56 protein-coding genes and 1 tRNA gene (2 of these 57 running past the window's edge) are annotated in these 56021 nt (G+C 64.8%); 29 read left to right on the forward strand and 28 right to left on the reverse strand.

Annotated features, from left to right (window positions below; all coding sequences use genetic code 11):
* Positions 1-182 carry the 5' portion of a DUF8114 family protein gene (locus tag MU521_RS01205; protein ID WP_092686805.1) on the reverse strand. It extends 343 nt beyond the left edge of the window, so the window shows 182 of its 525 coding nt (coding positions 1-182); it begins with the start codon at positions 180-182; its stop codon lies beyond the left edge, outside the window.
* Positions 183-318: 136 nt separating this feature from the next.
* Here MU521_RS01205 and MU521_RS01210 point away from each other — a divergent pair, with 136 nt between their 5' ends.
* The 3 genes from MU521_RS01210 to MU521_RS01220 all read left to right on the forward strand — a co-directional run bounded on the left by MU521_RS01210 (position 319) and on the right by MU521_RS01220 (position 4535).
* Positions 319-2454: a PAS domain S-box protein gene (locus MU521_RS01210; RefSeq protein ID WP_092686802.1), complete on the forward strand. Its 2136-nt coding sequence runs from the start codon at positions 319-321 to the stop codon at positions 2452-2454.
* A 57-nt stretch (positions 2455-2511) separates the two neighbouring features.
* On the forward strand, positions 2512-3660 hold the full coding sequence (gene folP / locus MU521_RS01215; RefSeq protein WP_092686799.1) for a dihydropteroate synthase: 1149 nt from the start codon (positions 2512-2514) through the stop codon (positions 3658-3660).
* A 188-nt stretch (positions 3661-3848) separates the two neighbouring features.
* Positions 3849-4535, forward strand: coding sequence for a 6-hydroxymethylpterin diphosphokinase MptE-like protein (locus MU521_RS01220; protein ID WP_092686796.1), 687 nt, complete (start codon positions 3849-3851; stop codon positions 4533-4535).
* A 6-nt stretch (positions 4536-4541) separates the two neighbouring features.
* On the opposite strand, the gene MU521_RS01225 is transcribed toward MU521_RS01220, so the two are convergent.
* The 3 genes from MU521_RS01225 to MU521_RS01235 all read right to left on the reverse strand — a co-directional run bounded on the left by MU521_RS01225 (position 4542) and on the right by MU521_RS01235 (position 7230).
* Positions 4542-5240 (reverse strand): hypothetical protein, encoded by a 699-nt coding sequence (locus tag MU521_RS01225; protein ID WP_092686793.1) that lies wholly within the window; start codon positions 5238-5240, stop codon positions 4542-4544.
* Between the two features lie 63 nt (positions 5241-5303).
* Complete coding sequence (locus MU521_RS01230; protein ID WP_092686790.1) at positions 5304-6275, reverse strand: quinone oxidoreductase family protein; 972 nt, start codon at positions 6273-6275, stop codon at positions 5304-5306.
* Positions 6276-6357: 82 nt separating this feature from the next.
* Complete coding sequence (locus MU521_RS01235) at positions 6358-7230, reverse strand: universal stress protein (RefSeq protein WP_092686787.1); 873 nt, start codon at positions 7228-7230, stop codon at positions 6358-6360.
* Positions 7231-7396: 166 nt separating this feature from the next.
* On the opposite strand from MU521_RS01235, the gene MU521_RS01240 reads away from it, so the two are divergent.
* Positions 7397-8827 (forward strand): FAD-binding oxidoreductase, encoded by a 1431-nt coding sequence (locus MU521_RS01240; protein WP_092686784.1) that lies wholly within the window; start codon positions 7397-7399, stop codon positions 8825-8827.
* 3 nt (positions 8828-8830) lie between these two features.
* On the opposite strand, the gene MU521_RS01245 is transcribed toward MU521_RS01240, so the two are convergent.
* The 9 genes from MU521_RS01245 to MU521_RS01285 all read right to left on the reverse strand — a co-directional run bounded on the left by MU521_RS01245 (position 8831) and on the right by MU521_RS01285 (position 18416).
* Complete coding sequence (locus tag MU521_RS01245) at positions 8831-9523, reverse strand: CDP-alcohol phosphatidyltransferase family protein (protein WP_092686780.1); 693 nt, start codon at positions 9521-9523, stop codon at positions 8831-8833.
* A gap of 100 nt (positions 9524-9623) precedes the next feature.
* On the reverse strand, positions 9624-10196 hold the full coding sequence (locus tag MU521_RS01250; protein ID WP_175452731.1) for a GNAT family N-acetyltransferase: 573 nt from the start codon (positions 10194-10196) through the stop codon (positions 9624-9626).
* A gap of 73 nt (positions 10197-10269) precedes the next feature.
* The gene (locus MU521_RS01255) at positions 10270-11964 is read right to left on the reverse strand and encodes a thiamine pyrophosphate-binding protein (protein ID WP_092686774.1); all 1695 of its coding nucleotides are present in this window, start codon (positions 11962-11964) and stop codon (positions 10270-10272) included.
* A gap of 174 nt (positions 11965-12138) precedes the next feature.
* Positions 12139-12288, reverse strand: a complete 150-nt coding sequence (locus MU521_RS01260; protein WP_175452730.1) for a hypothetical protein — start codon at positions 12286-12288, stop codon at positions 12139-12141.
* Positions 12231-12701, reverse strand: a complete 471-nt coding sequence (locus tag MU521_RS21785; protein ID WP_432613029.1) for a response regulator — start codon at positions 12699-12701, stop codon at positions 12231-12233. The genes MU521_RS01260 and MU521_RS21785 overlap by 58 nt, the downstream gene beginning before the upstream one ends.
* Before the next feature lie 131 nt (positions 12702-12832).
* A complete protein-coding gene (locus MU521_RS01270) occupies positions 12833-15205 on the reverse strand; it encodes a TRAP transporter permease (RefSeq protein WP_092686768.1) in 2373 nt (790 codons plus the stop codon).
* A 42-nt stretch (positions 15206-15247) separates the two neighbouring features.
* On the reverse strand, positions 15248-16267 hold the full coding sequence (locus MU521_RS01275) for a TAXI family TRAP transporter solute-binding subunit (RefSeq protein WP_245681119.1): 1020 nt from the start codon (positions 16265-16267) through the stop codon (positions 15248-15250).
* Between the two features lie 250 nt (positions 16268-16517).
* A complete protein-coding gene (locus tag MU521_RS01280) occupies positions 16518-17519 on the reverse strand; it encodes a TIGR04024 family LLM class F420-dependent oxidoreductase (protein WP_092686762.1) in 1002 nt (333 codons plus the stop codon).
* A gap of 123 nt (positions 17520-17642) precedes the next feature.
* On the reverse strand, positions 17643-18416 hold the full coding sequence (locus MU521_RS01285; RefSeq protein ID WP_092686759.1) for an SDR family NAD(P)-dependent oxidoreductase: 774 nt from the start codon (positions 18414-18416) through the stop codon (positions 17643-17645).
* Positions 18417-18635: 219 nt separating this feature from the next.
* Between MU521_RS01285 and MU521_RS01290 the strand changes: the two genes are divergently transcribed.
* The 9 genes from MU521_RS01290 to MU521_RS01330 all read left to right on the forward strand — a co-directional run bounded on the left by MU521_RS01290 (position 18636) and on the right by MU521_RS01330 (position 28301).
* Positions 18636-20141, forward strand: coding sequence for a COG1361 family protein (locus MU521_RS01290; RefSeq protein WP_139171019.1), 1506 nt, complete (start codon positions 18636-18638; stop codon positions 20139-20141).
* Positions 20142-20215: 74 nt separating this feature from the next.
* The gene (locus MU521_RS01295) at positions 20216-20935 is read left to right on the forward strand and encodes an ABC transporter ATP-binding protein (RefSeq protein WP_349356953.1); all 720 of its coding nucleotides are present in this window, start codon (positions 20216-20218) and stop codon (positions 20933-20935) included.
* Positions 20932-22113 carry an ABC transporter permease gene (locus MU521_RS01300; protein WP_092686747.1) on the forward strand — a complete coding sequence of 394 codons (1182 nt, stop codon included), beginning with the start codon at positions 20932-20934 and terminating at the stop codon, positions 22111-22113. Before MU521_RS01295 ends, MU521_RS01300 begins: the two co-directional genes overlap by 4 nt.
* A gap of 22 nt (positions 22114-22135) precedes the next feature.
* Positions 22136-23302 (forward strand): ABC transporter permease, encoded by a 1167-nt coding sequence (locus MU521_RS01305; RefSeq protein ID WP_092686744.1) that lies wholly within the window; start codon positions 22136-22138, stop codon positions 23300-23302.
* 76 nt (positions 23303-23378) lie between these two features.
* Complete coding sequence (locus tag MU521_RS01310; protein ID WP_092686741.1) at positions 23379-24956, forward strand: class I adenylate-forming enzyme family protein; 1578 nt, start codon at positions 23379-23381, stop codon at positions 24954-24956.
* A gap of 161 nt (positions 24957-25117) precedes the next feature.
* On the forward strand, positions 25118-26107 hold the full coding sequence (locus tag MU521_RS01315) for an MBL fold metallo-hydrolase (protein ID WP_092686738.1): 990 nt from the start codon (positions 25118-25120) through the stop codon (positions 26105-26107).
* Positions 26104-26826, forward strand: coding sequence for an HAD family hydrolase (locus MU521_RS01320; RefSeq protein WP_092686735.1), 723 nt, complete (start codon positions 26104-26106; stop codon positions 26824-26826). The genes MU521_RS01315 and MU521_RS01320 overlap by 4 nt, the downstream gene beginning before the upstream one ends.
* 129 nt (positions 26827-26955) lie before the next feature.
* Positions 26956-27738: an SDR family NAD(P)-dependent oxidoreductase gene (locus tag MU521_RS01325; RefSeq protein WP_092686732.1), complete on the forward strand. Its 783-nt coding sequence runs from the start codon at positions 26956-26958 to the stop codon at positions 27736-27738.
* A 260-nt stretch (positions 27739-27998) separates the two neighbouring features.
* A complete protein-coding gene (locus tag MU521_RS01330) occupies positions 27999-28301 on the forward strand; it encodes a hypothetical protein (protein ID WP_092686729.1) in 303 nt (100 codons plus the stop codon).
* A gap of 12 nt (positions 28302-28313) precedes the next feature.
* On the opposite strand, the gene MU521_RS01335 is transcribed toward MU521_RS01330, so the two are convergent.
* Both MU521_RS01335 and MU521_RS01340 read right to left on the reverse strand, forming a co-directional pair.
* Positions 28314-29294 carry an LLM class flavin-dependent oxidoreductase gene (locus tag MU521_RS01335; RefSeq protein WP_092686726.1) on the reverse strand — a complete coding sequence of 327 codons (981 nt, stop codon included), beginning with the start codon at positions 29292-29294 and terminating at the stop codon, positions 28314-28316.
* A gap of 63 nt (positions 29295-29357) precedes the next feature.
* Positions 29358-30524, reverse strand: a complete 1167-nt coding sequence (locus MU521_RS01340; RefSeq protein WP_092686723.1) for a CaiB/BaiF CoA transferase family protein — start codon at positions 30522-30524, stop codon at positions 29358-29360.
* Positions 30525-30723: 199 nt separating this feature from the next.
* Between MU521_RS01340 and MU521_RS01345 the strand changes: the two genes are divergently transcribed.
* Positions 30724-31944, forward strand: a complete 1221-nt coding sequence (locus MU521_RS01345; protein ID WP_092686720.1) for an acyl-CoA dehydrogenase family protein — start codon at positions 30724-30726, stop codon at positions 31942-31944.
* A gap of 15 nt (positions 31945-31959) precedes the next feature.
* On the opposite strand, the gene MU521_RS01350 is transcribed toward MU521_RS01345, so the two are convergent.
* Both MU521_RS01350 and MU521_RS01355 read right to left on the reverse strand, forming a co-directional pair.
* On the reverse strand, positions 31960-32355 hold the full coding sequence (locus MU521_RS01350; protein ID WP_092659622.1) for a hypothetical protein: 396 nt from the start codon (positions 32353-32355) through the stop codon (positions 31960-31962).
* A 64-nt stretch (positions 32356-32419) separates the two neighbouring features.
* Positions 32420-32668, reverse strand: a complete 249-nt coding sequence (locus MU521_RS01355) for a DUF7385 family protein (RefSeq protein ID WP_092659620.1) — start codon at positions 32666-32668, stop codon at positions 32420-32422.
* 100 nt (positions 32669-32768) lie between these two features.
* Between MU521_RS01355 and MU521_RS01360 the strand changes: the two genes are divergently transcribed.
* Both MU521_RS01360 and MU521_RS01365 read left to right on the forward strand, forming a co-directional pair.
* Entirely contained in the window at positions 32769-33218 is a 450-nt protein-coding gene (locus tag MU521_RS01360) for a universal stress protein (RefSeq protein WP_092686716.1), read from the forward strand.
* A gap of 268 nt (positions 33219-33486) precedes the next feature.
* Positions 33487-33756, forward strand: a complete 270-nt coding sequence (locus tag MU521_RS01365) for a DUF7538 family protein (RefSeq protein ID WP_092686713.1) — start codon at positions 33487-33489, stop codon at positions 33754-33756.
* Positions 33757-33758: 2 nt separating this feature from the next.
* Here the strand turns inward: MU521_RS01365 and MU521_RS01370 are convergent, their stop codons facing one another.
* The gene (locus tag MU521_RS01370; protein WP_092686710.1) at positions 33759-34037 is read right to left on the reverse strand and encodes a hypothetical protein; all 279 of its coding nucleotides are present in this window, start codon (positions 34035-34037) and stop codon (positions 33759-33761) included.
* A 129-nt stretch (positions 34038-34166) separates the two neighbouring features.
* Between MU521_RS01370 and MU521_RS01375 the strand changes: the two genes are divergently transcribed.
* Both MU521_RS01375 and MU521_RS01380 read left to right on the forward strand, forming a co-directional pair.
* A complete protein-coding gene (locus MU521_RS01375) occupies positions 34167-34931 on the forward strand; it encodes an SIR2 family NAD-dependent protein deacylase (protein WP_092686707.1) in 765 nt (254 codons plus the stop codon).
* 76 nt (positions 34932-35007) lie between these two features.
* Complete coding sequence (locus tag MU521_RS01380; RefSeq protein ID WP_092686704.1) at positions 35008-35406, forward strand: cupin domain-containing protein; 399 nt, start codon at positions 35008-35010, stop codon at positions 35404-35406.
* A gap of 6 nt (positions 35407-35412) precedes the next feature.
* On the opposite strand, the gene MU521_RS01385 is transcribed toward MU521_RS01380, so the two are convergent.
* On the reverse strand, positions 35413-35652 hold the full coding sequence (locus tag MU521_RS01385; protein ID WP_092686701.1) for a glutaredoxin family protein: 240 nt from the start codon (positions 35650-35652) through the stop codon (positions 35413-35415).
* A 111-nt stretch (positions 35653-35763) separates the two neighbouring features.
* Between MU521_RS01385 and MU521_RS01390 the strand changes: the two genes are divergently transcribed.
* Entirely contained in the window at positions 35764-36243 is a 480-nt protein-coding gene (locus tag MU521_RS01390; RefSeq protein WP_092686698.1) for a redoxin domain-containing protein, read from the forward strand.
* A gap of 128 nt (positions 36244-36371) precedes the next feature.
* The gene (locus MU521_RS01395) at positions 36372-36731 is read left to right on the forward strand and encodes a DsrE family protein (protein WP_092686695.1); all 360 of its coding nucleotides are present in this window, start codon (positions 36372-36374) and stop codon (positions 36729-36731) included.
* Positions 36732-36793: 62 nt separating this feature from the next.
* Here the strand turns inward: MU521_RS01395 and MU521_RS01400 are convergent, their stop codons facing one another.
* A complete protein-coding gene (locus MU521_RS01400; protein WP_092686692.1) occupies positions 36794-38788 on the reverse strand; it encodes an AMP-dependent synthetase/ligase in 1995 nt (664 codons plus the stop codon).
* A 115-nt stretch (positions 38789-38903) separates the two neighbouring features.
* Here MU521_RS01400 and MU521_RS01405 point away from each other — a divergent pair, with 115 nt between their 5' ends.
* Positions 38904-40022 carry a transposase gene (locus tag MU521_RS01405; RefSeq protein ID WP_139171018.1) on the forward strand — a complete coding sequence of 373 codons (1119 nt, stop codon included), beginning with the start codon at positions 38904-38906 and terminating at the stop codon, positions 40020-40022.
* Between the two features lie 275 nt (positions 40023-40297).
* On the opposite strand, the gene MU521_RS21350 is transcribed toward MU521_RS01405, so the two are convergent.
* Entirely contained in the window at positions 40298-40432 is a 135-nt protein-coding gene (locus MU521_RS21350; protein WP_281186976.1) for a TFIIB-type zinc ribbon-containing protein, read from the reverse strand.
* A gap of 148 nt (positions 40433-40580) precedes the next feature.
* Positions 40581-40946: a hypothetical protein gene (locus MU521_RS01410; protein WP_092686689.1), complete on the reverse strand. Its 366-nt coding sequence runs from the start codon at positions 40944-40946 to the stop codon at positions 40581-40583.
* Between the two features lie 144 nt (positions 40947-41090).
* Between MU521_RS01410 and MU521_RS01415 the strand changes: the two genes are divergently transcribed.
* A complete protein-coding gene (locus MU521_RS01415; RefSeq protein ID WP_092686686.1) occupies positions 41091-41567 on the forward strand; it encodes a redoxin domain-containing protein in 477 nt (158 codons plus the stop codon).
* Between the two features lie 128 nt (positions 41568-41695).
* Here the strand turns inward: MU521_RS01415 and MU521_RS01420 are convergent, their stop codons facing one another.
* Entirely contained in the window at positions 41696-42397 is a 702-nt protein-coding gene (locus MU521_RS01420; protein WP_092686683.1) for a site-specific integrase, read from the reverse strand.
* 202 nt (positions 42398-42599) lie between these two features.
* Between MU521_RS01420 and MU521_RS01425 the strand changes: the two genes are divergently transcribed.
* Together MU521_RS01425 and MU521_RS01430 are read left to right on the forward strand one after the other, a co-directional pair.
* Complete coding sequence (locus MU521_RS01425) at positions 42600-43355, forward strand: hypothetical protein (RefSeq protein ID WP_175452728.1); 756 nt, start codon at positions 42600-42602, stop codon at positions 43353-43355.
* 56 nt (positions 43356-43411) lie between these two features.
* Positions 43412-43486, forward strand: a tRNA-Met gene (locus tag MU521_RS01430).
* Between the two features lie 136 nt (positions 43487-43622).
* Here MU521_RS01430 and MU521_RS01435 read toward each other — a convergent pair.
* A complete protein-coding gene (locus MU521_RS01435; protein WP_092686673.1) occupies positions 43623-44972 on the reverse strand; it encodes a ribonuclease J in 1350 nt (449 codons plus the stop codon).
* A 316-nt stretch (positions 44973-45288) separates the two neighbouring features.
* Here MU521_RS01435 and MU521_RS01440 point away from each other — a divergent pair, with 316 nt between their 5' ends.
* The gene (locus MU521_RS01440; protein WP_245681118.1) at positions 45289-47169 is read left to right on the forward strand and encodes a cation:proton antiporter domain-containing protein; all 1881 of its coding nucleotides are present in this window, start codon (positions 45289-45291) and stop codon (positions 47167-47169) included.
* Between the two features lie 15 nt (positions 47170-47184).
* Here the strand turns inward: MU521_RS01440 and MU521_RS01445 are convergent, their stop codons facing one another.
* Both MU521_RS01445 and MU521_RS01450 read right to left on the reverse strand, forming a co-directional pair.
* Positions 47185-48423 (reverse strand): MFS transporter, encoded by a 1239-nt coding sequence (locus MU521_RS01445; RefSeq protein WP_092686667.1) that lies wholly within the window; start codon positions 48421-48423, stop codon positions 47185-47187.
* Positions 48424-48526: 103 nt separating this feature from the next.
* Positions 48527-49195: a DUF7504 family protein gene (locus tag MU521_RS01450; protein WP_092686664.1), complete on the reverse strand. Its 669-nt coding sequence runs from the start codon at positions 49193-49195 to the stop codon at positions 48527-48529.
* Between the two features lie 474 nt (positions 49196-49669).
* Here MU521_RS01450 and MU521_RS01455 point away from each other — a divergent pair, with 474 nt between their 5' ends.
* Entirely contained in the window at positions 49670-51961 is a 2292-nt protein-coding gene (locus tag MU521_RS01455; RefSeq protein WP_175452727.1) for a DUF2298 domain-containing protein, read from the forward strand.
* A gap of 346 nt (positions 51962-52307) precedes the next feature.
* On the opposite strand, the gene MU521_RS01460 is transcribed toward MU521_RS01455, so the two are convergent.
* A complete protein-coding gene (locus MU521_RS01460) occupies positions 52308-52550 on the reverse strand; it encodes an amphi-Trp domain-containing protein (RefSeq protein ID WP_092686659.1) in 243 nt (80 codons plus the stop codon).
* Between the two features lie 140 nt (positions 52551-52690).
* Between MU521_RS01460 and MU521_RS01465 the strand changes: the two genes are divergently transcribed.
* Together MU521_RS01465 and MU521_RS01470 are read left to right on the forward strand one after the other, a co-directional pair.
* Entirely contained in the window at positions 52691-53083 is a 393-nt protein-coding gene (locus MU521_RS01465; RefSeq protein WP_092686656.1) for an NUDIX domain-containing protein, read from the forward strand.
* 52 nt (positions 53084-53135) lie between these two features.
* Positions 53136-53660 (forward strand): macro domain-containing protein, encoded by a 525-nt coding sequence (locus MU521_RS01470; protein WP_092686653.1) that lies wholly within the window; start codon positions 53136-53138, stop codon positions 53658-53660.
* A 12-nt stretch (positions 53661-53672) separates the two neighbouring features.
* Here MU521_RS01470 and MU521_RS01475 read toward each other — a convergent pair whose 3' ends face one another.
* Positions 53673-55583: a beta-CASP ribonuclease aCPSF1 gene (locus MU521_RS01475; RefSeq protein WP_092686650.1), complete on the reverse strand. Its 1911-nt coding sequence runs from the start codon at positions 55581-55583 to the stop codon at positions 53673-53675.
* A 387-nt stretch (positions 55584-55970) separates the two neighbouring features.
* Between MU521_RS01475 and MU521_RS01480 the strand changes: the two genes are divergently transcribed.
* Positions 55971-56021, forward strand: partial view of a DUF5786 family protein gene (locus MU521_RS01480; RefSeq protein WP_092686647.1) — the 5' end (the start) only. 141 nt of this gene lie beyond the right edge of the window; the window shows 51 of its 192 coding nt (coding positions 1-51); the start codon lies at positions 55971-55973; its stop codon lies beyond the right edge, outside the window.

A 56021-nucleotide genomic window follows, 5' to 3' on the forward strand; every position in this document is an offset into this window, starting at 1 on the left:
TTCTCGTCGCCGTGGACCAGATAGCAGGCGTCACACGGCTCGCCCATCATCGTCGAGAGCCGGACGATGCGGTCGCGCGTCTCGGGTTCGAGCGTTCCGAGCGGCTCGAGATCGCCGTCCTCGTCGAACACTTCGTCCTCGTCGAACCGCCAGCCACGCAACCCGATATTGACCTTGCCCATACCGGCCGTACTCGTTTGGCGACCAAAAAGCGCGCGACTCGGCCTCCAGCGACGCGCTCCAGTTCTCGGAATCTGAGATGGACCGGGTAGTATTTGATAATCACGCCTCAAACGGACGATAACTAACTAAAGATTTATGACTGAAGGCCCTAGTTTCAGTGTTCTCTACGTCGGGAGCGATGATCGACTCGTACCGGGGCTCGCCGAGCATATCAAATCTGAATCTCTCGACGTCGCTGCCGAACGGACGGCGGCCGACGCGCTCGACCGGCTGTCGGCGGAGCCGTTCGACTGTGTCGTCTGCGACGCGGAGTTACCGGACGGTGACGCACGGAGCGTCCGGCAGACCACTCGCGAGCGAGCGCCGAGGCTCCCGTTCGTGGTTCTGGTCGGTGACGACGAAACCACCGTACTCGCGGACCTGCGCGACGACAGCGGGGCCGAGTACGTACTCGTGGATGCCGATCCGGAACCGTACGCGACGGTGGCCAAACGCGTCCGCGAGGCCGTCGAACGGGGTCACAGCCGGGGGCGGAGCGATCAGGACGAGTTGGCCTCGGCCCTCGTCGGGGCGGCGACCGAGGCGACCTGGGTCGTCGACGAGTCGAGAACGGTCACCTTCGCGAACGCCGCCACCGAGCGGCTGTTCGGCTGTGCCCCGTCGACAGTCGTCGGCGACGACGCGCTCCGAGCGGTCGAACCCGTCGACAGCGACTCGGTACGCGATATGTTCGAGACCGTGCTCGCGAATCCGGCCCGGACGGTGACCAGCGAGATCCGCGTCCGGCCGGAGAACGGCGACCGCCGCTGGGTCGAGTGTCGATGTCGGAATCAGTTGCAGGATCCGGCAATCGACGGCGTCGTGGTGACGCTGACCGATGTGACCGACCGAAAGCGGAAAGAACGCCAACGCCGTCGATTCCGTCGGGCCGTCGAACAGGCCGGCCACGCGATCTATATCACCGACACGGACGGGACCATCGAGTACGTCAATCCCGCGTTCGAGGAGTCGACGGGTTATCCCCGGACGGAAGCGGTCGGAGAGAATCCGAACATCCTCAACTCCGGCGAACACAAGCCCGAGTTCTACGCCGGGCTCTGGAACACGATCCTCTCGGGGGACGTCTGGAAAGGCGAGGTGATAAACGAGCGTCGGGACGGGCAGCGGTACGTCGTCGAACAGACGATCGCACCCATCGAAGACGAGACGGGCACCATCGACCGGTTCGTCGCGATCAACACGGACGTGACCCAGCGGAAGGCGTACGAGCGACGGCTCCAGCGCTACGAGAACATCATCGAGAACCTGCCGGTCGGCGTCTACCGAACGACGCCCGAGGCGGGCGGGGAGTTCGTCGAAGTGAACTCGTCGCTCGTGTCGATCTACGACGCCTACTCGAAATCGGAACTGCTGGACAGAAGCGTCGACACGTTCTACGCCGACGCCGACGACCGCGCCGAGTTCAGAGCCCAACTGCAGGAGCACGGACGTATCACCGAATTCGAGGTCGAACACCGGACGCTCTCGGGCGAACGGATCGACGTGACACTAACCGCGATCCTGACGGAAGAGGACGGCGCGACTTACATCGACGGGATCCTCCAGGACGTGACGGATCGCCGCCAGCGCGAGCGCGAACTGGAACGGAAAAACGAGCAACTCGAACAGTTCGCGAGCATCGTCACCCACGATCTGCGCAATCCGCTCAACGCGGCACAGTCACGGCTGGAGCTCGAACGACAGGCCAGCGACTCCGAACACCTCGCCGTCGTCGAGGACCAACTCGTCCGGATGGAGGAACTCGTCGAGGACGTCCTCGCCATCGCCCGACACGGCAAACAGGTCGAGGACAGAGAGCCAGTCGACATCGCCCCCCTCGTCGAGAGTTGCTGGCAAACCGTCGAGACGGGTGACGCCGAGTTGGTCGTCGACACCGACCGGACCATCTCCGTCGACACCAGCCGCATCCAGCAACTGTTCGAGAACCTCTTCCGGAACGCGATCGAACACGGGGGCCGAGACGTGACGATCCGGGTCGGCACGCTCTCCGACGGGTTCTACGTCGAAGACGACGGGCCCGGCATCCCGGCAGAGGAGCGCGAGGACGTCTTCGAACACGGCTACACGACCGACGACGACGGAACCGGGTTCGGGCTCAATATCGTCGAGGAGATCGTCACCGCCCACGGGTGGGAGATCCGGGTCACGGACGGTACCGACGGGGGCGCACGGTTCGAGATCACGGGCGTCGAGCGACGGGAGCAGGCCTGACGGGAAACCCCCGGCACGAATCACGTCGTTTTACCGCGTGGATTCCCTGGGAGGGGTATGCGCAACGTCGACGCAGCCGGGCTGGGCATCGGTGACGACTATCCGCCCCGCATCATGGGCGTGCTGAACGTCTCCAGCGAGTCGCCATACGACCCCAGCGTCTACGACGACCCCGGGGAGGCCGCCGAGTACGTCGACGAGGAACTCATCGGCGAAGGGGCCGACATCGTCGACGTAGGACTGGAGTCGGCAAACAAGAAGTTCGACGTGCTGTCCGCCGAGCAGGAACTCGACCGGCTCGATACGGCGGTCGAGACCATCCGGAGCGTCTCCGGCGACGCCGTCTTCTCCATCGAGACCCGCTATCACGAGGTCGCCGAGGCGGCCCTCGACCGCGGGTTCGACATGGTCAACGACATCTGCGGGTTCGCCGACCCGAAGATGCCCGAGGTCTGTGCCGACTACGACGTGGCCGTCGGGAAGATGGCCAGCCCGCCGGATCTGGAACGGCCGGGCGCAATCGAGGACGTGGACGACATCTACGACGCCCTGGAGCTGAACGGGTTCACCGACAAGACGATCCTCGATCCCGCGTTCGGCGGCTGGAGCGAGGACAAGACCACCGAGGACGACCGCGAGACGTTCGACCGGCTTCGGGAGTTCCGGGGCTACGGCTACCCGCTGCTGGTCTCGATCAACCGGAAGAACTTCCTCCGGGAGATCGCCGGCCGGACGACCGAGGAGGCCCTCCCCGTGAGTCTCGCGGCCACAGCGATGGCCGTCGAGCGCGGCGCGCACGTGATCCGGACCCACGACGTGGAAGAGACCCGCGACGCCGCGCTGGTCGGCGACGCCTTCACCCGCGAGCGTGTCCGAACCCCCGAAGTCGAGGAGTTGGACCTGGCCACGACCGGTGAGATGAGCCGGCATCTCGACCGACTCGGCGTCGACGGTGCCTACGCCGACGACGCCGTCGCCCGGGTGTTCGAGGTGTCGGGGCTCGACCGGGGAGCCAGAGAACTGCTCCGCAACGAGGCCGGCACCTATGGCGTCACGGCCGTCGAGAGCGGCGGGGACGGTGACGGCAACGGGTCCCTCCTCCTGTTCGGGACAGTCGGTGCCCTCCGGCGATTGGCGGCGGGTGTCGAGGGAGATGCGGTTGCACCCGCCCTGTCGGCGATTACGGACGGACTACCGGACCCGTAAGCCCAGCTTACTCGTCGGCCATCAGCCGCCGTACGACGGCCGACCGGAGTGTCTGACGAAGAGAAAACTTATGCCAGATGCGCCAGAAGAGGGTGGTGAAGGCCGAAAGGGCACCCGGGTAGGGGTACCAGGTTGTGCCACTTCGGCTCACCTCGATTTATATAGGACCCAACTGGTGAGTGCGTAGCATGGAATTTCACACCTGGGAACCCGTCTACGAGGCTATCCTGACCGATCTCGGCTACGACCGCGAGGCCGATGAACAGGCCCGTGACGTACTCGCCGAACTCGTCGCGCCCTTCGACACGTCGCGGCTGGAACTGACTGGCCAGCGCGTCGCGATAGCTGGAGCGGGGCCGTCGTTGCCGTCCGAGACCGACCGCGCAGCAGCGGCCGACGCCGTGGTCGCCGCGTCGACGGCCGCCGACACCCTCCACGATGCCGGCGTCGCCGTGGACTGCATGGTCACCGACCTCGACAAGAACCCCGATACCGCCCGGGAACTGACCGAGCGGGGTGTCCCGGTCGCGACCCACGCCCACGGCGACAACGTCGCGGCCGTTCGGGAGTGGGTGCCCCGGTTCGACGGCGAGCAGGTACTCCCGACGACACAGGCCGAGCCTGCAGGACCGGTCCGGAACGTCGGCGGGTTCACCGACGGGGACCGGGCGGCGTTCCTCGCGGATCACTTCGGGGCGGCCGAACTGGTGTTCGTCGGCTGGGACTTCGACGACCCGACCGTGAGCGAGGCGAAAGAGCGGAAACTCGTCTGGGCCGAGCGACTGCTCTACTGGCTCGAACAGCGCCGAGACGAGCGATTCGACGTACTGGAGGGGCGGCGGGACGGACTGACGCTGTGGTCGGCGGACGGCTGAGGCGGCTCACTCCGCGTCGAACCGGCGGTCGAGTTCCGACAACGCTCGCTCGACGACGGTCGTTTCGGCCCGTTCCAGCACCCGCATCACCTCGTCGGTGTACTCGACGGTGACCGTGGGGAGTCTCGCGGTCAGGGGACCGCCGAACACGTCGCCCGGTTCGATCTCGGTCTCGAAGACGTACGCGTCCGGGTCCGCCCGGAGCGGATCGGTGAAGGTGAAGTGGGTCTGAACGAGGTCGCGGGCGTGGTCGCGATCCAGTGCGTCGACGGCGGCGGCCCAGAAATCGGACTCGGGTGACTCGACCAGGGGCCGGGCGGCTTCGGCCAGTCGACGCTGTCTGTCGAGTTGGGCCTGTTCGATGGTCCGCCGCCGGTCGCCCCGCACGCTGGGCCGGAGGTGATCGAGATACACGTCGGCATCGCGGACGCGGTCGCGGTAGTCCTCGAAGTCACCGTCGGCGTCGGCGGCGTAGGCGAGGATCGGTTCGAACTGGTCGAGGACCTGTCGGCGGTACGCCCGCAACTCCGGGCGGACGACGCGCTGGTCGAGGCGGCGGCTGTTCTTGAGGAGCCTGTTGAGCAACCGGCCGCTGGCACCCGATTCGCCACGCAACACGGCGACAACGTCGAACTCGTCGTAGGCTGTGTCGACGATGTCACCGACGAACTCCTCGAACCCGGCTCGGACTGCCTCACGGGTCATCACCCGGGCTAGGGACTACCGGTTCCTAATGGTATTGGTCGCTTCGAGCCAGGAGACCGCGGCTCAGGGCGTCAGGACGACCTTTCCGCTGGACTTCCGGTCCTCGATGTACTGGTGGGCCTCGGCGGCGTCTTCGAGATCGAAGCTCGTGCCGACGATGACTTCGAGGGCGCCCGATTCGAGCTGGCCCGTCAGCTTCGGGACGGCCTGGAACACGCGGCCAGGGTCGCGGTACATGGCCTGTCCGAGGTGGTAGCCGATGATAGTGTGGTTGTTGAACAGCAGGTCGGCGGTGTTGGGCTGGCCCGGTTCGCCCGAGGCCGCGCCGAACGAGACCATCCGGCCGAAGTGGGTCAGCGCCTTCAGGCTCTCCGTGGTCGTCTCGCCGCCGATGCCGTCCAGCACGAGGTCGACGCCGTCGCCGTCGGTGCTGTCGTTGACCTGCTCGACGAAGTCCTCCTCGGTGTACTGGATCGGGTGGTCACAGCCGAGTTCCGCTGCAAGTTCCAGTTTCTCCTCCGTGCTGGCGGTGCCGAACACTTCTGCGCCCGCGTTGCTGGCCAGCTGGACGGCGGCGGTACCGACCCCGCCCGCGGCGGCGTGGATCAGCACCGACTCGTCCTCGGTCATGTCGCCCCACTCGAACAGACAGTTGTGGGCGGTGAGGAACTGGACCGAAAAGCCTGCGCCCTCCTCGAAGGACATGTTCTCGGGGAGGTCGAACAGGCCGGCGGCGTTGGCGATGGCGTACTCGGCGTAGCCGCCCTCCTCGACGAACCCCATCACTTCGTCGCCGACCTCACGGCCGACGCCCTCGCCGACGGCGTCGACGACGCCCGCGACTTCCATCCCGGGGACGTACGGCGGCTCGGGACCGCCCTGATAATGCCCGCGGCGCTGCATGATGTCCGCGAAGTTGATCCCTGCGGCCTTCACCTCGATCCGGACCTCGCCCGACCCGGGCTCCGGCTTCTCCCGCTCGTTGATCTCTATGTACTCGTTGCCGCCGAATTCTGTTACCTCAGCTACCTTCATGGCCTTACAATGGAAACTCCTCTATATAAAGTCCCCCGGTTCGGGGGAACTTTGCCGTTGTGGAGAGTTGTCTCAGCGGCAGCTAGTCGTCGCGATTCGGAGCCATCAGGACCGGGATCGGTGACGATCTGACGAGTTTCGACGTGACACCGCCCCAGAGAAATCGGCCGAAATCGGACGCTTCGCCGGTGCCCAGGACGACCAGGTCGATGTCCTCGTCGTCGAGGAACGACCGGATCTCCCGATAGGGTTGTCCCTGCCGGACGGCGGTTTCGAGCGAGTCGATACCGGCGTCCGCTGCGCGGGTACCGGCGTCATCGAGCGTCTCTTCGGCCGCCCCGGTGAGTCGCTCCGTCGTACTGGCCGAGCGGACGTCGGGACCGAGCGACGCCGTCTCGGCGACGGAGAGGAGGTACAGGGTCGCATCGGTCGCGTCGGCGACATCGATCCCGACCGACAGCGCCCGGTCGGCCGCGTCGCTGCCGTCGGTCGGGATCAGGACCCGCTCGGAGGGGTAGGTGAACGCGAACTCCGAGCCGGGGTTGCAGACGAGCACGGGAGCCGGCGCCGACGAGACCACCCGTTCGGTGACGCTCCCGAGGAGAACTCGTTCCAGCCCGCGCCGTCCCCGTGTCGGCATGACGACGAGGTCGATGTCGTACTCGGCGGCGTAGTCGACGATCGTCGGCGACGGATCGCCCTGCAAGACCTCCGTTCGGACTGGAACGCCCCGGCCTCGAACCCGCTCCTTGACGTCGTCGACGATCCGCTCTCCCTCCTCCACGAGGGCGTCGACGATCTGACCCCGGACGTTCGTCACGCTGTCCCGTGTCGTGTCCGCGACGTTGAGCACGTGAACCGTCGCGTCGTGCGTCGCTGCGATTTCGAGCGCCATGTCTGCGACCGCCGTCGCCTCCTCGCTCCCGTCCGTCGGCAGCAAGATCCGGTCGTACATACGTCCGAATCTCAGTGCCGAGTATTAAAATAGCGGGGCGGCCTCCCACGTTTTGCTCCCCCACCCCACGTTCCGTCGCGGGTGAGTCGGCGGTACGGCCCTCTCGATCACCGAACCGACCGCGTACGGCATGGATTTAAGCCGGCCCGGGCGTGGGTGTACTACAATGCCACACGACTGTTCGTTTCTGACGGACGTGCTGCCCGACGAGCAGGTGTCGTTCGGTGACTCCGACCGGGACAACCACGCGGGTGACTGGGCCTCCGACGGGGCCGGGACGGGCGTCAAGCCCGACGCCGTCGTCTGGCCCGAATCGACCGAGGAAGTATCCGCGGTCCTGTCCGCGGCCAACGAACGCGGCGTCCCCGTGACACCGTACGCCGCGGGCACCAGCCTCGAAGGGAACCCCGTTCCCGAGTACGAGGGCGTCAGCATGGACATGACGCGGATGAACGACGTACTGGCGGTGCGCCCGGACGACTTCCAGATCGACGTGCAACCCGGTGTGATGGGCGACGTGATCGACGAGGAGGCCGCCCAGCACGGCCTCTTTTTCCCGCCGCTGCCCTCTTCCGGCGATATCTCCACCATCGGCGGCATGATCGCCAACGACGCCAGCGGGATGCAGACGGTCAAGTACGGCGAGATCGCCGACTGGGTGCTGGAACTGGAGGCCGTCCTCGCGGACGGCTCCGTGATCGAGGCCGGCTCGAAGGCCGTCAAGACCTCCAGCGGATACAACCTCAAGGAACTCCTGATCGGGAGCGAGGGCACCCTGGGCGTCGTGACGCGGGCGACGCTGGAGCTGGAGGGGCGGCCCCAGCAGATCCGTGGCGGCCGGGCGATCTTCCCGACGCTCGACGACGCCGCCGAGGCGGTCATGGACGCGATCCAGTCCGGCGTGGACGTGGCCAAGATCGAACTCGTCGACGACGTGAGCGCCGAGATCGCCGCCGATTATGCCGACGGCGACGCCGACCTCCCGCCGGACCCGATGGTCTTCCTGGAGTTCCACGCAAACCACGGCATCGACGAGGAGATCGACTACTGCCGGTCGATCTTCGAGGGCCACGACGTCGAGCGGTTCGAGATGGCCGAGGAAGAGGAGATGGATCAGCTCTGGAAGGCTCGCGCCGAACTCGCCTTCGCGATCCAGATGTGGGAGCCCGATCTCCAGCCGCTCCATCCCGGCGACATCACCGTGCCGATCAGCAAGCTCCCCGAGATCATCCGATACGCCAAGGATCGCGGGGCGGAAGACGACATCGTCGTCCCCTGCTTCGGGCACGCGGGCGACGGGAACGTCCACTACTCGGTCATGGTAAATCTGGACGACCCCGAGACCATCGCGACCGGCGAGGAGGTCTACACCGACATCGTCGAGCGCGCCATCGAGATGGGTGGTACCTGCACCGGCGAACACGGTGTCGGCCGCGGGAAACGCAAATACCTCGTGTCCGAACACGGCGAGGAGAGCGTCGAGGCGATGCGGGCGCTCAAGCGAGCTCTGGACCCCAAGGACACGCTGAATCCGGGAAAGATCTTCCCCGAGACGGCTCAGGGCGAGCGGGTTCAGGCCGAACCGACTGACGACTGAGGCTCAGAGGCCGAATTCGAGGACCAGCGCGAACGCGACGACGGCGAGCGCGAGCAGTCCCGCGACGGTGTGGCTCCCGACGGTCTTGTAGCTCCGGTAGTTCGAGATCATCAGCGGTGCGGCGGGCAGGACGGTCGCGGCGGCCAGCCAGCCATTCCACTGGAGGACGAAGGCGGCGAAAAAGTAGTTGGCGACCACCAGCGCGTTGAGGTGGACGACGGTGATGCCCCGATAGTAACTCGTCCCGTCGTCGTCTTCGAGACCCTCACTGGCGAACCGGACCAGTCGGAGGAGCCCGAACGCGAGGACGGTGAAGCCGACGAGGACGCTGAGGAACATGGCTGGCGACAGGACGAAATGATAGATCGCGACCGCGGGAACGAGATAGGTGAACACGTCGATGAACGCGTCGATGTGTCGGCCCATCGTCGTCGGTTCGCCGAACGCACGGGCGTAGAAGCCGTCGAGCTTGTCGAAGCCGAAGGCGATCAACATTGAGACGAGCGCCCAGTTGGGTTCGCCGGTCGTGATCAACATCGTCGCCGTCCAGCCGAAAAACAGCGCCACGAGGCTGATGTAGTCGGCGACGCCGAGACTGAACAGCATGTACTCCTCGTCGGCCGGCGGTTTCCGTCGGTCGACCTGTCGCCTGACGTTCCGCACCGCTGTCCGAACGTGTGTTTTGACGTCGGTCATGGGCCCCTTCCCTGTTTTTATCGAACGCTAACTGACTGTATAAAGGTGACTAAAAGTACTATATAGGACCGTATGCCGCCCCGTTAGGGTCCCGTCGACACTACAGTGGGTTCGTCCTGCGGCGCTCGAACCCGAACAGGTGGTAGTAGCTGACTCGCTTTTCCGGTTCGAACCCGTTGGCGGCGAAGACGCGCCTGGAAGGGACGTTGTCCACGGCGACGAGGGCGTTGGCGCGGTCTGCGCCCCGACTCGCCGCCTCGCGGCACGCCCGGCGGACCAGCGCCGTGGCGATGCCCCGGTTTCGGTGGCCGGGATCGACGAACACCTGCCAGACGTACGCGCCGTCGAACAGGCGCTCTGAATCCAGTGCCTCGACGTAAACCGGGCGGTTATGACTCAGGAAGCAGTAGCCCACGAGGTCACCGTCGATCCGGGCAGTAACCACCCGGTCGATGGGGGCCGGTTCGACGAAGGCATCGGCCTCCGACCGGTCGAGTTCCCCTGCGCGGCGACAGTCGATGTCGACGCCGGCGGGTGCTGTGGCGTCCGGCACGGTCGTCAGATCGCAGACGTACTGGTCGAGTTTCGCGACTTTGATCCCGAGGTCGGCGAGGATTTCGTAGGCCTGCCGCCCGTACTCGTTGCGCGTCAGCCGCCACAGCGGATTCTGCACGGTCGAGCGGTAGTCGCCGCGTCGAAAAAATACCTGTCGACCGGACAGCCGCCAGCGGGTCAGTGAGCGCGACTCAGTCGTGGACCAGCACGTCCAGCACGTCCGTGCCTTCCCGGTCCAGCGCGTCGGCGAAGGTGTCGGCGATCTCGTCGGCCGTCTCGACGCGGTGGCCCCGCGCGCCGTGGCTCTCGGCGTTCTTCACGAGGTCGACCGGCGGCTCGAAGTCCATACCGACGTAGTCGTGGTCTTCGTCGTCGCCGCCGAAGATCGAGATGGTGTTGTCCTTCAGGATGCGGTAGTTGCGGTTGTCCGGGATGACCACTGTGAGATCGAGGTCGTGGCGGACTGCGCTGTAGATCGTGTGCGGGTAGTACAGGTACGAGCCGTCGCCGATGTAGCCCACCACGTCGCGGGGGTCGTCCTGCATCGACTCGGCCAGCGCCGCGCCGACGGAGGCGGGGAGGCCGTAGCCGAGGCCGCCGCCCTTGTTCGAGATCATCTGTTCGGCCTCCATCTCCCAGCGGATCAGGAGGGGATACTTGGAGGTGACACCCTCGTCGACGATGTACGCGTCCGGCGCGGTCTCTTTGAGCGCGTCGACGAGGGCAGCCTTGGAGGCACGAGTCTCGCCCTCGGGCGTCTCGTCCTCGCTCATCGACTGGATCGTACTGGAGAGGGCCTGCTTGGTCGTCTCGACGCTGTCGAGCCGACGCTGGCGTTCCTCGTCGTCGATCCGATCTTCGAGGCGCCTGGCCAGCTGGTCCATCACGAGGCCGGGGTCGCCGACGACGGCAGCCTGTGCCGGCTGGTTCTTCCCGACCTCCCAGGCGTCGTCGGAGATGTGGATGCAGGTGGTGTCGCTGTCGACCAGCGCGTTCTCGTGGTTCAGCAGGGTCGTGTGGGTCGACGTGCCGACGAACACGAGCGTGTCGGTGTCCATGAGCATGCTCGCGATGCCCTCGTTTGGCGGGATGTGGGAGATCCACTGCGGGTGTTCGCCGGGGAAGTTCACCTCACAGGAGAGGATTTCGGCGTGGACGCGCGCGCCGGCGGCTTCGGCGAAGTCGACGGCCGCGTCGACGGCGTCGGCCCCCGAGCGAGCGACGTGATCGCCCAGGATCAGGACGGGGTCGTCGGCCTCGGCGAGCAGGTCGGCCGCCCGGTCGATCTGGCCGGCGTCGCCCGGGCCGGCGTTCGGGATCTGTCCCAGTGGCTCGATGGCGTCGGGGTCGGTCTCCGACAGCATCACGTCCTGGGGAAGCCCGAGGAAGACCGGCCCCGTCGGCGGCGTCAGGGCGACGCGGAACGCCCGGCGGAGCATCGTCGGCAGGGCCGTCACGTCCAGCACTTCGTCGGACCACTTCGTGAACTGGTCGACCATCGCCTCCAGGTCGCCGTGGAGCAGGGGCTCTTCGTGGCGGAAGTCCCGCTCGTGGTTGCCGGCGGTGATGACCAGCGGCGTGCCCGCGAACTGGGCGGCGTAGGTGTTCCCCGTGCCGTGGGCCAGCCCGGGCGTGATGTGGAGGTTGACCACTCCGGCCGGCATCACGCTCTCGTCGTGGTGGCCGTGGTACCGGCGCGTGCTGGCGTAGCCGGAGGCCATCCCGACCGCGATGTCCTCGTGGAGTCCCAGCACGTACTCGAGGTCGCTCCGACCGAGCGCCTCCAGCACCGGCAACTCCGTCGTGCCGGGGTTGCCGAAGACGTGTTCGACGCCGTACTGCTCGAGCGCGTCGACGAACAGATCCGAACCGGTATAGCCTGTCATGGAGATACTGTGTCTCCGGTGGGCACCCCTAAAATAGTTAAGCACCAGGCCTGAGGGATTGCCAGCGGCTTCCAGCAGCGACGCTCCGGAAAAAACTGGTAAGACGATCTCGGCCGTGCTCGCGATCTACAGGTGGAACAAAGCGAGTGCCTCGGGGCTTGTCCCCGAGGTACGTCACACGCTGCCGGATAGACGGCCGAAGGAGCCGCCGTCGTCTCCGGCGTCTCCGGCGTCGCCGCCGTCACCGGTGAGGCAGGTCGCCTCCGTCACGGTCTCGCCGTCGTGGACGACGACGACCTCGTCGGGCGCGTTGTCGACGAGCATCTCGTACCGGTTGCGGGCCCGCTGCTGTGCGACGACGTTTTTGATTCGGTTTGCGAGCGGTTCCAGTCGGTCCTGCGCGGCGATCTCGTCTTTCCTGAACGACTCGTCGACGCCACGCTCATCGCGTGGCTCGCCACCATCTCGTCGCCCTCACCGGTCACCATGGAAGGGGATGCCGTACCGGTCCTCGATCCGCGGTACAGTTCGAGCCCGTTCGTCGCGGGCATCTGGTAGTCACTGACCACGCAGTCGACGGATTCGTCCTCGAGAATCGACAGCGCCTCGGCGCCGCTGTTGGCGGTTCGCGTCGCGATCCCGTGTTCCTCGCCGAGTTTGTCGGCAGTGACACTCACGAAAAAGTCACTGTCGTCGACGACCAGCACATCAAGGGTATCCGACGCGAGCAGAGCCACTGTAGCAGGGGGCGGTGGAAGGTATCCATCGTCTCCGTATTCAGGACTGATACTGTCCCGGCAGGCGTCGCTGGACGGTCGTCGGTACGGAGTTCACTCGAAAAAACGGCAGGGGAGAGGGAACGCTGCGGTCAGCGGTCCCGCGCTCGTGGCGCGGGCGTGATGGCCGTCGGCAGCCGGTCGAGCTGGGTCAGCGCGAGGCCGGCCAGCGCGATGGCGGCCGCGGTGATCTGCAGCATCATCGCCACGCTGCTCCCGACGTAGGCACTCGCCGCTGGGGCGTACAGTGCCACCAAAGCGAGCACGAGGTACGCCGCCCGGTGCGGGATCCCCAGGACGTGCCGGCCGTCGAAGCCGATGGTCGTGGCCGTGAGCGCGATGACACCGACGAACACGCAGAACACCGCGACCGGCGTCGCGGTCAGCGACCAGTTCACGAGGCTGTCGTTGGCCACGAGCGCGTACGGGATCAAGAAGCCGGCCGCACCGATCTTCAGCGCCTGCTTGGCCGAAATCATGAACCCGCTGTTGGCGATCCGGGAGCCGACGGCGACACCGACCGCGACCGGCGGCGTGATCGCCGACAGCATCGCGAAGTAGAACACGAACAGATGGGCCGTGATCTGCGTCACACCCAGTTCGACCAGCGGCCGCACCAGAAGCGTGGCGACGAGAATGTACGCCGCCGGCGTCGGCATTCCGAGGCCGAACAGGATGCTCGTGATCATCGCCAGGATCAACACGACGAGCAGGACGCCGCCACCCAGCGCGACCATCCGAACGCTGATCTCGGAGGTCAACCCGGTCTGGATCAACATGCTGATGATGATGCCCATCGCGGCGAGGACACCCACGAGCGGGGCCATGTCCATCGCGCCGCGACGGAAGCCCTTGAGCGTCCTGTAGACCGTTCCGACGAACGTGTCCAGCGTCCTTTCGACGGCCGTCCCGACGGAGACGCCTGAACTCGTCGCGGGGGCGTCACCCTCGTCAGTGAGGCCGCCGAGGTTGCGGGCGAGCGTCGCGATCGGGTTCCCGAGAACCATCGTCCCGATCATCGTCAGCGACGTGTACAGCCCCGCCGCCATCGGCGAGAGCTCCATGACCACGAGCGTGTAGACCAGCACGGACATCGGGATGGCGAAGTGCGTGCCGTCGTAGAAGCGGGCGACCGCGCCAGCGAACTCCTCGGTCGGGCTGGTGTCGTGTGCCGATAGCGCCACGGACTGGAGCAGGCGCGCGACGATCAGCGACGCCAGGGCGACCGCGGCCGACGGGAGCATCCCGAGGCCGAGAGCGGTCCGGGCCACGTAGAACGACGCGACGACGACCAACACGTACAGCGATTTGAACAGCGCAGCCCGACTGAACAGCGATGCCAGGAGCCCGGGACCGTCAGTGTTCTCGGTGGTCCAGCCGTACCGTAGGACGGCGAACTGGACGGCGACGCCGACCGAGAAGTAAAACAGGATCGCCGGGATGATCGCGGCCTGGATCACTCGGACGTAGGAGACGCCCAGGATATCGGCCATCAGGAACGCGGCGACCCCCATCACTGGAGGCATGATCTGTCCGCCCGAAGAGGCGACGCTTTCGATTGCGGCCGCGTAGTCTTTCCGGACGCCCTGATCTTTCATCATCGGGATCGTGAAGGAACCGGTCGTGGCGGCGTTGGCGGCCGCGCTCCCGGTGATCGAACCCATGGCCATGCTGGAGATGACGGCGACGTGGACGACGCCACTTTTCATGTTCTGTCCGAACTTCTGTCCGAGGCTCAGAATGACATCCAGAGCCCCGAACTCGCGGGCGAGGCCGGCGAACATGATGAAGATGGCGACCCAGGTCGCACCGATCTCCATGATGAACCCGAACGCGCCGGTGAGCCGAACCGCACCGTAGGTCGCGATCCCCTCGAGCGCGAACCCGGGATGCTCGAGGAATCCGGGCATCAGTTCGCCGAAGAACGCGTACAGCACCGAGCCGATGGCGACGAGGGCGATGGACCAGCCGTAGGCCCGTCGGGTGGCGTCGATGGCCAGTGTGACGATGACCAGCCCGACGTACAGGTCGAGGTTCCGGAAGCCGGAGATGAGGGCGGGCCCGTCGAGGCGAAGGTAGTTGGTGAAGACGTAGAAGCTGGCCGCGATGGCGGCGGTCGCCAACACGAAACAGACGATGCCGTCGACGATCCTGACGAGGCGATACGGCCGGTCGGACAGCCAGTTCGAAACCAAGGTCGCGTCGCTTCGGTCGGTTGGGTCCTCGGCGACGGACAGCGCCTGCGCGAGGTAGTACAGGGCCGTGCCGACGCCGAAGAAGCCGACGGCGAACTTGGCACGAACGATCGGTCGGGCCCAGGCATAGTACAACGTCACGGCGGTGAGGCCGACGCCGATGAGCGTAATCAAGACGAGCAGTACTTGTTCGACGGTCCCCCGGTCGCGGAAGGCCTCCAGGTCCTCTCGCGGCGACCAAATCTCGGTTTCTGACGTGGTATCGGTCATAACTATAGATAACGTGGTTGCGGTGGCAACCGACTCCGATCGCTACTGTTCGGCGACCGTGTACTCGTCGTTCCAGACGCCTTTCTCCTTGTAGAAGTCGGCCGCAGCGGGATGGAACGGGAGCGTCTCGTAGCCGTTTTTGATCCAGAACTCGCCGTTCTCCATCTTGCCCAGCAGCGCGTTCTGCTCGCCGAGACCGTCTCGGTTGGCCCACAGCGTCTCCAGGAACGTGTAGAGGGTGTCGTAGTCGAAGTCGTCCCGGGTGACGAAGTTGTAGGCGAGCGCCGGCGTATTCAGCGTGTCGGGCGCGTACCCGTACCCTTCGAACTGCGTCGTGTCGACCTCACTCATGATGACCGACGGGTCCTCTTCGAGTTCGGAGACCACGTCGCTGGGGAACTGGAGCAGGCGGAGGTCGACTGTACTCTTCATCTGCTGGAGCCAGCTCGGCTCCACCGCGAGGTTGACGAACGTGCCGGCACCGGCGTCGAGTCGGCCTTCGCTCATAGCACTGCCCTGTGTGCCGTACCCGATACTGATACGCTCGTAGCCATCCGTTTCAGCGAAGCCGAGCGCGTATTCGAGCATCTCCGCGGTCCCCGAACCGCTCGGGGTCGGAGAGATCCGGTCACCCTGGCCGATGTCTCCGACGCTGGTCCAGCCGTCGTTGGCCGAGCACATGAACCACGCCAGGTCGTACAGGTGGAACGCCTGGACCGGCTGGAAATCGAGGTTCTTGAATGGCTCCTCCTCGTTCGCGATCTTGCTCGCCGTCCAGTTTTGAATATAGGCGATGTCGGACTCGTCCCGGGCGAGTCGACCGATGTTGGCGTTGGTCCCCTCGCTTGGCTGGGCCTGGACGTTCACCGTGTCGTTGTTCTGGTTCACGACGTTGGCGATGACCGTACTCATCGTGTACGCCGCCGTGGTCTGGGTCGAGGTCGTCATGACCATCCCGCCATCGGCACCGGGAGCCTCGCCGCTGCCACTGCCGTCGTCGCCGAAACAACCGGCGAGTCCAGCGGCACCGACGAGCCCTGCGGTACCGAGCGAGCGTTTCATGAACGACCGTCTATCTACGGCATCTAATCCGCCATTTCCACGCATAGGAACCCGATTAACGTTTACGTCATATATAGGCTTTCATATTAGAAGTGTAAATGTGGCGAGTTTCTGTCTTAACAGTTGGCTGTAGTGAACGGCCTCTACCACAGCATATGTTCGCACTACGTTTTCAGGAACGAGCCCGAAGTCGGCCGGAAAGTCCGTCCGTCCCCCGAAGTCACCTGCTCGTCGAGACGAGCAGGTCCTATCAGTTATCTGGGGAGAGTGTCTCGATGGTTCGCTGGATGTCCGCCTGTTCGGCTGCGCGGGGGAAGGAAACGGATGCGGAGGTGACGCCGTCGATGGCCTCGAACTCGTCGATACGGTCGCGACACTCCTCGGGCGTACCGGCCACGGCGAGTTCGTCGAGCAGGTCCTCCGGAAACTCCGCGACGATTTCTTCGCGGTCGCCGTCGTCCCAGTTGTCCGCGATGTCGTGCGCCAGTTCCTCGTATCCCTGCCGGGCCAGCGCATCCCGGTAGAACGTGCCCATGCCCCCGATATAGAAGCAGATATGTTGCTTGACGAGTCGGCGCGCCCGCTCGCGGTTCTCGTCCACACAGCAGGTCAGCGAGACCGTGACCTCCTGGTCGCTCCGGTCCTGGTCACCCAGGTCGGCACCGTGGTCGAAGTCGGCCAGTCGGTCCCGGAGGCCGTCTTTCGTGAGCATCAGAGCGTGCCAGCCGTCGGCGAAGCGGCCTGCCAGTTCGACGGACTTGGGGCCCATCCCGGCGGCGTCGATCTGTGGCATCCGTTCGGGCGGGTCACAGCGCAGGCGGAATCCGTCGAGGTCGTAGTACTCGCCGTCGTAACTGACGCGCTCGCCCGAGAGGACCTGCTTGACGACTTCGACGGTCTCGCGAGTGTACTTCAGCGGGTTGTCGAAGTCCTTGCCGTGCCAGTTCTCGATGACGATAGGGCCGGAGGGGCCGAGTCCGAGGCGGAAACGGCCGTCCGAGACCTCTTGGAGGGTGGCGGCGGTCTGGCCGATGAGTGCGGCCGAGCGGGAGTAGATCGGCATGATGGAGGTGCCGATACCGATCTCCTCGGTCCCGTGGGCGATGCTCGTGAGTGTGGTCACCGCGTCTCGGCCCCAGGTCTCGGGGAGCCACGCGCGGCCGTATCCCAGCTCTTCCGCAGTCTGGGCCTGTTCGACGAGGGTATCCACGCTGGGCTGTGCCGCGACCGGCAGGAATACGTCACGTGCCATACCCTTTTACCGACCGGAACCGGGAAATAAGTTGCCGCCTCGGGGCGGCCGTTCGACCGCGAGGCGAGGCTACAGGTGTGACTCACGGGACCGGGTCAAAAATCGGTGCGAGTTATCGGGGCCCTAGATATCCGGATCTTCCATGATGTCCGGGACGCCCTTCGCCGTGATGGTCTCGCCGGTGATGTACGAGGACGCGTCGCTGGCGAGGAACTGGGCCAGGTCGGCGATCTCCTCTTCGAGACCGATCTGACGGTCGACCTCCGAGCGGTCGATGTTGTCGGCGCTGACGCCCATCTGGCTCTCGACGCCGGGCGTGGCGACGAACCCGGGCGCGATACAGTTCACCCGCACGCCGTCGTCGGCCCACTCGTGAGCGAGCGTCGACGTGAGATTCGAGACCGCGGCTTTCGCGGCGGCGTAGTGGCTCATGAACGGCGCACCGCGATTGCCCGCCACGCTGGAGAAGTTGACGATGACACCGCCGTCGCCCTCGCGCATGACCTCGCCCGCGGCCTGCGTGCAGTGGTAGGTACCGTGGAGGTTGATGTCCACGATGGTCTTCCAGCCGTTCTCGCTGATGCCCTCGAAGTTGGCCATGAAGGAGGCCCCGGCGTTGTTGACGAGGATGTCGACGCCGCCGAACTCCTCGACTGTGGCCTCGACGAGCGCCTCGATCGCGTCGCGCTCGGTCACGTCACACTCGATTGCGAGACACTCGCCCCCGTCTTCGGCGTTGATGCCCTCGGCGACCTCGTCGACTTTCTCCTGCTCGCGCGAACAGATGACCACGTCGGCCCCGTCGTCGGCGAACCGCTCGGCGATGGACCGACCGATCCCCTGGGACGCACCCGTGACGATGGCGGTCTGTCCCTCGACTGCGAACTGCTCTCTCATCGTGCTGCCTCCGTTTCAGTTACCATTGTTAATCAACAATGCCGGGTTCAACCTCAATGTTAATAAATCTGCACATACGGGCGGGGCTGGCGGGTGGTGGGTCGGGCGTGTGAATTTCCCCGCTACCAATGTCAAGTAAAAAAATTCTAATGGGAAGAAGTGGAGACCAACGCATAGGACGATGGTCCCCAACTGTCCTTCCCCTCCGAGGTTGCAGTCATGAGTACCGCCCTCTCACGGCCGCTATCGGCGGTGACGGCGATAGCTATCGCGGTGCTGCTGGTCGCGTCCGCGGCCGGCGCACCACTCGCGGCTGCGAACACGGCGAACAGTACCCAGTCCGCCGGGCCACAGATCTCGCTCAGTGACGTGGAAGTCACGCCCTCACAGCCCGCGCCCGGCGATCTGGTCGAGATCAGCGCCGAGATATCGAACGCGGCGGCCAGTCCCGAGGCCGCGGAGGTCCGGACGGTTCGGCTGGAGAGCCGGTCCGGCTTCGAGCGGTTCGGCCAGGTCAGGAATCTCGGGACGCTGACCCCCGGCGGGTCGGTGACCGCGCCGCTGACGACGACGTTCGAGGACCCCGGTGTGAAGAAGCTCCAGTTGACCGTCTCCGTCGAGACGGCCGACGACGAGCTGGTCCAGTTCCACTATCCGGTGACGGTCGTCGTCTCCGAGAGCGGCCCGAAGATGAGCATCGACGTGGCCGGATCGGTCGGCAAGTACCGCGAGATCGCAGTCAACGTCTCGAACGGCCAGCCCGAAGCCATCCGGAGCCTCGATCTCACCGTCGACGGCCGGAACGTCCGGATCGACGATTCCGAGCGCCTCGACGCGAAACTCGAGCCCGGTACCAAGCGGACGTTCACCTACTCCGGGTCGCTCCCGGACGGTGACGCGGCCAGTCTCACGGCGGTGCTCGAGTACACGAACAGCATGGGCCAGACACAGGAACTCGAACGAACGGTCCGCCTCGACACGGCCAGCGGTACGGCGGCTGTCGACGGTCCGCAACTGGCGCTCTCGGTGGCCGACGGACTGCCCGGCACGACCCGGCCAGTCAACGTCACCGTGGCGAACGGACTCGACGGCGACCTGAGCCAGGTGGAAGTGGCCGTCGAGTCACCGGTCGCGACGTTCACCGCGAGCGAGCGAGTTGCCTCCCGGCTCCAGGCCGGCGAGACCACCGACTTCCGGTTCCCCGCACGCGTCGCCGAGAGCGGCACCTACCCGGTGACGGTGACGCTGAACTACACCGACGACGGCACCCGCAAGCAGGTAACCGATCGGTTCCAGGCAGCGTTCGACGCGCCTCCGAATCCCGGGGACGTGGTGCTGACCGGCGTCGAAGCGGTCGCCCGCGGCGCGACGGTCGAGATCACCGCGACCGCGAGCAACGTCGGCTCCGACGCGGTGCAGTCGGTCATCGTCTCGACGGGCGCGGCCGAGAACGTCGGGCGCAAGAAGTACTTCGTCGGGTCGATCGACGCGAGCGACTTCTCGTCGTTCACGCTCACGCCGTCGATCCGAGGGAACGTCTCGACGGTCCCCGTAGAGGTGAGCTACGTGGTCGACGGCGTCAGGCGCAACTACACGACCGAGTTGCCCGTCACGCAGGCCGCGACGCCGGATCGGTCGCCACAGCAGGGCGGGCTCCCCATCGTGCCGATCGTCGTGCTCGTGGCCCTGATCGCGGCGGTCGTGATCTACCGCCGGCGGGGGTGACCGCTGTGGCACCCGAACCGAACGAAGACGACGGCAGGTGGCAAGAAGCCGGCGACCATGCGACCAGTGAGACGATCCCGACGGACGCGATCATCCGCGGGACCGACGTGGTCAAAGAGTACGAGACCGGCGGCCAGATCGTCCGCGCGCTGAAAGGCGTGGACTTCGGCATCGCGCCCGCCGACTTCGTGGCGGTCGTCGGTCCCTCCGGGAGCGGGAAGTCCACCCTGCTCAATCTGCTCGGCCTGCTGGACGTGGCCACGAGCGGCGACGTGCGCCTGCGTGGGCGGGACGTGTCGACGTTCACCGACCGGGAACGGACCCGGAAACGCAAGGAGACGATCGGGTTCGTCTTCCAGAGCTTCTACCTGATTCCGACGCTCACAGCGTTGGAGAACGTCGAGATGCCACGGATGCTCGACCGGACGCCGACGAAGACGCGCCAGCGGGCGAGGCAGTTGCTCGAACGCGTCGGCCTGGGTGACAGACTCGATCACTACCCCGACGAGCTGTCGGGTGGGCAGAAACAGCGCGTCGCCATCGCGCGGTCGCTGATCAACGACCCCGACATCGTGTTAGCCGACGAGCCGACCGGAAACCTCGACCGCGACACCGGCGACCGGATCCTCGAACTGTTCGACGAACTCCGCCGTGACGAGAACGTCGCCGTCGTCACGGTGACCCACGACGATTACGTGGCCGAGGCCGCCGACCGCGTCGTGACGCTCATCGACGGCCGGATCCGCGAGACCGAGAGCCGGCGGGCGAACTTCGAGGAGGGCCCCGACCCGTGAACCCGCTCCGCTGGCTCGTCGGCCGGTTTCCGACGCTGGCGCTGGCCAGGCGGAACCTCTCGCGTGCGACGCTGCGCTCGGCGCTGGCCATCACGGCCGTCGTCATCGGCGTCGTGGCTATCGGGGCTATCGGTACCGGCGGCGAGGCGTTCAAACAGGATCAACTGGAGGCCTACGAGGGGTTCGGCGGGACGGCGACCGTCGAGCCCGACGTCCAGTTCGAGGACGGGAACCTCACCAACACCGAACTCTCGGACGGCGACATCGACCGGATCAGACAGGCCGCCGGCAGTGCGACGGTGTTGCCCGTCCACGAGCCGGCCGGCTCGTTCGTCCAGACCCAGTCGGGGACGCTCCTGTTCAGGGCCCGGGTGAAAGGGCTTGAGAACCCGGGCGAGTTCTACGAGGCCCGGAACGGGACGATGCCCGACAACTGGCGACGAACCATCGTGATCGGGGCGCGAATCGCCGACCAGAACGATCTGGAACCGGGCGACAGGCTCCGGGTCAACGTCACCGACGAGTTCGACCGGAGCTTCGAGATCGCGGCGGTGCTGAAGCCACAGGGATTCAGCGCGCCGCTGGGGGCGGACCGGACGGTCTTCGTCCCGGCGTCGGAGTTCGAGAGCGGCGGCTACGAGCAGGCCATCGTCCGGGTCGACACGACGACCGGATCCGTCGACGCCGCGACTCAGGCCATCGAGCGGGAGTTCAACGCCCGCGAGCAACTCGTCCGGGTCGAACAGGTCCAGGAGCAACGCGAGCAGTTCACGGAGTTTTTCGGCACCGTCAACCAGTTCCTGATCGGCGTCGGCGCGATCTCGTTGCTCGTCGCGGCGGTCACCATCGCCAACACGATGCTGATGGCGGCCATCGAACGCGAGAGCGAGATCGGCGTCCTCCGGGCGTACGGCTACCCCAAGCGGGCGGTCGTCAGTCTCCTCGTCGCCGAATCGACGATCCTCGGCGTGGTCGGTGCGGCCATCGGCGCACCCCTCGCACTCGGCATCGGGATGGCCATCAACCAGCTCCTGCTCGGTGATCCCTTCGCGTTCACCGCGGCTGGACTCCGGTACGTCGGGATCGGCGTCGGCTTCGGCGTCGTGACCGCGCTGGTGGCGGGCCTGTATCCGGCGTGGAAGGCGGCCAACAAACGGCCCGTGGAGGCGTTGGACTGATGTCGGGAACGGAGGTATGGCGATGAGTTGGCTCCGACGGGTCACGGGTCGATTCCCCTCGGTCGTCATCGCCCGGCGGAACATCTCACGGGCACGCACGCGCTCGCTGCTGGCGGCCGCGGCGATCATGATCGGTGTCGTGGCCATCGGCGCTATCGGGGCCGGCGGCGCGGCGTTCAAGGAGAGCCAACTCGACCGGATTCAAGAGCAGGGGGCGACGAACGTCTACGTCTCGCCGGGCTTCGACAAGGAGGATCGGTACTTCGACCGGACCGACCTGATGCGGATCGACGAGACGGTCGGCGGGGCCGGCATCGTGGCCACGGAGTCGCGGTCGATGGAATATCGGGTCCGGTCGAATCGCCAGCGGTCCCTCTCGGTGACGTATCTCGACGACCCGCGTCGGCTCCACGAGGTTGCGGTGGGAGAGATTCCGGCGAACTGGCGGCGCAGCGCCGTCGTCTCCAGCGAGTTCGCGGCGGAGTACGACCTCGAACCCGGCGACCGCATCGTGTTGGCTCCGGAGACCGACGAGGGCGAGACCGCCGAGTTCCGGGCCTACCGCGTGACGGCCGTACTGGCAGAGACCCAGGCGTTCGGCGTCGATCAGGTCTACCTGCCCATCGAAGCGACCGGTGATCGACGGTACGGGCAGGTCCGCATCACCACCGAATCGGTCGAAGAGGCCGAGGCCGCCGCCGCGGCGTTGCGCGAGGAGTTCAACGGCCGGAAAGACACGCTGATCGTCTTCGAGCTCACGTCGCTGGTCCGCCTGTTCAAGTCCATCGTCAACGGGATCAACGTGTTCCTGGCGGGCCTGGGCTCGCTGTCGCTGCTGGTCGCCGGCGTCTCCATCGCCAACACGATGCTGATGTCGGTGACCAAGCGACGCGAGGAGATCGGCGTCCTCCGGGCGGTCGGCTACTCGAAGGTCGACATTCTGCGCATCCTGCTGGTCGAGGCCACCCTGCTGGGAGCCATCGGCGCGGCTATCGGCATCGCGCTGGCCCTGCTGGTCGTGCTGGCCGCGAACGCCATCTTCCTCGGGAGCCCCTTCGCGTTCACGTCGGGTTCGATCCTCTACCTGGTCGGTGCCGTCGCGTTCGGCATCGGTACCAGTCTCGTCGCGGGTGCGTACCCGGCCTGGCGGGCCGCCAACGAGCGCCCCGTCGAAGCCCTCCGGGGCTGACCACCACCCCTGCACTTACCAGTTCGCGTCCGTGAACGACGGTAGTTATTAATGATGTTGAATAGTATCGGGTGGCATGGACTTCCAGGACCTCGGTGACGAACCGCTAGAGGGCAACGCCGCCGAATTACACGACCGGACGGCCGACGCGGACGGCGACCTGACTGCCGTCGAGATGGACGGCGAGTCGCTGACACACGCGGCGTTGCGGAACCGGTCGGCGGAGTTCGCCGGCGGCCTCCACGACCTCGGGCTGGAACCGGGCGACCGGATCGTCCTCTACCTGCCCAACGGGCCGACCTACGTGATCGCCTCGCTGGGTGGACTGAAGGCGGGGACGCCCGTCTCGTTCATGAACCCCCAGTACAAACCGAGGGAGATGGTCCACCAGCTGGAAGACACGGCTGCCGAGGCCATCGTCACCCACTGGTGGCTCCGGGGCACCGTCGACGACGCGCTGGCGGAGACCGACGTGGATCCGGTGGTCATCACGGCGGGCGACCGCGAACAGGTTCCCGACGAGGACCACCACGTCGACGACGTGGCGGGTGAGCCAACGCACGTCGAGCGTGACAGCGAGGACGTGGCACTCCAGCCCTACACCAGCGGGACCACTGGCCAGCCCAAGGGCGTGCAGTTGACCCACCGGAACGTCCGCGCGCAGGGCGTCGACATGCTGGTCGACGACGACGAGAAGGCGCCGTTGACGCCCGCGGAGCTGAAGAGCCTGATCTGGTTGCCGATGTACCACATCACGGGCTTTATCCACTGCGGGTGGCAGCCGCTGCTGTACGGCGGATCGCTCCACCTCAGGAGCGCGATGCGGTGGGACGCCGGCGACGCGATGGCGACCATCGAGGACCTGGGGATCACTCACTTCGTCGGCGTCACGACTATGTACGTCGACATGGTCAACGACGAGGGATTCGGCGATCACGACCTGTCGAGTCTGGAGGTCGCGGCGGAGGGCGGCGCGAAGATGGCCGTCGCCATCCAGCGCGAGTTCGAGGAAACTGCGGGCGTCGACATCACCGAAGGGTACGGGCTGACCGAGACCTGCGGCGCGACCCACACGGAGAACGAGACCGCGTTCGGCCACCGCGAGGGCACCGTCGGGCAGCCCCTCCAGATGACCGACTCGAAGATCGTCGACGAGTCGGGCGCGGAAGTGATGCCGGGCGAGGAGGGCGAACTGCTGGTGCGAGGGCCACAGGTCATGAAAGGGTATCACGACATGCCCGAGGCGACCGAGGCGGCGTTCACCGAACGCGGCTACTTCCGGACCGGCGACGTAGCCCGGCGGGACCGGGACAACTACTACGAAATCGTCGACCGGAAGAAACACGTCATCGTCACCGCCGGGTACAACGTCTACCCCAGCGAGGTCGAGGAGCTGCTCACCGAACACGACGCCCTCGCCGAGGCCGCCGTCGTCGGGATCGACGACGAGCGTCGCAACGAGATCCCCGTCGCCTACGCCGTTCCCCGCCCCGACACCGAACCTGGCGAGGACGTGACCGCCGAGGAGATCAAACAGTTCGCCCTGGACGAACTGGCCGAGTACAAACACCCCCGGGACGTCGAGTTCGTCGACAACCTCCCTCGGACGACCAGCGGGAAGATCCAAAAGTACAAACTCCGGGACGACCAGTGATCCAGTAGCTCGGCCCGAGACCGACTGGACGACGAATTCTTATACACTATTAAATAAACTGCCCCAAATAACTGGTTCTGTTGCTATTTTTGCTGAGATTAGTTTCCATTGTTGTGTTCTAGGGGAACGTTTATCCGTCGGAAGACTCTCCTATTCTGAAAATGAACGAGCAAGCAGAGCAAATGCAGGAGTCGACGACAGTTCATCGGTTGGAGTGTAGCGTGGACTGGCCGCCGGAGAACGTCGCCGCGTACTTGGTCGACTGTGCCGAACCGATTCTGTTCGACGCCGGGATGGCGGGCGAGACGGCCCGCGAGGAACTGACCGACGACATCGCGACCCACGGCTACGAACTCGCGGACATCGAACACCTGGTCGTCACCCACCCCCACACCGACCACATCGGGCAGGTACAGGCAGTCATCGACGCCGCCGACCCCGAAGTGTACGCGCCGGCGTCGATCCGGCGTCGATTCGAGCGCGACCCCGAGGACCTGGGCGACACCGTTCGGGCGAACGCCCAGGCGGCCGGCGTTCAGGGCGAGTCCCTCGACGACGCGGTGGAGATGTCCGTCGAATCGCTGAAACGCGACAGCAGACTCCTCCCCAGCGAAGCCGTCGACCACTGGCTCGGTCGGGGCGAGGCCGTCGAGATCGGTCCCCTCACCGTCGAGACGGTCCACACGCCGGGCCACCAGGCCGACCACCTCTGCTATCTGGCCGACCTGGACGGCGAGCGCGTCCTCTTCTCGGGCGACATGGCACTCGGGACCTTCCGCCCCGTCGCGATGCACGTCGGCTTCGACGACGGGTACGAGGACGCTATCGGGCAGTTCTACACCGCCCTCGACACGCTGGCGGACCTCGACGTGGACCGCGTATTCACCGGCCACGACGATCCCCACACCGAGTTCGAAGCGCGGGTCCAGCACGACCGCGAGAGTCTGGACCGCCTGCTCGACCGGACCCGGGAAGCGCTCGAGGACGGGAGCGGCTCGACGGCCGTCGAGATCGCCTTCCAGCGCTCGGGCGACCGCAACATGGAGTACCTCGTCATCGAGACTGCCAGCGCGCTGGCCCACCTCGACGGCGAGGGCGTCCTGACCAGCGAGACCGACGACCACGGCGTCCGTCGCTACGAGGTCGCATGACCGAGTACGAGGCCGTCTTCTTCGACATCGGCGGCGTCATCGTTTCACTGCCCTCGATCCGCCAGGGCTACGTCGATTACCTTCAGGAATTCGCCGCCGAACGCGACCTCGACCCCGAACCCGCACTGGAAACCTGGCGGGAACGACTGGGCGAGCACTTCAAATCCGCCGAGGGGACCGAGTACATGTCCGCGGCCGAAGGGTACCACAAGGCCTTCCAGGCCATCGTGGACGGCGACCTCGACCGCGAGGACTGGGAACCCGGATTCGAGGCAGCGACGAAAGCGGCGATGGAGACCGAACCCAACGTCATCGAGACCATCCAGGCCCTGGACGACGCCGGCGTCTACTTGGGGATCGTCTCGGACATCGACACCCGCGAAGCCCACCGGATGCTCGACCAGTTCGGCATCGACGACGCCTTCGACGGCGTGACCACCTCCGAGGCCGTCGGCTACAAGAAACCCGACCGGCGCATGTTCGAGGACGCGCTGGGGAAGGCCAACATCGACCCCGCGACCGGGCTGATGATCGGCGACCGCTACGATCACGACATGCAGGGCGGCACGGAAGCGGGCCTCGATACCGTTGCCTACAACGGCACCGCGTTCGAACGGGCCGCCGAAGTCGGCCGGAACGGACACCGGGTCGTCGGTGACGACGCAATCGACTACGCCATCGAGGACCACCGGCAACTGCTGGCGGTCATCGGCGTCTAGTAGATTCGGGATAGACACGAGCAGCCCGCTGCCGCTGTTTTTCGACGAGAATACGGCACGGACTGATAAACCCCCCTCCCTTCTGAGGAGGAACTGTTAACAAAGTGTGTTCGGTAGAGGACTGGTGCAATGGATTTCGGACTTGACGACAAGACGGCCCTCGTGACGGGGGGTGCGGGCCGCATCGGTGAGGAAGACTGTAAGACGTTCGCCCAGGAAGGGGCGGAGGTCGTCGTCCTCGACGTGGACGAGGACGGCGCGCAGGACGTCGCCGACGAGATCAACGACGGCGACTACGACGGCGAGGCCATCGCCATCGAGTGTGACCTGACCGACCGCGATCAGGTCGGCGAAGTCGTCGAGGACCTCCAGGATGCCACGGGCGGCGTCGACATCCTCGTGAACAACGCCGGCCTCGTGGACGCCGTGGGCACGGCCGGCGACCTCGACCCCGACATCTGGGACCGCGACCTCTCGGTCAACCTGACGGGAACCTACAACATCACCCGCGAAATCTTCCCCAACATGTGTGATCGGGGCTGGGGCCGCATCATCACGATGTCCTCGCTCGCCGGCTGGGAAGGTGGCTACGGCCAGATATCTTACTCCACCACGAAGGCCGGTCTCATCGGCTTCGGCAAGACGCTGGCCCTGGAGGGCGCGCCCGAGGGCGTCACCTCCAACATCCTCGCGCCGACCATCGTCGTCGGCGACCTCGCCGAACTGCCCCACGACCAGCTGGAGAACATCAACGAACACTGGGCCGACATCGCCCGCGCCACGCCGATGGACAAGCTCGGCAGCGAAGAAGACGTCTCCAATCTGGTCGCCTATCTGTCCTCCGAGCAGGCCGAGTACATCACCGGCCAGGTCATGGGCGTCACCGGCGGCGTCGATCTGTTCACGTACTAGCGCCTTTTTACTGCAGGGGGTCGCCGCTGGCGACCCCCTTTGCAAAAACGTGCGTGAAAACCTCTCTCGACGCTCACTGGCTCGCGGTTTCACCGCTCGCCTACCGAGGCGCTCCCGAAAGTCGCGCCTCGCAACGCTCGCGTCGAGTGACCCGCCTCGCGCGCACGGCGCGCTCGGCGGACGAACTGCCAGTGACTCAAACGGAGACTTGTCCCTCCGCTACATATTGGTGAGGTCCATCCTGTACACGAACCACGACCATGCTCAGGTCACGACTCGCAGGCTACGGGTTAATCGGGTTCGGCGTCCTCTGTGCGCTGTCGATTCTCACGCTCGGCGGTAGTACCCAGCGTCGCTGTCCCGGTGTCGGGGGACGAGTCTACGACGCCATCGGTGCCGATCCGACGGGCCTTCGACTGACAGGGTTCGACCTCGGACAGTTGGCGATCACCTGGTACGACGGCTGTAACTGGCACACAGTCACGGTGTTGCCGCTGCTCGTCGGCGGACTCCTGCTCGCCGGTGGCGTCCTCACGATCAGCCGCGGCGGTGTCGAATCCTGACGCAAAGGCACGTCAGGCGTCCGGCGCGAGCGCCTGAATCGTCGACATCGCCATCTCGCCGGCGGCCTGTCGTGGCACCGTGATGATGGGCAAATCGACGAACCCGTCCTGTAGCTCGGCCAGTCGCTCGCGAGCCTCCTCGGTCGTCCCGGCGACGCCCAGCGCGTGGACCATCTCGTCGGTCACCGCGGCCTTGGCCGCGTCGCGGTCGCCCGCCTGCCACCGCTCCGCGACCGTCTCGGCCTGGTCGGGGAACCGCTGGGCGACGGCCTTCCGGTAGCCCTCGCCGTTCCCGACGTAGTAGGCGACGTGCCCCCGGATCGCGTCCCGAGCGGCGTCGGGGTCGTCGTCGCTGACCGCCGAGGGGACGTAGGGTGCGACCGTGATCTGGCTGGCGTCCCGTCCCGCCTCTGCGGCCGTCTCCTCGATATCCTCGAAGGCCGCGGGCAAGTCCGGGAACGGCACGTTGTGCGGAATCCAGCCGTCGGCCAACCGCGCGACGACCCGGCGGTTTGCCGGGCCGAGCGCAGCGTGATAGACCGGCACGTCCCGACCGAGTGGCTCGAAGTCCTCGACCTCGAACAGCTTGCCGTCGTAGGAAACGGTACCGTCGTCGGTCGAGAGGTAGCGCTGGGCGATGGCGATGGTCTCGTGCGCGCGCCGGACCGGGTTCTCGAACTCCAACCCGTGGAGGTCCTCGATGGCCTTGGCCGTACTGACACCGGTTCCCAGCACCATCCGGCCGTCGGCGTAACGGTCGACGGTTGCGGCGGCCATCGCGAGGACGGCCGGCGAGCGCGAGAACACGTTGGCGATGGCGGTGCCCAACTGGACGGTCTCGGTCGCCTCGGCGACCGCCGAGAGCTGGACGAACGCGTCGCTCCCCCAGAGTTCCGGCATCCAGACGGAGCCGTAGCCCAGCTGTTCGGCGGTGGTCGCGACGCCGGTCGGGTCCATCACGTCGGCAGGCGGCAAGAGCAGGCCCGGTTGCATGGTCACCGCAATCGCCGCCCCGACACAAAAAGCTCCCTCCGGCGGAGTCGCCAGTATCGACGACTACTCGATGATGCCGTCCTCGCGGAGGTCGGCGATCCGGTTGGCGTCGTATCCCGCCGCTTCGAGTACGTCGTCAGTGTGCTCGCCGTGGCCGGGCGGCGCGCCGGCGGCCTCCTCCGGTTCCGCGGTCGACTGAGCGGGGAACCCCACGCGGGGCACGGTCCCCGAGTGATCGATGAGGTCGCGAGCGTCCGCGGCCTCGCTGTCGAGTGCTTCGGCGGGCGTCCGGACAGGCGCGACCATCGCTTCGGTGTCGCCGAGTTCGGCCTCCCACTCCTCGCGCGTCCGCTCGGCAAACAGGGCTTCGAGTTCCTCGCGCACGGCCTCGCGTTCTGCCGGGTCGCCGGTCATGTGCGCGTCCGCGAGCTCCTCGCGCCCGACTGCCTCGCAGAAGGCATCCCAGAACTTCGGTTCGAGCGCCGCGAGCGTGACGTAGTTGCCGTCGGCGGTCTCGTAGGTGTCGTACCACGGCAGGGACCCGGAGAGTTCCGTGTCACCCGGGCGGGGGTCACCGCCGGTGAGCGCGTCGTGGGCGACGGCCTGTGAGAAAGAGGCCACCACGTCGGTCATCGCCACGTCGACGTACTCGCCGGCGGTGTTGCCTAACTCGCGAGAGAGCAGTGCTCCGACGACCGAGAAGGCGGCGAACAGTCCGCCGGCCATGTCGCCGACGGGGTAGCCGGGCATCTGTGGCTCGCTTTCTTCGTCCGCGCGGGTCATGTCCAGCAAGCCGGCCATCCCGACGTAGTTGAGGTCGTGCCCCACCCGGTCGGCGTGGGGGCCGTCCTGGCCGAAGCCCGAGAGCGAGCAGTAGATCACGTCGTCGTTGACCGTTCGGACGGCCTCGTAGTCGACGCCCAGACGCTCGACGACGCCGGGGCGGAACTGCTCGAACACCACGTCGGCTTCGGCGGCGAGGTCTAGGAAGGCCTCGCGACCGCGGTCGGTCTTCAGATCGAGGGCGACACTTCGCTTCCCCCGGTTGACCGCGTCGAAGATTGCGCCGACGCCCGCGTCGGTGTACGGCGGGAGGATTCGCGCGTAGTCCCCAGCGTCCGTGTCTTCGATCTTGATCACGTCGGCACCGGCGTCGGCGAGCAGTTGCGTCGCGTAGGGGCCGGGCAACAGTCGCGAGAGGTCCAGCACGCGTACTCCGTCGAGTCGCATACCCCTCCTCCCGAGGCCACGACCATAAGCCCCCGTCCCGAACTCGCGACCGCCACGCCACCAGCTCGACGCCGCTTTCTGGCACGGCGTCCCGTACGAACCGCCGGGAACAATCCGTTCACTCAGCTTACGAGTCTCGCCCGGCCACCCCTGTGCTCGAGCGGTGGTTTCATAGCAATAGCGCGCGTTCACTCTTGCCATGGCAACAGAAAACAAGAAACGGTCGGTCAGTTTCGACACGGGCGAGGAGACACGGCTCATCCTCGACAGTCTCGACGAGTTCATCGAGCAGGAAGTGGAACCGATCAGGGACGACCTAGGCGAGACGTGGGAGAACCCGCGACTGCGCCACGAGGACGACGGGCGGCTGGTCCCAGAAGTCGTCGACGCCATCGAGACGATTCGCAAGAAGAGCGCGGACGCGGGCTACTACGCGATGAACCTCTCCGAGGACGTGGGCGGGGAGGACGTCTCGAACGTCACCTGGTACCGGGCGAAAAAACACGTCGCGAGCCACGGCATCGGCCTGACGGAGTACATCCTCGCAGGCCCCGAGGGCCCCAAGCCACTCCTGATGCAGGCCGAGGGTGAACAGGTCGAAAAGTACCTGAAGCCGGCCGTGGCGGGCGAGGTGTCGACGGCCTTCGCCCAGACCGAACCCGGGCAGGGGTCGGACTCGCCGAACATGGACACCCACGCCGAGAAAGACGGCGACGAGTGGGTCCTCAACGGGCAGAAGCAGTGGATCACGAACGCGCCCTACGCCGACTTCGTACAGGTGTTCGCGCGGACGACACCCCAGGAGGAGGCCGGCCGCTACGGCGGGATCACCTGCTTCATCGTCGAGCCCGACGAGTTCGAGCTCGGGTCGATGAACAACGCCGTCGGGCTGGAGGGGATGCAGGCCGAGTTGCTGTTCGACGACGTGCGCCTCGGGGAGGACCGGGTCCTCGGACAGCCCGACACGGCATTCTACAACGCCATGGACTTCCTCTCGCTGGGACGGCTGGAACTCGGCGCGGAAGCGGTTGGCTACGCCGAACACCTCATCGAGAAAGGCGTCGAGTACGCCAACGACCGGGAGGCCTTCGGGCGACCAATCGGGAAGTTCCAGGGCATCTCCCACAAACTCGCCGAGGGGCGGGCGCGGAACTACGCCGCCGACGCCGCCGGCCTCAAACTCGCCTGGCAGATGGACCAGGGCGAGCAGGCCATCGAGGAGTCGTCGATCTTCAAGTACCTCGCGACGAACGTCTACTTCGACATCGCCGACGACGTGGTGCAGGTCCACGGCGGGAACGGGCTCTCCGAAGACAATCCGTTCATGGACCACCTTCACGTCGCCCGGATCCTGCGGGTCGTCGAAGGCACCGACGAGATCCAACTCAACACCATCGCGAAGCAACTGGGCGTGTCGTAGATCGACGGCCGGCGGTTACTCCGACGCCCAGTCGACTGCGTCGTCGAGGTCACTGAAACTGCGGACCGCGGCACCGGGCACCTCGACGTTCGATTTCACTGCCATCGCGGTCGTTCCCTCGGAGACGAATCCGATCCTGTCGACGCCCGTGTATTCCCCGTTCTCCGACCAGGCCTCACCCATGTACTCCTGGGTCTCTTTCGGGAGGTTCGTGCCGTCGCCGAAGACGGCCAGCGTCGCTTCGATGTCGTCGCGTTTGCCGCGCTCTCGGTAGTGATCACTCGCGGCGTCGAGGTCGTCGTCGGCGAACCCCTGCCAGCCCTGCATGAACCAGATACCGACCGGGCCGCGCTTCTCGAACCGCCACTCGTACTCGTCCGGGTCCGGCAACGTGCCTGTCGATTCTGACATCAACTCTACCAGGGTTTGGAGTGGCATAACTCCGTCCCGCATATCGAGGAATGATTCGCCCGTTTCAATGCCTGAACATCAGGATCCGGTTGGGTTCGTGCCGGATGCAAAAGGGCGTCACCGACGACGGCGTGAACGTGTTGTCGGTCTTCTCGGAGACGAACAGTTGTTCGAAGGGCTTCCCGCAGGCGGGACAGGCGTATCCCTTCTTGTTCGCCCAGTGGCTGGTGTCGCGGGTCTCTTTCAGAAGTTTGAGCCCGTGCCGGTAGTCGTGGACGTCGATGGGGCCGTCGTCGTCGCCCAGCGTTTCCATGTGGGAGAGTAGGTCACGGAACGGCATCAATGTCCGGAGCGGTTCGGGAGGCGTTGCCGGCTCCCCGGCCGTTAAGACGCGGGCTGGAGAATCCGACTGCATGACGCTTCTGGTCCCGTTCGACGGCTCGGCGCTGTCCCGGACGGCGCTCGAACGCGCGAGCGAGTTCGCCGACTACCGCGACGAAGAGGTCGTGGCGCTGACGATCATCCCCGACGACGAGGAGTTCGCCCGCGAGCGCGGCTGGATCGACGAGGACGGCACCTACGATCAGGCCGCCGTCTGTGAGGAGTTCGAACGCACCGTCCAGGAAGTCGCGCCGAACGCGACCTACCGGTGTGAACACCCCGAGACCAGCGACTCGATGACCGCGACCGTCATCGACGACATCACGCGGACGATCAGACACGTCGCCGACGACGTGGACGCATCAATCGTGTTCATCGGCAGCGAGAACGCCGGCCGCGTCTCGACCCCGGTCACCAGCGTCGGGAGCCCCGTCTCGGAGGACCCGCGCTACGACGTACACATCGTCCGGCATGCCGACTGAGGGCCACACCCGGGGACGTTGACTGATCGCTCACCGTTTTCCCAACCCACGGGCCAACGGGGATTACTTATAACAGGCCGATGATGTCGTGAAGAAAACTGAACCACAATCGGTTCGTTGAATCAAGTGCGGTTCGCTCCCAATCCCGAACCGGATTTTCCCCTCCCTCTTTCCGCTCCCCCTCTTCGACCGGTTTCGAGTAGTGGTGATTTCCGGCAGGCCTGTCCGTGACCGAAATCACTAGCCCGTGGGTCCCCTACGCTCGGTCATGACTGCTGTCCTCGACCGACTCGCCGAACAGGAGGGCTGGCGCATCGAGAACACCGCGGCGCGTGTCCACTACGACGGCGGTGGCGACCGGTACAGCATCGAGTACTACGAGCCGAGCGACTGTGTGATCTACTGGAAAGTCGCACCCGACGGTGACATCGCCGTTCCGGTCGGTCGCAATACCGTTCCGACACCGCTACGCGAGCGGATCAGGCAGGATCTGGCCGCCGCTGACATCGATCCGGAAATCGAACGTCGCTCTCTCTGAGATCACATCGAGAAGTGGTCGTCGTCGGCCTCTCGGATCCGGCCCTTGTCCGACTCCGCCGCCTCGACCGCTGCCTCGACTGCCGACTGACTCGCGCCCTCGGGCGGCTCCACCACCGCGTCGATCGCTGTCCTCGTGGTGGTGTCCGGTTCGTCGTCGCCTTCGGATTCGTCCTCACCGACATCTTCCCAGAGACGGTCGATGACAGCCACCAGCCGCTCGCCGACGACTTCCAACTCCGGTTCGTACTGTTCGGGGTCCTCGACCGATTCGGCTGGCATGTGCGTGTGAGTAACTGCCACGGACTGATAAATTGCGAGCTTGATTCATGACCCAATTTACATTATACCGGGGGTACAGCGGTACGCGAGACGGTGAGTTTAATCCCGCAGGCGCTCTGAACCAGTGGTATGAGCGTCGACGAGCCGGACGTTCGGGCAGTTGCGCAGGCGGTCCGCGACGCGGAGTCGGTCGTGGCGCTGACGGGGGCCGGCGTCAGCACCGCATCGGGCATCCCGGATTTCCGCGGGGAAGACGGCATCTGGGAGCGCCACGATCCGATGGACTTCCACATCGACCGGTTCCGGTCCGACCCCGAGGGGTTCTGGCGCGACCGCGTGAAACTCCAGGCGTCGGCGTTCGACGACGGGAACGTCGCGCCCAACGCCGCCCACGAGGCGCTGGCGGGACTCGAATCGGCGGGCCACCTCGACACCGTCGTCACCCAGAACATCGACGGGCTCCACCAGGACGCCGGCTCCGAGGACGTGATCGAGATCCACGGTTCGGCCGCGCGTGTCGTCTGCCGGGACTGCAACCAGCGGTTCGACGCGGAACCGGCGATGGCGCGAGCCCGGGACGGCGACCTCCCGCCCACCTGTGACGACTGTGACGGGACGCTCAAGCCCGACACCGTCCTGTTCGGCGAGCAGTTGCCAGAACACGCGCTGATGCAGTCACAGGCGAAAGCCGAGAGCGCGGGCGTGTTCCTCGCCGTCGGCTCGTCGCTGACCGTCGAACCGGCTGCCTCGCTCCCACGGGTCGCCGCGGAACGAGGGGCGACGCTGGTCCTGGTCAATCTCGAGTCCACACCGCTCTCCGGGCGGGCCGACTTCGACTTCCGAGCGGACGTGACCGAAGCCCTCCCGCAATTGCGCCGGGCAGTCGAGGAGTGAGGGGAGTCCACAGGCAGGGCAACCGGCGCACACGCCCCCTACGCTTTTGATGTGACCGGGCGTGGGTTGTGTCGTTATGGAGTACGAAGTGCTCGACACCGAGGACGTACCGGTTACCGACCTGTCGGAAGTCGAGGGCGTGCCGCCGGATCTGGACATCCGCCCCGTCGGCCGGACGATGGGTCTGGAGAACCTCCACCTGACGCTGTGGTACTTCGAGCCCGGCGAGGAGATCCAGTATCACGCCCACAGCGAGCAGGAGGAACTCTACTACGTCATCGAGGGCGAGTTCTCGCTGAAACTCGGTCGCTCCGGCGAGGAGGAGACGATGGAGGTCGGCCCGGGCGCGTTCTGGGCGGCCGGCCCGGAGATCGGTCACGGCCACCGCTACGTTGGCGACGACGAGGGCGTCGTCCTCGCGGTCGGCGCGCCCGCCGTCGAAGACCCCGGTCTCGACCCGCACAATCTGGACTGAAACCGGTCAGGCGTAGCTCCGATCGAGGTATTCGAGGATGCGCTCGGACTCGGCCATCGTGATGCCACGGTCCTCGTCGACGACGACGGGGACCTGGCGCTGGCCCGAGAGCCGCTTGACCTCGTTGCGTCGGGAGTGGAGTCCCTCGACCCAGACCGACTCGTAGTCGATGTCCAGTTCTTCGATCCGGTCCACGACGAGTTCGCAGTACGGACAGCCCTCCAGCCGATAGAGTGTCATCGTCATACCACTCGCTATGGGGGCGGCTGGCAAAAAACTGCGGCTCAGGGTCGTCGCCGGACCCACCATGCCCGGGCCTTCGCCGGGGTTTTTGAGGGAGGCACTCCATGCCCGGGTATGCCACCCACCGACGGCGACGACATCCCCGATTTCGAGGCACTGTGCTGTGACGGCGAGACCTTCCGCTCGACCCACCTCTCCGAGGCCGTGGGCGACCGCGGTGCGGTCCTCGTCTCGACTGGCTTCGTCTACAGCGCCATCGCACAGAACTGGTGGAAGCGCTTCCAGAAGTACGGCTGGGACGATTTCGAGGACGTACCCGTCCTCGGGATCAGCCGGGACGGCCCCTACGCCCAGAACGACTTCCTGCGCTGGCTGGGCCGCCCGCCGTTCCGGATGTTCGCCGACGTGAACGGCGAAGTCTCCGAGGCACTGGACCTGCTCACCGACCGCGATCACATGGCCAACGTCGCGACACCCTGGCGATCCGTCTTCGTCGTCGACCCCGACCTGACTGTGCAGTTCGCCTACGTCGCCGACGAGTGGATCGGCCCGCTCCCCCACGAGGACGTGGAGACGGCCGTGGCCGAACTCTGAGCCCGGCACGGCCGAAGGGGAACGGTTCGAGTCACCGTCGAGGCGGACGGCGACAGGTGACCACCGGTCCGTTCGGCCGGACGTGTCGAGGCAGGGATTTACATCTTCGACCCTTCAGTGTCGAGTATATGGATGCTGGAAGCGAGATCGTGATCCACGTTACGAGCGGCGAGAGCAGCGACTGGCGGATGGCACTGCGCAACCTCGTGAACCTCGTTCAGGACGAGTCGGTGTCGACGCCGCCGGGGTTAATCAACGTCGTCGTCAACGGCCCGGCGGTCCGGTTCCTGCTGGCGACGGCCCCGGAAGCGGCCAAGATCGAACGGATGGCGGACGCCGGCGTGGAAATTTCTGCCTGTACGAACTCTCTCGAACGGTTCGACCACGCGGTCGACGCCCTCGCCGACGGCGTCTCGACCGTTCCATCCGGCGTCGCGGAGGTCACTCGCGCCCAGAATCGGGGGGCGACGTACCTGAAACTGCCGTAGCGAACCGGTTCTGAACCTGCCCTCCGACCGGATGACTGGATCGACGGCCGAGTGGCCGACCGCTACTCCGCACTGGCCGACTCGCCGTAGATCGCTTCGACCTTGTGGAAGAAGTGATCGCGGATGTTCCGGCGCTTGAGCTTCATCGAGGAGGTGAGCATGTCGTTTTCGGGCGTCCACTCGACGTGGACGAGCTCGAACTGCTTGATCGTCTCGTGTTTCTCGAACCCCTCGTTGACCTCGTCGACGGCTTCCTGAACCCACTCGTGGACGCGCTCGTCGTCACACACGTCGTCGCGGTCCTCGGGCAGGTCGATCCCCTCCTGCTCGGCCCACCGCTCGATGGCCTCGAAGTTCGGGACGAGCAGCGCGCTGATGAACTTCTGGTTGTCGCCCATCACCATCACCTGGTCGACGCGCTCGCTTGTGGCGAAGGCGTCCTCGATGGGGCCGGGCGCGACGTTTTTCCCGGTCGAAAGGACCAGGAGTTGCTTCAGCCGGTCGTGATAGACCAGATAGCCGTCCTCGGTCCGCTCGATGATGTCGCCGGTCCGGAACCACTCGTCGTCGTCCTCGTCGTCGCCGGGCAGGGTGGTGAACGCGTCCTCGGTCTCCTCGGGCTTGTTCCAGTAGCCCTGCGTGACGTTGGGGCCGCGCACGAGGAGTTCGCCGATCTCGCCGTCGGCTTTCTCCTTCCGGTCCGGACCGATCACGGAGTCGTCGAGGTACGTCTCCATCCCGGCCATCGGCGGGCCGAGCGTCCCGGGTCGCGGGTCCTCGGCGGGGTTGGTCGAGACGACGGGCGATGTCTCGGTGAGGCCGTAGCCCTCGAAGATCTCTAGGCCCATCCCGCGGAACAGTTCCGCGAGGTCCTTGTTGAGGCTGCCGCCGCCGCTGACGAAGTAGTCGATGTTCCCGCCCAGCTGGTCTTTGACCTGCTGGAAGACGAGTTTGTTCGCGACGTAGTACTCCAGTTTGAGCCGTCGGCTCGGGTCCTCGGTCCGGCCGTACTCCTTGCCGATCTCCAGTGCGCGCTGGAAGATCTTCTCTTTGAGGTCAGAGGAGGCGGCCTGTTCGCGCATGGCGTCGAAGACTCGCTCGTACACCCGCGGGACGCTCGTGGCCGTCGACGGCTGGACCGCGTGCATGTCTTCCTGCACCGTATCGGGGCTCTCGGCGTAAGCGACGGTCGCGCCGCCACCGAACATCGAGAAGTGCCCGGCCGTCCGCTCGAAGACGTGGGCAAGCGGGAGGAAGGAGAGCGTCTTCACGTCCGAGTCCAGGACGGGGATGTCCTCGGTCTTGTCCGGTCGCGGGCCGAATCGCTTCCGGATCTGGGTGACGTTGGCCCGGAAGTTGGCGTGGGTCAACCGGACGCCCTTGGGCTTGCCCGTGGTCCCGGAGGTGTAGATCAGGCTGGCGAGGTCGTCCGGCGATTGCTCGTCGAGCCAGGACTGGTAGGCCGACTCCTCGAAGGCCTCGCGGCCGAGTTCGTGGACCTCGCCGAGCGTGTAGATGTCGTCGTTGTCGTCGTAGATGTCGACGCCGTCGACGAGAACGACGAACTCCACAGCGGTGTCGTCCTTGACATCGAGAACGCGGGCGAGCAGTTCCTCGTTCTCGACGACGACGCCCGTCGCGCCGGGGTCGTTCAGCAGATAGCGGACCTGCCGGGGCGAGGACTCGGTGTAAATGGTCGTGACGACGCCGCCGGCGGCCAGGAGCGCGAAGTCCGTCTGGGCCCACTCCATCCGGGTGTTCGAGAACAGCCCCACCCGTTCGCCGTGGTCCACGCCGAGTTCCCGAAAGCCCGCCGCCAGGTTCCGGACGATTTCGGCCATCCGGTCGTAGGTCAACAGCCCCCACTCCCCCGCGGCAGGTTCGGGGATCACGTCCTCGGTCAGCGACCGGTCGTAAACGCCGCCCTTGTACTGCTGAGCGGGTAGTTCCGCGTGGCGTTCGACGCTGGCCTCGAACAACTCGGGGACCGTCCCCGACCCGGTCACTTCGTCGGTGTACTCACGCTCCAGTTGCAACAACTCCTCCGTTGTGGTCATTGGCGTGGCCCACGCAGTCCCACACAATAATACGTTCGGGATTGAGCTACCCACCGCTAAACAGTAGTTGCTGAAGTAGCCAAGCTTCGATTGTCGGCGCGGTCGTTGTCTCGGTATGGTCAAGACTACCGAGGCGAAACAGGTGAGTCGGGCTGCTTCGTCACTGCTGTTCCCGGAGCTTGAGTTCGGTGTTGCGGACAACGGCACCTATCCGAGCGAGGACTTCCAGCGAGTCATCACTCGGATAGCTTTCGATAACGAGTTTGCGAACGCTGGCGCGAAAGCGTATCAACTTGCTCGTGGTGAGGATGTAGACGTTGGTGCCGAGTCACGGAATTCACTGGCGAGAGCCCTGCTGTACCATCTCCGTGGATTGGACGCGGACGCGGTCGACGATCAGTTCGACCGCGTCCGTGATGCTGTACTCGACGAAGCAGCCCGTAACCGCCTGTTCAGTCGACCCGTCGACGTTGCGACCGACGTACACGACTGGCTCTATTACGGCGACACAGAGACACCGCACGTCTCTCGGACTGATCCCGACCGCGGAACCGACTGTGCCTACAAGTTCGCCACCATCTGTATCGTCGACCCGAGCGTCCGATTCACGCTTGGCTGGGTTGCGCTGGACGGTGCCAAGACCGACGAGTTGGCGGATGCACTCCGCCAACTCGTCTCCCAAGCACGGGAGTACGTCGAGATCAATCGCGTCTACCTCGACCGCGGCTTCTATCGCGTCCATCTTGCGTTGCTGCTGGAGGAGTTAAACGTCGAGTTCGTCATGCGTGCGCCACAGACGCGGAAAGTACAGCGATTCATCACCGACCACGACGAAGACACGTTCGTCGCAGAGTACGAGATGGCACGGTCGAATCCACCGACGGGCCGGACGACAGTCCGGCTCGTCGTCACACCCCATCGGACCCGTGAGAACGATCAGTTCTGCCTGGTCACCAACCGCGAGGTCACGCGTGACCTCGCTCGGCCACTCGCTGAAGCCTATCGTCGCCGCTGGGGGATCGAAACATCCTACCGCAAAGTCACGGAATTTCTCCCGAGAACGTCGTCACCGACGTTCTCTGTCCGGCTGTTCTACTTTCTGTTTGCTGTGGCCCTCTACAACCTGTGGGTGTTGACGAACCTGCTGCTCACACCAGACCGGACGGTCGGGCGGAAGCCGGTCCTCCCAACCGTCCTGTTCAGGCAGTTTCTCGGGCAGATCCCGTATGGGTAGCATCTCGTTCGGCGACTGACTCGGGCCGGCACGTCCGAGTCAGGACGCCACTGGCTACTGGCAAGACTGCCAGAACATCCCTCGTCACTGGTTCTTGGCCGGCAGATCCGAACCACTCGGTGCTGGCGACCGAGTTATCTTGGATACAGCTGAGGGAACGAGCTTCGAGCAGTGATTCTCACAGTCGAATCAGCAACTACTGTAAAGCCGTGGGTTTTCGCCTCGTGTTTTGTATAATTCGACGCCCCCCGAATGAACGGCTCCTCATGCGGACGCTACGGCGAGGGGTCGATATCGGCCTCGGTGAACTCACGCCCACAGTCACCACACCGGTAGGTTCCGATGGCGACTTTCCGGAGCGTCCGTGTCCGACCGCAGGACGGACACGCGATGTCGACGACCAGTGTCACACTTTCGGGTCGTCGTCCGGCTACTTCAGGGTAGCGGCGACCGCTGGTTCTTTCCTGCGGTCGGGCGCGTGCCGGCGTATTGCAGGGTCTTCCAGTTCCGCTCCGCCCAGTCTGGCTGTGCTGGCGCGGCGTGGCTACCGACGCCTGCTCACTCCCGGGTCGCCGCCTCCAGACCGCCGGGGACCCGTGCCAGCGAGTCGAAATCGACGGCCCCTGGCTCGCAGTGTTCGACGACCAGTTCGTCGTCGTCGCTGGCGACGACCAGCACGTCTGCCTCGTCGTCCACCGCCGCAGGGGCGGGGCCGACCGTGGGACCGGCCGGCCCCGGACCGCCCGCGGACCGAGCGAGGACGACCTGGTCGTCGTCCCGGAACAGGACGGCGTCGTCGAGCGACCAGGGGAGGACGGCGGACAGTCGCCCGAGCCGCTCCGCTAGCACCCCGAACCCGTCCTCGACCGACGACCGCTCCGCGCCCGCGTCGCCCTCACCGTCGTCTCCGGGTGTCAGTACCATACCCGCCCTAAACAGTCCCGGGTTGTAAGCACCGTGCCGGATTCGAGCGTCGAACCGCGGACGCCAGACGGGGCCGCGGACGCGTCGGGGCCCGAACAGGTTGCGGGCGGGTTTTACCGACATCGAGGCCGTCCGTGTTCCGGTATGCCAGACGTTGGCGATCAGTCACCGGACTTCACCGTCCCGCTCGCCCACGACGGCGACCCCGAACCGTTCACGCTGTCGGACCACCTCGACGAGGCCCCCATCGTGCTGGCCCTCTTCCCCGGCGCGTTCACCCCACCCTGCCGGGAGGAGATGAGCCAGTTCCAGAACGGCATCGACGAGTACCGCGACGTGAACGCGACGCTGTACGGCGTCAGCGTCGACTCGCCGTTCGCCCAAAAGGCGTTCCGCGAGGAACACGGCTTCGAGTTCGAGATGCTCGGTGACTCGAACAAGGAGGTCATCGAGGACTACGGCGTGCAGATCGACTTCGCGGACATGGGCTACTACAGCCTCGCCCAGCGCGCCGTCTTCGTCGTGAACGGCGACGGCGAGATCACCTACAAGCGGGTCGCCGACGACCCCCACACCCAGCCGGACTTCGACGCCGTGCAGGAGGCCGTCGAAGCCGCCTGATAAGTCGGTCGCCCAATTCGATTTTTCAGGGTTCGTCTACAGTATCGGGATTTGATACGGACGGCGTGCTGGATATAGAGGTTGTATACAGCACGACCCAACAAAATTGCGAGGAAGATGTTAACCAGTCAGTAGTGAACTTGTCGTACAGCGTCAGCTGTAGCAGTTCCAGAAATACGAATGTATTTTTGAGCAGTAGCGAGGTCACTCCAACCCATCAGGGCTTGTAACGGGACGGGGGCAACACCCTTGTACGCGTGATAACTGGCAGCCGTAGCCCGAAGACAGTGCGGATATACACGTCCGCTGAGCGCTGCCTGTTCTGCCGCTTCCTGTACTCGTCTGTTCACGGTCGTCCGAGAATGAGGAAACGACGAATACCGGTCGCTAAATCGCTCAATACAGAGTTCGACTCTCAGAGAAAGATCGAATGGAATCGCCCGTGCAGACGCGATCGTCTTCGGATGCCATCTAGACGCGAGCGCCTCTTGGACACTGAGAGTATCATTGTGTGACGCTTCTTGAGCAGCTTGCCGGTGACAGTAGCCACAAGCACATGGTTCGGATTTGGGTATCCGTACTAGCTTTCGGTTCCAGTCCAGCCAGTTCGTATCGAAATGCGCAATCTCTCCTGCACGCAGTCCTAGCCGACCAGCGATCAGACAGATGAAGCGTGCTTGAAACCTCCGCGGCTCGGGTAATTCCGAGCAGGCTTCCACCAGTAACTCAAACTCGCGGTCGGTGAGGACATCTTCGTATGTATGTCTCGTCGTCAGAGATCGCCGATGCCGATCAGCCCACTCGTTCGACTCAGTTTGCCACTGTGTCATCGTAATCTTCCACTCGCGGCCGTCACGTGGGTATTTGTATTCTTGAACTGTAAGGAGCAATCGAAACAGTAACTCATTATTTGCTCCTGGTGGTACCTCGATCCGGATGAAGGGGCAACCCGTTGGAGAATACGAAATTGATCCGGAAGATGGCCTCTCCCGAATCGAGGAACTGGTTCTGGAGCAATGTCCGAGCGCAGTCGTGAAGCAGGTCGACGAGGTAATCTTCGTCACCGATGGACCGGTCGACCACCTTGCATGGGTAGCCTACGACGACTACGACCGGCATGCGATCTTCTATCTGGATGACGACCCAAACGAGCAGGAGATCCAACGCTATATCGGTTGGACACCCTCACGTCAGGAGATGCCCAAACTCAAGGCTTACCTCGCGAGCACCTACGAGGTCTACGAACCCCTCGAACTGATAACCTTCTTCGAGATCCCAGATCCGTATCTTCCCGGATCAGATCCACGAGTGCTCGTCACCTACTATCACAACACCTACCACGATCAGTTCAACGTCGGGATCAACGCCTACCCACCCCAGCGCGAGCCGGAGATTCTGGAACACGCCGACAAGATCGTTCCAGCACGGGATCTGGAGCGCTTCCTCAAAAATATCATGCTAACGCTGGGAAGCGAAGTCGAGGAAGAGGTCGAAAAACACGTGCTGGAGGGCGACGTACGAGATTTTCTCCAGCGAGACGACGACTTCCGAAAGCAGACGGTCCGTTCCCTTCCCGACGATATCCATCCCGAATACACCGGTGACGAGGCCGTGCTCTGGCAGAAACCCGCCTCGAAGGTCGACCACCTCGATAGTGCCGCCGGATTCGTCCAGGTGTGGGTCCCCGTCGACGAGGAGAACATCGGATTGCTCTCCATCACGAGCGGTGAGTACGACCGCAAAAGCGTGCTTGACGAAGTTCAGGAGACCCTGCTTGTGGAGCTGTAACATGGAATAAGAACGACTTCTCAACCCTTTTGTCGGTACGGGAAAACGCTACAGGTAGCGGGATGGGATAGCTCGGAGATTCCGGCGGGCTCATAACCCGCAGATCGGTAGTTCAAATCTACCTCCCGCTACTTTTCGACGTGAATAACACGGCGAGCACGCGTAGCCTGTGCTCGCTTTCATGAACGTCGAGAGTCTCTGTGTCGATTCGACGTAGGGAGTGGAGCAGAGCGGAAGAACCGCGGTTCAGATCTACCTCCCGCTATTCTAAACGAGTTGGATCGTGTTCCCGTTCGAGGTCACGTGGAGATCACGGCCGAGGTCGTATCCTTTGTTCCCGGCGAGATCGACGTATCCAGAGAACCCTTTCATGTCCTGGTGGGCTGGGATGACGTGCTGGGGCTGGAGGGCGTCCAGCATCTGGTAGTGGCCTTCCTGGCGCAGGTGGCCGGAAACGTGCACGTCGTCGTAGATACGCGCACCCTGCATACCCAGCAGTTTCTCGCTCTGGTAGCGCTGGCCCTCGTTGGTCGGCTCCGGAATGACCCGCGCCGAGAAGATGACCTTGTCACCGTCGGTCAGTTCGAACGGCGTTTCGCCGCGGCCCATCCGGGTGAGCATCGCCCGCGGCTCGCCCTGGTGGCCGGTGACGACTGGGAGGAACTTCTCCTTGCCCTCGTTCATAATTCGCTTGAACGCTCTGTCGACGGATTTGCGGTGGCCGTACATCCCGAGATCGTCCGGGAAGCCGATGTCGAGCCCGTCGAGGCGGGCGGCAGTGCCCGAGTATTGCTCCATGGACCGCCCCAGAAGGACTGGCTCACGGCCGATGTCCTGGGCGAACTCCACGATGCTCTTGACCCGTGCGATGTGGGAGGAGAAGGTGGTGGCGACGATACCGCCGTCCCAGTCCTCGATGCTTCGCATCACGTCTCGGAGCTGCCTGCGGGCGACGGCCTCACTCGGCGTCCGTCCCTTCCTGTTCGCGTTCGTACAGTCCTCGATGTAACAGAGGACGCCCCCATCCTCACGTCCGATCTCGCGGAAGCGCTTCATGTCGATGGGATCGCCGATGACAGGCGTGTGGTCCACCCGCTTGTCCAGCCCGTAGACGACCGACCCTTCAGGCGTGTGGAGGACGGGATTGATCGCGTCGATGATCGAGTGGGTGACGTTGACGAATTCCAGTTCGCACCGTTCACCAATCTGCATCGATTCGCCCGCTTCCATCGAGATCAGGTCGTTGTTCACGACGTACTCGCTTTCGTCGTGGACCTCCTCGTCGACGAGTTCGCGGGTGAACGGTGTCGCGACGATGGGTGCATCGTAGCGGTGGGCCAGCTTCGAGATGGCCCCGATGTGATCCAGGTGACCGTGGGTCGGCACGATGGCCTGCACCTCGCCGTCGAGTTCGGACATGACCCGATCGTCGGGGATCGCACCCATGTCGATCAGGTCGAGCGACCGCATCTCCTCGGTGCGGATGTTGTCGTGGATTAGGACCTTCGAGAGGTTCAGACCCATGTCGAAGACGACGATGTCGTCGCCCGCTCGCACTGCCGTCATCTGCCGGCCGACTTCCTCGTAACCGCCGATTGTCGCAATTTCGATTTCCATAGTTGGAGTCCGATCAGAGCAGTCCCAGAACTCGGTGAGAGTGCGCCTGATATAGGAGGAGAGGGAGGAGTCTGATGTCGTCGGCACGGAACGGCGTCCTGCCGAAATGATCCGTCGACTGGTACTCCTTCTCCGGGGACAGCGCGTCTTTCGGTTACGTTCACTCGAACGCCACGACGTAAATAGTCGGTGGATCGCTGTTACCGATAGCGGCGTTCGGATACAGGACGGGCCGCCAGAGAGAACCCCAGTCTGTCGGCGGATTTCACACGGATTTTATACCGTCAGTGGATTGGTCCAGATAGGTGTCGGTACTGTGAGTTCCGGGGCTAGTTTGATCCCCCTCGTCGTGACCATCTTAGGGTTGGGTGTCACGGCCCAGGTGTTAGCCGATCGGCTGGAGATCCCGAGCGTCCTCTTTCTCATCCTCGCCGGGATCGCCGTGGGGCCGGAGGGACTCGACATCGTCAGCCTCGAATCGTTCGGTGGCCCAAGTCCGCTCACGGGAATCGTCGGCCTCTCGGTCGCGATCATCGTGTTCGAGGGTGCATTCCATCTGAAAGTCTCGAAGCTACGGCAGACGCCGCGAGAGGCGTTCCGCTTGGTGACCATCGGGGCTGGGATCACGCTCTTCGGGACGGCCCTCGCCGTCCGGTTCGCGCTCGACGCCTCGTGGACGCTGTCGTTCCTCGTCGGGTCGCTCCTCGTGGCGACGGGGCCGACCGTGGTCACGCCGATCCTGAACGTCGTACCAGTCCGTGACCGGGTTGGTGCCGCGCTGGAAACGGAGGGGATCGTCAACGACGTGATGGCGGCGATCATGGCGGTCGCTGTCTTCGAGGTGCTCATATCCAGCGGGACCGGCCTCAGTCTGGTCGTCGAGTCGTTCCTGACGCGCCTCGGGATCGGCGTGTTCGTCGGTGGCCTGTCGGCTGGCTTCCTGTGGTATATCTTGGCACACGTCGACCTGTCGCCGTCGAACGCAGTCCGGAACGCCCGACTGATCGTTCTCGTCGGTGCGATCGCGACGTACGGAATCGCCGATGCACTCGCCACGGAAGCGGGGATCGCCGCCGTCGCGACGGCCGGTATCCTCCTCGGGAACGCCGATCTCCCATACGAGGACGAGATCGAGGCGTTCAAAGGCGACCTCACGCTGATCGTCCTCTCGTTCGTATTCATCTCGCTGGCGACACTGCTGTCGTTCGACGACCTGCTGTCTCTCGGAGTCGGTGGGCTGTTCGTGGTCGTGGTCGTCGTGGTGGTCATCCGGCCACTGGCCGTCATGCTTTCGACGTACGGGAACCGATTCTCGTTCCGCGAACGGTTGTTCATGAGCGCCGTCGGTCCCCGGGGGATCATTCCCGCGAGCGTGGCCACGCTGTTCGCGCTCGAACTCCGTGGGTCCAATCCCGAGGCGGCGACCATCCTGGTGGGAACAGTCTTTCTGGTCATTCTGACGACCGTCGTGTTCGAGGGTGGATTCGCTCGACACATCGCACAAGCACTCAACGTCTTACCCATGCGTGTCATCATTGTTGGCGGCGGCCGCGTCGGTCGCGGCCTCGCCGAACGGCTGGAGGATCGCGGCGAAAACGTCATCATCGTCGACAACGACCAGCAACAGGTCGAACAGGCCCGGAACGCGGGCTTCACCGCGCATTTCGGTGACGGAACCGACACGGACGTTCTCAGGTCGGTCGGGGTCGGCAACGCGAAAATCGTCGCGGCGGCGACCGGCGACGACGACGCGAACCTGCTCGTCGCCCAGCTCACCCAATCGAAGTTCGATGTCGAAACTGTACTGGCCCGGGTGAACACGCCCGGCAACGCCGAGGCCTTCGAGGAACTCGGTGTCCGGGCCATCTCGGCCGACGACTCCATCGCACAATCGATGGACAACGCCATCGAGCGGCCGGCTCTCTCGGAGTGGATGTCGGAGCTCGGTCGGGCGGGTGACGTGCAGGAGATCGAGGTGACCGCGGAGACCCTCGTCGGTACGTCGATCAGCGACCTCGACGGCGAACTTCCGGACGGCGTCCTCGTCGCGCTGGTCAGCCGGGACGGCGAGTCACAGATTCCCGATCCCGAGTGGACGCTCCAGCACGGCGACCACCTTACCTTCGTCGGCCGACGCGACGCCGTCCACCGAGCGCTCGAACAGTGTCACCCGGACCTTCACGCCGATACCGCCTGAGGTCTTCTCTCGGCGCTACCAGCGCAGGAGTTCGCGTGGGCCGTACCGCATCGCGACGATCCCAGCGAACGTCAGCACACCGGTGAGAGCGGCCACGCCGCCGACGACGAACACCCAGGCCATTCCCGCTGTATCCATGAGATAGCCGCCGACGAGCGGAGCGAGTAGGGCTCCCGGCCGCCAGACCAGCCCGCGGACGCCGAAACTGCTCGCGATACCGTTGTCCTTCCCCTCGTCGGCGAACAGCGCCATGCTCGCGGGTTCCCGGACGGCGTCGGCCACCCCGAGGAGTCCGTTCAATCCGACCACGAGGAAAAACACGGCCGGGAGCGTCCCGAGGATAGGAACTGCCACCGAGAACCCCAGACGACTTCCGAGTGCCGGTGCCAGGGGGATCGCCAGTGCGATCAGGCCGTACGCACCACCACCGAGCGTGATGAACAGACCGCGGCCGAAGCGGTCGGACCACCGGCCCGTAATCGGCTGGCAGAGCATGTTCGTGAACTTCTCGGCGGCGACGGCCACCCCGACGGCGGCCGCGGACAGCGCCAGTCCGCCGCGGGCGACCGACACGCCGACGAAGATGGGCACCCAGTTACGCACGAGCGTCACGGAGACGGCGTACTGGGCCCGGAAACTCGTGATCGTGAGAATCCGCTCGTTGAGGGCGAGATCGAAGAAGGCGAACCCTGCGACTTGTGTCTCGTCGGCCTCGACGAACACCCAGACGCCGAGCGTCGCGAGGACGAACAGCGCGACCAGTGCCGCGAAGATCGGTTCGAATCCGAACGCGTCGTAGAGCGCACCGGCACCCAGCGTCCCGACGACGCCGGCGGCCATCCGCCAGGCGTTGTACTTCCCGATCTGGTTGGCTCGTTCGTCCGGTGCGGCGATGTCGCCGACCAGCGCCAGGCTGATCATCCCGGTACCGACGATGCTCAGCCCCTGGAGCGTCCGAGCGACGATGAACCCGGCTGGCGTCTCGACGACGGTGAACGAGGCGTACGCGAGGACGCTCAGGGCCAGCGACACGAGCAGTATCGTGTGCTTGTTGTACCGGTCGGCTGCCCATCCGATCGGCACGATGGCGATGGCCCGCCCGAGGCTGAGCGCGGTGACGAAGAGGCCGACGACGACACCCGTCGCCCCGAGCTGTTCGATGTAGGTCGGCAACAGGGTCAACAGCGTGATGAATCCGAGGCTGCCGACGAACCGGGTCAAATAGAGCGGGTAGAACTGCCGACGACTCGACATACTCGGTGGCAGTCAGGGCGGACAGGTAAGCCGCTCGGCTCGGGCCGTCAGTGTGGGGTAGTACCACTCACGGTCGGCAGTGACCCGAAGGCGGTGACGAGGGCTACTCGCCTGTGAACTGCCCGAAATCCGCCCGCGTCGACCGGAGATCCATCTCGATGTCACCGTCGGACTGTTCGGTGATCCAGAGGACGCGGTCGGCCGTTTCCGCGATCGCTGCCACCGTCTCTTCGTCGTGGGCCGTGTAATCGAGCCCGAAGACCGCCAGCCCGTCCGCAGTCCGCAGCCCGGAGATTCGCTCGACAACGTCGCTCACGTTGGCCGTCGACGTCGCACTGAGCATCGGCGAGAGTGACCGGACCACCAAGTGTCGATTGTCCCCGGCCGCGATCTTCCCGGTCAGGTCGGAGAGCCCGATGACCAGTCGCTCAGTATCGCCCTGTGACGGGGTGTACACCGTGGGCACCTCGCCGTAGGCCGCCGAAATTGACTGTCCTTCCGACACCATATCGACGACCCCGATCGACGGCCCTGACTCGGTGCCAAGCAACGACGAATACGTCTCGCTCGTTTCCGAAACTCCCTGCTTCGTCGTGACGACGATGGCACTGTCCTCCGCCGAGCCGAACTGTCCGAGACATCGGAGTCCGAGGGCGAACTCTGTGGGGTCGAATCCGCATAGCAGGACCGTTGCCCCGTCGGTCACTGCGTCCGGGAACTTCAGAGCCGCTCGCCGGTCGTGTTCGGAACCGGAGTCAGGGACAGAGTCCATCGTGTTAGCTCCCCCCACGAGAGCGTTCGGTCGACGAGCGACGAAGTCTCGAGAGCGTGTCCTCCGGGTAGAAGCGCGCACCACAGCGCGGGCACTCAGCGACGGTCACCGTTTCACGTGCTGCTGTCGCAAACGGGAGATCCTGTACGTCGATCGTCCGTTCGAAGAGGCCTGCACCGCAGTCCGAGCAGGGGGGGTCTGTTTCATGAGTCATGGCTATTCAAGGGGCGGTCACGGCAACGTCCCACGAGGCGGACCGGTGGCCGCCGGAACCACGGACACACGGCACGCGTTCAAGAGCAGTGCCGTCACGGGTCCGCGACGGCGGGCCAAACGGCAAGCGCAAAAAGGACGGGACCGATCGCCCAGTTAGCACACCTATAACAGCGCGGAGATAAATACTCTTCGCCCCGATTCGATTCAGGCAATGTCGACGTGTTTTTATTCGGTGACCAGCAGCCACCAACCACACCGGTGGTCGACATCTCCGTCGTCACCGTCTGGCTCCTCCTCTGTGTGGGACTGGGGTTAGCCGGTGGCTCGATAGCAGTCGGCGGACTCCCCCAGCTCGGACGCTACGCGCCTGCGTTCGGGCTGCCAATAGCCCTTTCGCTACTCGGCATCGTCGGACTGTGGATCGGTCACGTTTCGATTGCGCTCGGTCTGTGGGTAGGGCTCGGATTCATGGCGTTTGGGGCAGTTATAGCGACGAGACAGCAGAACTGGTGGCATCAGTTCCGGGCTGGACTGCCGGCCTACGCGCTGTTCACCGTCGCCTTTCTGTTGATGATTTCACTCCGGGCCATGGATCCAGCGGTCAATCCATCCAGTGGCGAGAAATTCCTGAACTTCGGCCTCCTCACGGCGCACCTCGAAGCGGACGTGCTCCCGGCTGAGGATATTTGGTTCGCCAGCGAACCGTTCAGCTACTACTACGGCGGGCACTTCGTCGCGTCGCTGCTCGCCAGGCTCACCGGAACGCCCGCTCGCTTCGCCTACAACCTCTCACTGGCGACGTTCTATGCGACCCTCGTGACCGCGGCCTACGGGCTGGCCGGCGCCATCGGACGACGGTGGAAGGTCGGCCGCACGGCCGCGTTGCTGGGCGCGTTCTTCGTCGGATTCGCCAGCAATCTACTGACGGTTGCTCGGCTCGCGGCTTGGGCGCTTCCGGATCTGCTTGTGTCGGCGTTCGTTTCTCAACCGGCGGCACAAGTCGGGCTCGCGCCTGGTTCGTTCGACTACTGGCCGGCCAGCAGAATCGTGCCGGGGATGATCTCCGAATTTCCGCTGTTCGCCTATCTCAACGGCGATCTGCACGCCCACATGCTCGCGATGCCGTTCCAACTGCTCGTTACCGCGATTCTCTACGTCTACTTCTGGACCCCTGCTGATCGACGTGGATACCGGATTGTATTGCTATTCGGTGTCGTTCCCGCTATCTCGGGATTCGTTACAGCCACGAACGCCTGGGCGTTACCTGTTCTCGCTGGCCTGGTCTGGCTGACGCTGTATTTCGCGCCTGCACCACCGGCGACACTCGGCTTCGACCGGCTCTGGTCGGCCGTCCCACTGGACCGACTGTCGATCCCTGCGTGGGCAGCCGCTGCCGGGCGAGCGATTGCCTCGACGCTCGCGGTCGCCGTCGTGATGCTGCTCTCTATTGGCTGGTCGCTTCCGTTCTGGACCGTCACCGCAACGTCTGGGATGTCACTCGCCTTCCTCCCATCCCGGAGCCCGCTACCTGCGCTGTTGGTCATCCACGGCGGCTTTCTGGTCGTACTGGTCCCGTATCTCGTCAGGCGGCTCTCCCCGGACGCTTCCGCACGGACCCGTATCGCTCTCGTCGGTGGTGCCGTAGTCACAGCTGGTGTGCTCTTCCCCGATTTCGCCGGTGTCGTCCTGTTTGGCCTCCTCGCCGTCGTCGCCTGGTTCGTTCTCCGCCGGACTCGCAGCATCGAGTTCGACTCCACGGGCTACGAAGCTCTCCTGGCGTTCGGGGGCTTGAGCCTCGTCGTGTTAGTCGAACTCGTGTATCTCCAGGAACCGGCCGTCCCCGGCCGGTTCAATACGTTCTTCAAAACCTACGCCCAGATCTGGCTCCTGTTCGGTATCGCCGCTGGCGTCGTCGTCGCCCGGTTCCTCGCGAGTAACTGGTCGCGTTCCCGTCCGAACATCTCCGGGCGGGCCACACGCGGAGCGCTGGTGTCCATGCTCCTCCTTTCGACGAGCGTGTACGGGGCTGGAGCCGTTCATCAATGGACGACAGCCGACAGCGATGGTGTCAGAACACCCGACGATCCGACGCTCAATGCCTTGTCGTTCGCCGAGCAACGGTATCCCGATCAGATGGCCGCGATCAACTGGCTCGACGATCGGTCGGGAACCCCGACCATCGCGAGTGCGCCTGGTGCGTACATCTGGAAGGGATACCACTGGGTCAACGCACCCTCCAGTCTCACTGGGCTTCCGACCGCCGCTGGCTGGGCACACCAAGCCGGCTATCGAGGCTCCGATACGTACTGGGGTCGCGTGGACGACGTCGGACTCATATTCAACGGGGGCCAGCAGGAACGGTATCGTCAGCTGGAGCGATACGACGTCAGGTACGTCTTCTACGGACCGATCGAACGTGACCGATATGGAACTGGGCTCTTTCGAAACGAGTCCGCTGTGACCCCGGTATTCGAGGCCGATAACGTGACGATATTCCGCGTAAATCAGTCAGCAATCGACCGACGCGAGTTTTCGACCAGACCAGCCTGACCCCCTCCGGTCTACACCGGGGTCGCTCGTGTTCCCACACCACGTTTTTCGGTCTGGCAGACCCAGCTAACCGTGTGAGTGACTCATCCGCTCATCAGTGTCCAGTCTGTGGGTGGACTGGCCCCAGATCAGCGCTCGAGACGGAAAATAACGAGTCGAACTGCCCAGCGTGCGGGGAATCAGTTCCGGTGTAAGATGTCAGTTCCGCCGACTGTGTGCTGATCGTCTCTTTAATCGAATCGGAGTTTGGGGCGAAAGAGCCCGGCACTCTCGGGCATGATCGACTACTGGAGGCGCTGCCGAAACGATGGCGGGGAATTCCCGAATCCCAATTCCTTGCGGCCAATTACTCGCTCCAGGAGATCTCGTATTCGAGTTCGTATCGCTGTTCGCCGGTTTCGGAGTCAGTCAGCCGTTCCAGTTCCACCTCCAGGGTCGGCTCCTCCGGGACAGTGACCTCCCGCTCCTGCTCCGGACCCGACAGTTGCACCGTCCCGGATTCGATCTCCTCCGCGGCCACGGCGAGCGTCTCGGCGATCTCCGACCGGGTCTGTGGATTCTCGGTCTTGAAGGGTTGTTCTTCGGGCATCCAGTGAGAACACACCGTCCAGTTCGATAGGTGTGTGGGGAGTTCTCACGAACTTGGAAACGCGGTTCCCGTCGATCCGAAACCGACGAGGCGGTCACTTCGGCCTGTATCCCTTTCAGGAAGTCGCACTATCGTCAGGTATGGGCGACCAACGAGCACTTACCACTGATGCGGTGATCGAACTGGGCGGCGAGGTACTTCTGCTGGAGCGGAACCATCCACCCTTCGAGGGCCACTGGGTGTTGCCGGGGGGCTACGTCGAACCCGACGAAACCGCGCGAGAGGCCTGTGTCCGCGAAACGAGTGAGGAAGTAGGCCTCGACGTCACGGTCGAGGAGTTCGTCGGACTCTACGACGATCCCGACCGTGACGAACGCGGCAACGTCAGCGCGGCGTATCTGTGCGCACCGGTTGGCGACGTATCGCCGACTGCCCGAGAGGAGGCTCGTCAGGTGGAGACGTTCGACCCGTCTGACCTGCCACCGCTCGGATTCGATCACGAGCGGATCGTCACCGACGCACTGCCCCAGTGATCGAGCCCGGCACTCCTGAGAATTTTACTGTGGCGACGGCGTACGGAACCACATGGAGTTCACAGTCATCGAAGGCGACATCGCCGATCAGAGCGCCGATGCACTCGTGAACGCGGCCGGAACGAGCCTCCAGATGGGCAGCGGCGTGGCGGGCGCGCTCCGTCGAGGCGCACATGGACCGATCAACGACGAAGCGGTTTCGAAGGGACCCGTCGATCTCGGGGCGGTCGCCGTCACCGACGCGTACGAACTCGACGCCGAACACGTCATTCACGCCGCCGCGATGCCCCACTACGGCGACGGACGGGCGACCACGGAGAGTATCCGCGAGGCGACGGAGAACACGTTGGAGAGAGCCGACGAACTCGGCTGTGAATCACTCGTCGTTCCGATTCTCGGCACCGGCGCAGCCGGGTTCGACTTCGAGACCGGTGCCCAGATCGTCTGTGAAGCGATCTGGCAGTACGGACCCGACACGCTGGACGACGTTCGGGTCATCGCGTACTCGACGCCGGAGTACGAGACTGTGCAGGAGATCGCGGATCGGCTCGAGTCGAACGACGACCAGCAGGAGTGACGAAACGCTCGTTCACCTGAGTCTGAAAGTCTCCAGATTCTTCGGCGCGTACGTCCGGCAGTTGAGTTTCTGGTACAACGCCGAGGAGAACTGATCCGTGGCCGTCTCGTCGCCGTGGACACAGAGGACCTCTTCGGGTTGCGGGTGCATCGTCCGGACGAAGTTCTCCAGCCCGTTCCGGTCGGCGTGACCCGAGAATCCGCTGACGGACTCGATGTCGAACCGGAGTTGCAGGCGGTCGGAACCCCTGCCGTCGTCGAGGGATATTTCCCGCCGCCCGCCCTGGATCTGGCGACCGAGGGTGCCCTCCGCCTGATAGCCGACGAAAATCAGGGCGTTGTCCGGGTCCGTCCCGAGCAGTTCCAGCCACGAGAGAATCGGGCCACCGTTGACCATCCCTGCGGTCGAGAGGATGATACACGGTTCGCCGTCGGCGATGTCCTGACGCATCTCGGAGCCGCCGTCGACCTGCTGGAACTGCTCGGCCATGAACGGGTTGTCGTCCTGGTGGAGAATCCGGTCGGTCAGGCCGTCCCGCAGGAACTCGGGGTAGGCGGTGTGGATCGCCGTCGCCTCCCGGATCATCCCGTCCAGATACACGGGCATCGTCGGGAGCCGTCCCTCGCGCATGGCCTCCTCGAAGACGAGCATCATCTCCTGGGAGCGACCCACGGCGAACGCCGGGATGACGACTTTCCCTCCCTGTTCGTACGTTTCGGAGATCAAGTCGATCAGCTTCCGCTCGGAGTCTTCCTGATCGGTCTGGTAGTCGCCGTTGCGACCGTAGGTCGACTCCATCACGAGGGTCTCGGCGCGCGGGAAGTCGTTCTCGGCACCGTTGAACAGACGCGTGTCGGTGTGGTGGATATCGCCCGAGAACACGACGTTGTGGAAGCCACTGCCGACGTGGAAGTGCGCGACCGCACTGCCGAGGATGTGGCCCGCGTTGTGGAGTGTGAGTTTGATATTCGGCGCGATATCGGTGACGTCGCCGTAGTCGACCGGGATCGTGTGTTTGAGCGTCTCCCGGACCATCTCGCTCTCGTAGGGGGGCGTCCGGCCCTGCTTCGCGGCCACGTTCAGGTAGTCCAGCTGGAGCAACCCCATCAGATCCCGCGTCGGCGCGGTCGTGTAGATCGGCCCGTCGTACCCGTACTTGAAGAGCAGCGGGAGAAGGGCGCTGTGGTCGAGGTGGGCGTGTGTCAGAACCACAGCGTCCAGGTCCGCGATCGGATTCGCCTCAGGCATCTGGAGGTACGGCACCTCGCCTTCGGCACCGGGTTTGTCACCGCAGTCGATCAATACGCGAGTGTTCGGCGTACTCAGAATGAAACTCGCTCGGCCGACCTCACGGCAACACCCCAGTGTCGTAATCCGGACCCACTCCGGGTCGTCGGGCGATGGACCGTAGATGTCCGACCCGATGTCTTCAAGCAACTCTCGGCGTTCGGCTCGCTCCTGCACGAGGAAGTTTCGGACGTTTGCGACCGTCGAGGACTCCATCGGCGGTGTTCGGAGGACTTCCGGCGTCCAGCCGATCTCCTGGGTAATCTCGTCGAGTTTGCTCGCCTGCCGACCGATGACCAATCCGGGCTTTTCGGCCTCGATGAGGACCTCACCGGTCTCGGGGTAGAACTCCAGTTCGCTTACGCCGGCCTCGTCGGGGAGGAGGTCGTGGAGATGACTCTTGGCGTCGGTTGGTGGTGTTCGACTCCCAGGCGACGGTCGGACGGTGATTCGCTTCCGGAGTGTGCTCGCCAGTTGGGGGATGACGCCGTCTGCTTCGGCGAACATTCTGGGCGTATCCGTGTAGATGACGAGCCGTGGCCCCTCGTAGGCGACACGAGTGACCGACAGGTCGGTTGGTATCTCCGACGTGATCTTCTCGCGGAGGGTATCGAAGTCGGGTTCGTTCGGACTCATGAATTCTCGGACTCGTGGCGTAACGGTGGTCGAATTGGCATGGACTATCCGTAGATGTGTGTTCGGACGGGGTGACTGCGGAAGAACGAAAACCGTTCGCCGCTATCTGATTAGGGATTCCGGTCGGCGCTTATATGAGTTTTGTTACCGGGGGAGAAAGACGACCAGAACTCACTCTCCACCGGTTTCAGCTTAACTTTCGGTCGTCACGCGGTACGAACGTACCGAGACTGCCGGTTGCCCTCGGCCCGTTTGGCCTCATCGGGCTGTACCCCTACGGTGTCCCAGGCGTAGCTATCTAATGTCGTCGCATAAGCATTGTGGCCCCAGAAGTCAGGTTCCGATTTCGCCGCACGAGTTTAGTGCGTGGAAGGTATGTGATAGCATATGGGTTTTGGGAGCTATGATGAATCCGAACAGCAGAACCAGGAGATCGAC

It is taken from the genome of Halorientalis regularis (assembly GCF_023698535.1).
Lineage (GTDB): Archaea > Halobacteriota > Halobacteria > Halobacteriales > Haloarculaceae > Halorientalis > Halorientalis regularis.

Excerpts from the sequence above, each read along its gene's own strand:
- MU521_RS01400 (WP_092686692.1), bottom strand. The coding sequence starts at position 38,788 with ATGACCACAACGGAGGAGTTGTTGCAACTGGAGCGTGAGTACACCGAC.
- MU521_RS01260 (WP_175452730.1), bottom strand. The coding sequence starts at position 12,288 with ATGCTCGTCGACAACGCGCCCGACGAGGTCGTCGTCGTCCACGACGGC.
- MU521_RS01280 (WP_092686762.1), bottom strand. The coding sequence starts at position 17,519 with ATGGCACGTGACGTATTCCTGCCGGTCGCGGCACAGCCCAGCGTGGAT.
- MU521_RS01315 (WP_092686738.1), top strand. The coding sequence starts at position 25,118 with ATGAACGAGCAAGCAGAGCAAATGCAGGAGTCGACGACAGTTCATCGG.
- MU521_RS01245 (WP_092686780.1), bottom strand. The coding sequence starts at position 9,523 with ATGACCGACGTCAAAACACACGTTCGGACAGCGGTGCGGAACGTCAGG.
- MU521_RS01305 (WP_092686744.1), top strand. The coding sequence starts at position 22,136 with ATGAGTTGGCTCCGACGGGTCACGGGTCGATTCCCCTCGGTCGTCATC.
- MU521_RS01240 (WP_092686784.1), top strand. The coding sequence starts at position 7,397 with ATGCCACACGACTGTTCGTTTCTGACGGACGTGCTGCCCGACGAGCAG.
- MU521_RS01225 (WP_092686793.1), bottom strand. The coding sequence starts at position 5,240 with ATGACCCGTGAGGCAGTCCGAGCCGGGTTCGAGGAGTTCGTCGGTGAC.
- MU521_RS01355 (WP_092659620.1), bottom strand. The coding sequence starts at position 32,668 with ATGGAAACGCTGGGCGACGACGACGGCCCCATCGACGTCCACGACTAC.
- MU521_RS01465 (WP_092686656.1), top strand. The coding sequence starts at position 52,691 with ATGGGCGACCAACGAGCACTTACCACTGATGCGGTGATCGAACTGGGC.
- MU521_RS01410 (WP_092686689.1), bottom strand. The coding sequence starts at position 40,946 with ATGGTACTGACACCCGGAGACGACGGTGAGGGCGACGCGGGCGCGGAG.
- MU521_RS01285 (WP_092686759.1), bottom strand. The coding sequence starts at position 18,416 with ATGAGAGAGCAGTTCGCAGTCGAGGGACAGACCGCCATCGTCACGGGT.
- MU521_RS01330 (WP_092686729.1), top strand. The coding sequence starts at position 27,999 with ATGCTCAGGTCACGACTCGCAGGCTACGGGTTAATCGGGTTCGGCGTC.
- MU521_RS01235 (WP_092686787.1), bottom strand. The coding sequence starts at position 7,230 with ATGTACGACCGGATCTTGCTGCCGACGGACGGGAGCGAGGAGGCGACG.
- MU521_RS01350 (WP_092659622.1), bottom strand. The coding sequence starts at position 32,355 with ATGTCAGAATCGACAGGCACGTTGCCGGACCCGGACGAGTACGAGTGG.
- MU521_RS01325 (WP_092686732.1), top strand. The coding sequence starts at position 26,956 with ATGGATTTCGGACTTGACGACAAGACGGCCCTCGTGACGGGGGGTGCG.
- MU521_RS01415 (WP_092686686.1), top strand. The coding sequence starts at position 41,091 with ATGCCAGACGTTGGCGATCAGTCACCGGACTTCACCGTCCCGCTCGCC.
- MU521_RS01375 (WP_092686707.1), top strand. The coding sequence starts at position 34,167 with ATGAGCGTCGACGAGCCGGACGTTCGGGCAGTTGCGCAGGCGGTCCGC.
- MU521_RS01460 (WP_092686659.1), bottom strand. The coding sequence starts at position 52,550 with ATGCCCGAAGAACAACCCTTCAAGACCGAGAATCCACAGACCCGGTCG.
- MU521_RS01320 (WP_092686735.1), top strand. The coding sequence starts at position 26,104 with ATGACCGAGTACGAGGCCGTCTTCTTCGACATCGGCGGCGTCATCGTT.
- folP (WP_092686799.1), top strand. The coding sequence starts at position 2,512 with ATGCGCAACGTCGACGCAGCCGGGCTGGGCATCGGTGACGACTATCCG.
- MU521_RS01230 (WP_092686790.1), bottom strand. The coding sequence starts at position 6,275 with ATGAAGGTAGCTGAGGTAACAGAATTCGGCGGCAACGAGTACATAGAG.
- MU521_RS01310 (WP_092686741.1), top strand. The coding sequence starts at position 23,379 with ATGGACTTCCAGGACCTCGGTGACGAACCGCTAGAGGGCAACGCCGCC.
- MU521_RS01290 (WP_139171019.1), top strand. The coding sequence starts at position 18,636 with ATGAGTACCGCCCTCTCACGGCCGCTATCGGCGGTGACGGCGATAGCT.
- MU521_RS01405 (WP_139171018.1), top strand. The coding sequence starts at position 38,904 with ATGGTCAAGACTACCGAGGCGAAACAGGTGAGTCGGGCTGCTTCGTCA.
- MU521_RS01445 (WP_092686667.1), bottom strand. The coding sequence starts at position 48,423 with ATGTCGAGTCGTCGGCAGTTCTACCCGCTCTATTTGACCCGGTTCGTC.
- MU521_RS01340 (WP_092686723.1), bottom strand. The coding sequence starts at position 30,524 with ATGCGACTCGACGGAGTACGCGTGCTGGACCTCTCGCGACTGTTGCCC.
- MU521_RS01380 (WP_092686704.1), top strand. The coding sequence starts at position 35,008 with ATGGAGTACGAAGTGCTCGACACCGAGGACGTACCGGTTACCGACCTG.
- MU521_RS01345 (WP_092686720.1), top strand. The coding sequence starts at position 30,724 with ATGGCAACAGAAAACAAGAAACGGTCGGTCAGTTTCGACACGGGCGAG.
- MU521_RS01390 (WP_092686698.1), top strand. The coding sequence starts at position 35,764 with ATGCCACCCACCGACGGCGACGACATCCCCGATTTCGAGGCACTGTGC.
- MU521_RS01475 (WP_092686650.1), bottom strand. The coding sequence starts at position 55,583 with ATGAGTCCGAACGAACCCGACTTCGATACCCTCCGCGAGAAGATCACG.
- MU521_RS01450 (WP_092686664.1), bottom strand. The coding sequence starts at position 49,195 with ATGGACTCTGTCCCTGACTCCGGTTCCGAACACGACCGGCGAGCGGCT.
- MU521_RS01335 (WP_092686726.1), bottom strand. The coding sequence starts at position 29,294 with ATGCAACCGGGCCTGCTCTTGCCGCCTGCCGACGTGATGGACCCGACC.
- MU521_RS01270 (WP_092686768.1), bottom strand. The coding sequence starts at position 15,205 with ATGACCGATACCACGTCAGAAACCGAGATTTGGTCGCCGCGAGAGGAC.
- MU521_RS01365 (WP_092686713.1), top strand. The coding sequence starts at position 33,487 with ATGACTGCTGTCCTCGACCGACTCGCCGAACAGGAGGGCTGGCGCATC.
- MU521_RS01470 (WP_092686653.1), top strand. The coding sequence starts at position 53,136 with ATGGAGTTCACAGTCATCGAAGGCGACATCGCCGATCAGAGCGCCGAT.
- MU521_RS01370 (WP_092686710.1), bottom strand. The coding sequence starts at position 34,037 with ATGCCAGCCGAATCGGTCGAGGACCCCGAACAGTACGAACCGGAGTTG.
- MU521_RS01360 (WP_092686716.1), top strand. The coding sequence starts at position 32,769 with ATGACGCTTCTGGTCCCGTTCGACGGCTCGGCGCTGTCCCGGACGGCG.
- MU521_RS01420 (WP_092686683.1), bottom strand. The coding sequence starts at position 42,397 with ATGACACAGTGGCAAACTGAGTCGAACGAGTGGGCTGATCGGCATCGG.
- MU521_RS01275 (WP_245681119.1), bottom strand. The coding sequence starts at position 16,267 with ATGAAACGCTCGCTCGGTACCGCAGGGCTCGTCGGTGCCGCTGGACTC.
- MU521_RS01395 (WP_092686695.1), top strand. The coding sequence starts at position 36,372 with ATGGATGCTGGAAGCGAGATCGTGATCCACGTTACGAGCGGCGAGAGC.
- MU521_RS01385 (WP_092686701.1), bottom strand. The coding sequence starts at position 35,652 with ATGACGATGACACTCTATCGGCTGGAGGGCTGTCCGTACTGCGAACTC.
- MU521_RS01220 (WP_092686796.1), top strand. The coding sequence starts at position 3,849 with ATGGAATTTCACACCTGGGAACCCGTCTACGAGGCTATCCTGACCGAT.
- MU521_RS01255 (WP_092686774.1), bottom strand. The coding sequence starts at position 11,964 with ATGACAGGCTATACCGGTTCGGATCTGTTCGTCGACGCGCTCGAGCAG.
- MU521_RS01210 (WP_092686802.1), top strand. The coding sequence starts at position 319 with ATGACTGAAGGCCCTAGTTTCAGTGTTCTCTACGTCGGGAGCGATGAT.
- MU521_RS01435 (WP_092686673.1), bottom strand. The coding sequence starts at position 44,972 with ATGGAAATCGAAATTGCGACAATCGGCGGTTACGAGGAAGTCGGCCGG.